Below are 56,168 nucleotides of genomic sequence, written 5' to 3'. Positions count from 1 at the left end.
CGGATATTCTGGGTGATGAAGACCACTTAGGCGATATGGACTTTAAAGTCGCCGGTACCCGTGCAGGCGTGACTGCGCTGCAAATGGACATTAAAATCGAAGGCATTACGCCGGAAATTATGCAAATCGCTTTAAATCAGGCGAAAGGCGCGAGAATGCACATTCTCGGCGTGATGGAACAAGCAATTGCCGCACCGCGCGCAGAAATTTCCGATTTTGCTCCGCGTATTCACACGATGAAGATCGATCCGAAGAAAATCAAAGATGTGATCGGTAAAGGTGGTGCGGTTATCCGTGCGTTAACCGAAGAAACCGGTACGTCAATCGATATTGATGACGACGGTACGGTGAAAATTGCGGCGGTAGATAATAACGCGGTGAAAGATGTGATGGCGCGTATTGAAGACATTACCGCAGAAGTGGAAGCCGGTCAGACTTACAAAGGTAAGGTGACCCGTTTGGCTGATTTCGGCGCGTTCGTTGCGATTGTGGGCAACAAAGAAGGTCTGGTGCATATTTCTCAAATCGCAGAAGAACGCGTAGAGAAAGTGAGCGATTATCTTGCCGTCGGTCAGGAGGTCACGGTAAAAGTGGTTGAAATTGACCGTCAGGGACGTATTCGTCTGACCATGAAAGACGTTGCGCCGAAACAGGATGCGGTATCTGAACAGGACGACGCCGCAGTCAGTGAACAGGCGTAACTAAGTTTATGCTTCATTATGCCGGGAAAAACCGCTTGCCCGGTATATGATGTATGATTTTATCCCCGCACTGTGTTGCGGGGAGTAACAAGCAATACCCGTGCTTTAAGGCTTATCTGATGACACAACTTCCTCGGTTGTTAAGATTCGTGTGGTATATACCGAATTTATGCGTTGTTTTATTACTTGCCGGCTGTGTAAGTTCAAATCAAACTTTTGTCTCGAAGAATAAGATCGTTTTAGCCGAACAGAATCCGAACATCCATTTCGAACAGGAAGTGATGATTGTTCGGATCAGTCAGGTATTGCTGGTCGGGCGCATGAGCAATGAAGAGCGTGCCGCACTGCACTTTGAACGGGGTGTGTTATATGACAGCCTCGGACTTTGGGCGCTGGCGCGTTATGATTTTACTCAAGCGTTGGCGCTACAGCCGAAAATGGCGGCGGTATATAATTATCTGGGACTTTATTTGCTACTGGACGAGGATTACGACAGTGCGTTGGAAGCCTTCAACGCGGTGCTGGAGCTTGATCCCGGCTATGAATATACGTATTTAAACCGCGGGCTGGATTTTTACTATGTCGGTCGTTATAACCTTGCACAGCAGGATTTTCTGAAATTCTATCAAGCGGATAAAACCGATCCGTATCGTGTGCTGTGGTTATATCTTAACGAACTGAAATTTAAACCGGACGATGCCCTGCATAATCTGACAACCCGTGCAGCCAGCTTGTCGGAACAATACTGGGGAACTTATATCGTTCAATATTATTTAGGTAAACTGTCGGTTGAGGATTTACAGCAAAAAGCGCGGCATTTCGCCGATCCGGCTTCGTCGCAATATGCAGAGATCCTGACCGAAACCTATTTCTATCTGGCAAAACAAAAACTCAATCAAGGCCAAACGGAAGAAGCGGAAACGCTGTTTAAACTGGCCGTAGCGAATCAGGTGTATAACTTTGTTGAGTATCGTTTTGCAGTGCTTGAGCTGGCGAAATTAAAACGCACTCAGGCGCAATAAAAGCGGGAGCGGCAGCTTACCCGCAATAGTGCATGTTGTGAAACGTATTACTGATCAACAATGTGATAAACAGAGCAGCTGATTGAGTGGATGGTTTTCGCTTCTTTATTCGAATCCGTTATTCTCCCGGCGACACCTATGCTTTGTCGAACCGAAAACCGTTGTGCTTTCTTTTATTTGAGAATTTTTTAATGACTGAAACTAATTTAACTTTTAACGATTTAGGCTTGCCTGAATTTATTCTTAACGCCGTTGCCGATTTGGGCTTTACAGCACCTTCTCCGATTCAGCAGGCTTGTATTCCGCATTTATTGGCGGGGCGCGATGTGCTGGGTATGGCACAAACCGGCAGTGGTAAAACTGCCGCCTTTTCTTTACCGCTGCTGGCGCATATTGACAGCGAGAAAAAACATCCGCAAATGCTGGTAATGGCGCCGACCCGCGAGCTGGCGATTCAAGTGGCGGATGCCTGCGAACATTTTGTAAAACATGCCAAGGGGGTACGAATTGTCACCCTTTACGGCGGACAGCGTTACGATATTCAGTTGCGTGCGTTGAAACAGGGGGCACAGGTTGTGGTTGGGACGCCGGGGCGTATTCTTGATCATATTCGCCGCGGCACATTGGATTTATCGGAATTACAATCCATCGTGTTAGATGAAGCTGATGAAATGCTGCGTATGGGCTTTATCGACGATGTGGAAACCGTTATGGCGGAGTTGCCGGAACAACACCAGACCGCATTGTTTTCCGCTACCATGCCGGAACCGATTCGCCGGATCACCAAACGTTTCATGCACGAACCGCAAGAAGTGCGGATTCAATCTACCCAAAATACGGCGCCGGATATTACCCAGAGTTGCTGGTATGTACACGGTTTTCGCAAGAACGAAGCGCTGCTGCGTTTTCTGGAAGTGGAAGATTTTGACGCCGCGATTATCTTTACCCGTACCAAAACCGGTACGCTGGATATTACCGAATTATTGGAAAGACACGGTTTTCGTGCCGCCGCGCTAAACGGCGATATGACGCAGCAATTGCGTGAGCAAACGCTGGATCGTCTGCGTAACGGCAGTCTGGATATTCTGGTTGCTACCGATGTCGCAGCACGCGGGCTGGATGTTGAACGTATCAGTTTGGTCGTTAATTATGATATTCCGCTGGATGCGGAAAGTTATGTACACCGTATCGGTCGTACCGGCCGTGCGGGGCGTGCTGGTCGTGCATTGTTATTTGTTGATCCGCGCGAGAACCGTTTGCTGAAAAATATTGAACGGTTAACTAAAAAAGCCATTGATGAAGTGGAAGTACCGGATCACAGCGCATTACAAGCCTGCCGACGTAAAAAATTCGTGGCGCAGATTACCAAGCAGCTTGAGCATCATGATTTGTCGCAATATCGCAGTTTGCTGGAAGATTTGTTTACCGCCGATCAGGATCAGGAAGATATTGCCGCAGCCATGTTAATGTTGTTGCAAGGCAAACAGAAACTGATTTTGCCGCCGGATCCGATGATTGAAAAACGTTCCCGCCGTGAGCGCGCAGAACGTACCGAGCGTCGCGATCGCCGGGAAAATTCACGTTCTGCCGAGCGCAGAGGTTACGGTAATCCGCAGCCAATGGATTTATATCGTATCGAAGTGGGACGCGGCGACGGCGTGGAAGTGCGACATATTGTGGGCGCAATTGCCAACGAAGGGGATATTAACAGCCGTTATATCGGTCATATCAAATTGTATGATGAATATTCGACAGTAGAGCTGCCGCAAGGCATGCCGAAAGAAATGCTGCAAATGTTCGATAAAACTCGAGTAATGAATAAGCAGATGCGTATGTCTTTTTTGGGCGCGGTAAAAGGCGGTGAAAGCGCCGAATTCGGCGAGCGTCAGCGTAACAAACGCAACGGTAAAAACGGCGGACAGGGGGCAGCACGTGGTTTTACGCGCGATGGTGGTTTCGGTCGTGATGAACGCAGATTTAAAGAAAAAAGTCACCGCACTTTTAATGAGCGTCCACGCCGAGAACGCTACGATCGTAATCGATAAACGTGGTACGCAGACGAATTGTCTGCCGGCTAATCATCAAGGGGCGAATGCCCCTTTTTTAGTTTTCGATCTTCTCTTTATAATGCCGGCGACACACGGATACATAATGATTATTGCCGCCAATCTGAATCTGCTCGCCGTCTTTCACCACCTCGCCCTGATCATTTAGGCGCAGGACAAAGTTGGCTTTGCGTCCGCAGTAACAAATGGTTTTCAGTTCTTCCAGCTGATCTGCCCATGCCAACAGATGCCTACTGCCTTCAAACAGTTCCGCCTGAAAATCGGTGCGCAGACCGTAGCAAAGCACGGGAATATTCAGCTTATCCACCACATCGCTGAGTTGATATACTTGCTGTTTGGTCAGAAACTGCGCTTCGTCAACCAAAATGCAATGCAGTTTTTCCTTGCCTAAATGCAGCGCAATTTCGGCAAATAGATCGGTTTCTTTGCCGAACAGTTTGGCATCCTGACTGATCCCAATACGCGAGGTGACTTTACCCACACCGAAACGATCGTCGATGGCGGCGGTATAAACCAGCGTGTTCATATTGCGTTCGCGGTAATTGTAAGCAGATTGTAGCAGGGTGGTGGATTTCCCCGCATTCATGGTCGAATAATAAAAATAAAGTTTTGCCATAATGATCGTGTCGGTGATTGAAGTGCGGTTATTTTAACGCCCATTTCCAGACATAATAGCACAGCGCACCGGTCAACGGCGGCAATGCTGCCAGTATCAAAATGCCGACGGTAGTGCTTTGTCCGACCAGCCGACCGGCGACGGTTAGGTAATCGATTAGAGTCTGACTGGGTAAGGTAAAGATTGCGATGCCGATCATCAGCAGCATTAACATACAGCCGATGCCAGCGGCACGCATGGCGCGAAATTGAATCGAGTCCATTTGATTTATCCTTCTATTTGATTGCTTTCAGTTCAGTCATTGCCCAGCGCGGTTTTACCTCAATATCCAACGGTGAAGATTCGCCTTGTTTTAGGCGCAGGAAACCGGTGTAGGCGATCATTGCACCGTTGTCGGTACAAAATTGCGGTTGCGGATAAAACACCTCACCGCCGAGCTGTTGCATAAGGGCGGCAAGCGCCTGACGTAATGGCCGATTAGCACTTACGCCGCCGGCGATGACTAGCCGTTTTAAGCCGCTTTGTTGCAGCGCGCGGCGACATTTTATCGCCAGCGTCTCCACCACAGCCTGTTGGAACGCATGCGCAATGTCCGCTTTAGTTTGTTCGCTCAGCACGCCTTCTGCTTGATGCGCCTGATTAATTGTATTTGCCGCAAAGGTTTTTAAACCGGAAAAACTGAAATCCAGCCCCGGTCGGTCGGTCATCGGACGCGGAAAACTGAACCGTGCAGGTGTGCCTTTCTCCGCCAGACGGGACAGCGCCGCGCCGCCCGGATAGTCCAAACCAAGCAGTTTTGCGGTTTTATCAAAGGCTTCGCCGGCAGCGTCATCAATGCTTTCGCCGAGCAGCTGATATTGTCCCACCCCGTCAACCCGTATCAGTTGAGTATGTCCGCCGGACACCAGCAACGCGATAAATGGAAAGTGCGGTGCATTTTCTTCCAACATTGGGGCGAGCAGATGTCCTTCCAGATGATGAACGCCGACTGCCGGTACTCCCCACGCGTAAGCCAGTGCGCGCGCGATTGTCGAGCCCACTAGCAGCGCACCGACCAACCCGGGACCGCAGGTATAGGCGATACCGTCAATGTCGGCGGCGGTCAATTCGGCTTCACGCAATGCCGCCTGAATCAATGGTGCGGTTTTGCGGATATGATCACGCGAGGCAAGTTCAGGAACGACACCGCCGTAATCGGCATGCAGCGCAATCTGAGTGTATAATTGATTGGCGATTAAACCGCGCGTCTCATCATAAATGGCGACGCCGGTTTCATCGCAGGACGTTTCAATGCCTAAAACTCGCATCTCTTCTCTCTTTGTTGATTATAGAACGGCTGATGATTTTACCCCGTTTACGTCGTTTTCTCCAGTTTGACCGGGGATTTTGCCACAAAAGATCATTCTTTCCTTTACTTTTGGCATGGATTTAGATTAAAATTGCGACCCTTATTAGTTTGAATAAGCCGTTTATCAAAATCGAAACGGTCACTAAATTTTGCAAAATATTAATCCATATTGAGGTGATGGCTTATGCCTGTAATTAAAGTACGTGAAAACGAATCCTTTGACGTTGCATTACGTCGTTTCAAACGCTCTTGTGAAAAAGCTGGTATTTTGGCGGAAGTTCGCAGCCGTGAATTCTACGAAAAACCGACTACCATTCGCAAACGTGAAAACGCGACTCGTGCAAAACGTCACGCAAAACGCGTAGCTCGTGAAAACGCACGTAACACACGTTTATACTAATTAGCTATTTTTATAAAAACTCGAGTTAAGCGGACCGTGAAACCTTTTTGGAATCACGGTTTTGTTTTCTTATCATCTTTCATCTATTCTCAATTAACGGATAAACGCAAAGCATAGAGGTAAACTCGATGGCAGGTTTGATTCCACGTTCATTTATTGATGATCTTTTGGCAAGAACCGATATTGTCGAGCTGATCAATTCGAGAGTAAAACTGAAAAAAGCCGGGCGGGATTATCAGGCCTGCTGTCCTTTTCATCATGAGAAAACGCCGTCTTTTACGGTCAGTCAGAAAAAGCAGTTTTATCATTGTTTCGGTTGCCATGCGCACGGCAATGCCATTTCTTTTTTAATGGAGTACGATAAACTGGAGTTTACCGAGGCGGTGGAAGAGTTGGCGGCGATGCACGGGCTTGAAATTCCGCGCGAAAAATCACCGCACTTTGACGGCAAAACGCAGACCTCTTATCAAACCAAACGCAATCTGTATGAATTGATGGGGGAAATCGCGCGTTTTTATCAACAGCAATTGCCGCTGAATATTCCGGCGCAGAGTTATTTACAACAGCGCGGATTGTCGGCGGAGGTTATCGCGCGTTTCGGCATTGGTTTTTCGCCCAATCAGTTCGGCGGTTTGCTGCAACAGTTCGGACGTACTCAGGAAGAGCGCCGGAAGCTGTTTGAGCTCGGTATGTTGTCGCGCAATGACGGGCGTGAACCCTATGATCGTTTTCGCAATCGGATTATGTTTCCGATCCGCGATCGGCGCGGGCGTACTATTGCGTTCGGCGGGCGCGTGATCAGCGATGAAAAACCGAAGTATTTGAATTCGCCGGAAAGCGTAACCTACCATAAAGGTAATGAATTATACGGCTTGTTTGAGGCGCTGGAAGTCGATGACAACCCGTCGATGTTGCTGGTGGTGGAAGGCTATATGGATGTGGTTGCGCTGGCGCAGTTCGGCGTGAATTATGCGGTAGCCTCACTGGGCACGGCAACCACGCCGGAGCAAATTCAGCTGGCTTTTCGTGCCACTGAGCAAATAGTCTGCTGTTACGATGCCGACCGAGCAGGGCGCGATGCCGCATGGCGAGCGCTGGAAAATGCCCTGCCTTATTTGGAAGACGGGCGGCAGCTGAAATTTATTTTTCTGCCCGATGGCGAAGATCCAGACACATTTATTCGGCAATACGGCAAAGACGGTTTTGAAGATTACATAAGAAAAGCCCAGTCTTTAAGCGATTTTCTGTTTTCCACCCTCAGCGCGCAGGTGGATTTTTCTTCCAAAGAAGGGAAAAGCAAGCTTGCTGCATTGGCGGCACCGCTGATTAAACGCATTCCGGGTGAGATGCTGTGCTTGTCATTACGCAATCTGCTGGCGCAGAAACTGGGGATTTTTGATCAATCGCAATTGGCGCGTTTGATCCCGGCACAGCCGGACATCAGCGGAAAAGCCGGACACAGCGCGCCGACGGTTAAACGCACGCCGATGCGCATATTGATTGCCTTATTGTTGCAAAATCCGGAGCTTATTCGATTGGTGCCGAATTTAAGCGCGTTGAAAATATTGGATGAACCGGGTTTCGATTTATTCGAAAAATTGACCGCACTTTGCCGTGAACGGATCGGAATGACGACCGGGCAGATTCTGGAACATTGGCGCGATACGGAATACAGCCGCCCCCTTGAAATTCTGGCCGCTTGGAACCACTTAATTGACGAGGAAAAAATTGAAGATACCTTTCGCGAAACCCTGAAATATTTCTATCTTCAGCTGGTGGAGAAGAATATTGAGATTCTTATTGCCAAGGAGCGCGCCGGCGGACTGAATGCCGATGAGAAGCTGGAGCTGGCGCAATTATTAATAAAAAAGCAACAAAATAAATAGTTAATCACATATAAGAATGATAAAATCAGCCGTATTTTATCTTCCATAATGACGAATCGAGGCGGATATATAATATGGAGCAAAATCCACAATCTCAGTTGAAATTGTTAATTGCGCAAGGCAAAGAACAAGGTTATTTGACCTATGCGGAAGTTAACGATCATCTTCCTGAAGAGCTTGTTGATGCGGATCAGATCGAAGATATTATTCAGATGATTAATGATATGGGCATTCAGGTGCTGGAAACCGCGCCGGACGCCGATGATCTGTTACTGAATGAAAATATCACCGATGAAGACGCCGTTGAAGAAGCGACGCAGGTGTTATCAAGCGTAGAAGCCGAATTAGGACGGACGACCGATCCTGTGCGTATGTATATGCGTGAGATGGGCAGCGTGGAACTGCTGACACGTGAGGGCGAAATTGATATCGCCAAACGTATCGAGGAAGGCATTAACGAAGTGCAGAGCGCGGTTGCCGCATATCCAGAATCCATTACCTATTTACTGGATCAGTATGCGTTGGTTGAAGAAGGCGGTATGCGACTGGCTGATTTGATCACCGGTTTTGTTGATCCGAATGCGGTTGAAGGTGCGGAAGTCGATGAACTTGATGAATCTCTGTCCGACGATGAGGACGAGGATAGCGATATTTCCGATGAGGAACTCGACGACGACGAAGAAGACGATGAAGAAAATGAAGAGGATTCTTCAAGCGATGACAGTGATTCGGATAATTCGATTGATCCTGAAGTCGCACGCGAGAAATTTGCCGAACTCAAACAGCAATATCAGAAAACCTTAGATACCATCAATAAGTACGGTCGTGCGCGGAAAGCCACGAAGGATCAGATTCAGATTCTGGCCGATGTATTCACCCAATTCCGCTTGGTACCTAAACAATTTGATACGCTGGTTATTTCCATGCGTAGCATGATGAAACGCGTACGCCAGCAGGAACGCAGTATTCAGAAAATGGTGGTGGATCATGCGAAAGTGCCGAAAAGCATGTTCCAGAAAGATTTTATCGGACATGAAACCACTGATGCGTGGTTGGAAAAAGCCTTAGCGGCAGGAAAATCTTGGTCGGAAAAATTGGCGCAATATGAAGCACCGATCCGTCAAGCGATTGAAGAATTGATTCGGATTGAACAGGATACCGGCTTAACCGTAGCGCAAATTCGTGAAATCTGCGAACGGGTTGCACAAGGCGAATTGAAAGCCCGCCGTGCGAAAAAAGAAATGGTAGAGGCAAACCTGCGTCTGGTGATTTCCATTGCGAAAAAATATACTAACCGTGGCTTGCAGTTCTTGGATTTAATTCAGGAAGGTAACATCGGACTGATGAAAGCGGTAGATAAATTCGAATATCGCCGCGGTTATAAGTTTTCTACCTATGCGACATGGTGGATTCGTCAAGCGATTACCCGTTCTATCGCCGATCAGGCAAGAACTATCCGTATTCCGGTGCACATGATCGAAACAATCAATAAGCTGAATCGGATTTCTCGTCAGATGTTGCAGGAAATGGGGCGTGAGGCTTCACCGGAAGAACTGGCAGAACGTATGGGTATGCCGGAAGATAAAATCCGCAAAGTGCTGAAAATTGCCAAAGAGCCGATTTCTATGGAAACGCCGATCGGTGATGACGACGATTCCCATTTAGGTGATTTCATTGAAGATAGCACGTTAGAGTTACCATTGGATTCCGCTACGGCGCAGAGTCTGAAAGCGGCGACCCACGAAGTGCTGGAGGGATTGACACCGCGCGAAGCAAAAGTGCTGCGTATGCGCTTTGGTATTGACATGAACACCGATCACACGCTGGAAGAAGTCGGTAAACAGTTTGACGTTACCCGCGAGCGTATTCGTCAGATTGAAGCGAAAGCGCTACGCAAGCTGCGTCATCCAAGTCGTTCGGAAACCCTAAGAAGTTTTCTTGACGAATAATTAACACCCAAAAGCCCGAGCCAATCGGGCTTTTTTTCTGATTAAATTTCATGCGGACAATTACCTAATCCTAGACTTTAACCTGGTATTTACATATAATTCCCACACTCTTCCCGCCCCCATAGCTCAGTCGGTCAGAGCAGTCGACTCATAATCGATTGGTCACAGGTTCAAGTCCTGTTGGGGGCACCAGAAAACTTATCACCTCCTCTTTACTGCCATTATGTTCCCGATTAAGTAAAATTAACATAATGAAAACATGCGGTTATTTACATATTCTAATTTGATACGGTTCGGATAATCATGTAGAATCCGCCCTATAAATTACATAAATTAAATGAAAAATGACGCGCTTTCGACCAAAATTTCTTAGCATACCTCTTATTGCTATCTCAATTACTGTTTCTGCTAATCAACTTCCAAGGTTATCGGAGTTAAATCGACTTGATGCAATGGAGCAGCAACGCCAACAGCAATACCGGCAAGCTCAGCAGAAACAACTTCAACATCAAGCTGATGTGAGATTAGATACTTCTTATCAACCCTTATCACTTTCCAAACACGAATCTCCCTGTTATCCCATTCATCAAATTTCACTTATCGACTACGGTTCACATTCTTCCAAAAGCCAATTTCAATGGGCCTTTGATAAAGCCGTTCGTGACTTAAAATTAACCTTGCCGCATTGTTTCGGTGGTAACGGTTTAGGTATTTTAATGAAACAAGTGCAAAACAATATTATTGAGAAAGGTTATATCACGACGCGGGTTGTAATTGAAGAGCAAGATTTACGTGGTGGCAAACTGAATTTAACCGTGATTTTAGGCAAAATTCGCAACACCATTGTTGTCGATAGCGGTGTCGTGCCTCGCTTTACTAAACTGCATGCGCTGACCGGTTTTACTTTTGCAAAAGGTGATCTTTTAAATGTGCGTGATATTGAACATTCTCTTGAAAATTTAAAACGTGTGCCAACGGCAGAAGCCAATATTGAGATTTTACCGAGTGAGGCGGATTCGGCTTCGGTGGGGGAAAGCGATATAAAAATCAGCTATGCACAAGGCATTCCTTTTCGTTTAAATTTAGGCTTAGATGATGCCGGCTCAACTTCAACCGGAAAATATCAGGTTAGCGGCACATTCTCTTTCGATAATATGCTTTCGGCAAACGATCTTTTTTACGCGTCTTTCACTCATAGCCTAAAAACACACAATGATGATAAAGGCAAGCGAGCCAGCAAAAACTTAACTTTCTATTACTCTATTCCTTTTGGGTATTGGACTTTATCTGCTTTCCAAACTTATAACCGTTATCATCAAGAAGTCTTTGGAAATCTTGATAACAACTACCGTTATGCCGGTAAAAGTAATACCACTAAGGCGACACTGTCTTATTTACTTTATCGGGATGATAAGCGTAAAACTTTTATATCCGGTAGTTTTTGGTCTCGTCAATCGCAAAACTATGTAGATGGTAGGGAAGTGGATATTCAAAAACGTCGCATGGCAGGTTGGGAGGCAGGCTTTTCACATAAAGAATATATTGGTAATGCGACACTTGAATTATCAGCGAGCTATAAACGAGGTACCGGAGCAAGAGGCGCATTATCAGCGCCAGAAGAACGTTGGAATGAAGGTACCTCACGCCCGCAAATTATTACCGCCACGATGGATTTTAGCCAATCTTTTATGTTGGGCAAGCAGCCGTGGCAATTTAATTCTACTTGGAGCGGTCAATGGAATAAAACCCCGCTCATTCCTCAAGATAGATTTAGTATAGGCGGACGTTATACGGTACGTGGATTTGATGGGGAATTAACACTTTTAGGCGAGCGCGGTTGGTTATGGCGTAATGAATTGGCTTGGAATGTGAATAACTTAGGGCATCAGTTCTATGTCGCGTTGGATGGTGGCAGAGTAATGGGGTTGTCTACCCGATATCAGCTTGGGCATCATTTAATGGGGTCGGCATTAGGTTTACGTGGTAATGTAAAAAATATGTCTTACGATGTCTTTGTCGGTAAGCCTATTCGTAAACCGGAAGGTTTTAAGACTTCTAATGCCGTAGCCGGCTTTAATTTAAGTTACCGTTTCTAATACGGGGCAAGATTTTTCCGTTAATCAATAAAACGAGATTAGTATATGAATAAACAAAGTTTCCGTGTTATTTTCAGTAAAGCTTTACAACGTTTAGTGGTTGTTTCTGAGTTGGTCAAAGCAGAGGGTAAATCAACCGAAAAATCACCGTTTACCTTTCCGCAACTTGTTGCTCGAATTCGACCGCTTATGTTTAGCCTATTTTGTGTGTTAGGTTTTATTACATTTTCTGATGCTGCCCTTGCTGAAACGTTGATTATTCAAGCAGATAGATCTGCTCCGAAGAATCAACAACCTATTGTATTACAAACGGCAAAAGGCGTGCCTCAGGTTAATATTCAAACCCCGAATGATAACGGGCTTTCTCACAATAAATATACTAAATTCGATGTTGATACCAAAGGCGCTATCTTAAACAACAGTCGTACTAACGTGCTTACTCAACAAGCCGGTTTGGTTGCTGGCAACCCTTATCTTGTGCGGGGTGAGGCTAAAGTGATTTTAAATGAAATCAATTCTTCTGACCCATCGGTATTAAAAGGATATGTTGAGGTCGCAGGTAAAAAAGCGGATGTGATTATTGCCAACCCATCGGGTATTCATTGCGAAGGTTGTGGTGTGATAAATTCGGATAGAGCGACTCTGACTACGGGTAAGCCTCAAATTAAACATGGCAATCTTGACAGTTTTGTTGTAGAAAAAGGCAGGGTGAGTGTTTCAGGCAAAGGCTTAGACAATAGCCATGTTGATTATACAGACATTATTGCCCGAGAGACGAAAATTAACGCAGGTATTTGGTCGACAAGAGAAACTAAGGTAGTGACGGGCAAAAATACGGTTAAGCGATCAGATAACCCGAAAGACTTGCAAATTATTCACACCACTCAACCGCTTGCAACCGAAAACCGACCACAATTTGCGGTAGATGTGGGCGAGTTGGGCGGAATGTATTCGGGCAAAATTCATCTAATCGGTACGGAACAGGGCGTGGGGGTACGTAATGCCGGGCATTTGGGGGCAGATGCGGACACTTTGCAAATCGACAGTCAAGGACGTATCGTCAATACCGGCACATTAAATGCGCATAACGCGGTTCAACTCACAGGTACCAAAGGCATTGAAAACCGCGGTAAAATCGAAAACCGTCAGAGGGATATCAGCCTTAAAACAGCGTCAGACATTCAACAAGACGGCGTGATCGTTGCGCGGGCAGGGAGTATTTATAACACCGCAAATCAAGCCATTGTTCAGAAAGGTGAAACTCTTGCTAAGGGGAATATTAGCTATCAAGCGCCAGAAGTCACGGCATTAGCGAATTCGCTTATCGCCGCGGGCGTGAATGTTCAAGATACTAAGCAAGGCGAAGTACGTTTACTGGAAAATATGTCTGCACAAGGTAAAAGTGTGACAGTTAAGTCAACAGGTAACACGACTTTACAAGGTAAAAATATCGCATCAGGTAAAGTTAAAGTAAGCGCAGCCGAGGCAAATTTAGACGAGAGCCATACATCTTCCCATTCAATTAATATCACGGCTTTGCAAGGAAGAATCCAAGCACATAACGCAACTGTGATTGCAAATAAGGATTTAACCTTAACGACACCCACCTTACTTGAAACTCAAAATAGCTACTTCAAAGCAGAAAAATTAACAACCCAACAGCGTTCTCTTAATACTCAACATGCCACTTGGGAGCAAACAGGCACAGGTGAATTAAAGCTAGATGTGGCGGATAAGTTAACAAATAACGGCGGTACTTTTAAAACCCAAGGGGATTTAACCGTTAATGCGCAAGGCATGGATAACCGACAAGGACGGTTGATTACCCACGGAAAACTTACTGTCAATGCGAACAAAGGAAAAGTTGATTCAACAAATGGCACCTTTATTGCAGCTCAAACGCTTGCGATAAATTCCGGTGAGCTTATCAATGATGGCGGTTTGATTCAGTCTGACCAAAATGTGATGATTAATACCCAAAAGCAATCTTTATCCAATAAACACACATTAACTGATAGCCAAGATAACGGAATTGTGGCACTGGGTATGCTTGATATTCAGTCAGCAAATTTATTTAATCAGCAAGGTCGTATTGTAAGCGTAGGTAAGCAAAACTTAAAAGTTGCTGATATTAATAACCAACAAGGTGTGATTTATGCTCGGCACGATTTAACCTTAAACGCTAAAAATCTATCTAATGATCAAGGTAAAATCAATTCGGTTAACCAAGCCGACATTACGCTTGCGGGTAATTTAAATCAGCAGAACGGTATAATTGACGCAAAAAAATTAAATTTAGCGGTCAATACACTGGACTCAACAGCGCAAAGTTTAATTGTTGCGGATAATTTGAATATCACGACTTCAGGTAAATTAACCAATCAAGATAGCCGTATTATTGCCAAGTTTGATGGCAATATTGCGACGGACAATACACTACATAATGAAAATAGCGCGCTTGGCAGTCAACAAGGTAGTTTAACGCTTAATACACATCATCACAGTTTAGTGAATAAAAAAGGAAATATTGTCGCCGCACAACATATCGCACTGGCAAGCGGAACAATCGATAATCGACAAGGATTATTTTCTGCAAAGCATATTACTCTCAACAGTAATGGGCAAACCATTAACAACCAAGATACTTTCTCTGACACTCGACATACCGGAATTATTGCCCAAAATACATTAATACTTACCACCGGCGTATTAAATAACGTCAAGGGCAATATTTTCTCGCATAATCGCAACACGATAAATGCCTCTTCGCTGACTAATCATAATGGGGAAATTCGTGCGCTATCACAACTTGATTTAAATCTAACCGCACTTTTACAGAATGCGGGACTTGTTACGGCGAATGCGGTTAATTTAGTCTCTCAACGTATTCAATCAAATCAAAAGAGCGAAATCAGCGGTTCTTTCGTCAACATCACGGCTCAAACGCTGGATAATCAAGAAAGTAAATTGCTTGCACGTCAACGCGCTAATATTGATGTTCGACACGGTATTCAAAATCAAAACGGTACCTTGGCAAGCCTGAACAAAAGCCTTTTGATTAATGCGCATCAATCAGCATTGAATAATACGGGCGGCATTATCGCTGCACAAAACGGCACTCTGCAATTAGCGGCGAATACGCTGGATAATCAACAGGGCATGATTCGTGCACATATTGCCAATATTACGGCGCGCCAACATATAGATAACAGTAATACCCTGATGAATAAAACGCAGGGCATTATTGTTACCGATCTGAACTTAAATACGCATCACATTAACAATCAAAAAGGTCGTATTACCGCATTTAATCGGGCGACGCTCAACGCCGCAGATATTCAAAACCGCGCAGGGGAAATCTTGACTGTAAAAGACGGGACTTTGCGTTCGGATAAAATTAATAACCAAGCGGGAATAATTGCTTCTACCACGGGCGGTTTAAGCATTGCCACACAAACTGTTCTAAATAACCAACAAGGCAATATCAGTGCGCTAAATAAACTTACACTGAATGCAAAAGGGTTGGATAATCAACAAGGTAATATCACCGCATCCAATCGGTTAATTATTAATACGGCACAACAAACACTGAATAACCAAGGCGGCACAATTTTTGCTAATCATCAGACAGAAATTGAATCTGGAGAAATACATAATCAGCAAGGACTTATTCGTGCAGATAGCGAACTTTCTATTGACGCTGGAAAAAATATAATTGATAACCGCCATACTCAAGGTAAAGCGCAAGGTATTGTGGGGCTGGGGAATGCGGTTTTACGAGGTGTGCAGGCTTTGCTCAACCAGCAAGGTAAACTCTATGCTGAAAATTCGCTAAATATTGGTGTTCAAACTAACACTAATAACCGCCAAGGGATGATACAATCCGGCGGAACGCTTACCCTTTCTAGCCAAAAACTCGATAATCAAGCTGGCAGCATTAGCGCTAAAAATGCAGGCAGTGTGACCGCGCATAGTATTAACAACCGCGCCATCTCTGAAAAAGGGTCGCTTATTTTCGCAGAATCTCTGACTTTAAACGCTCAGCAAGTTGATAACCAAGGTACAAAAGCGAAAGGCGCAAATCCAACACAAGGCGTTCAAGGCAATCACATTACCATTCAAACCGCTGCTCTGAATAATCGGCAAGGTGGCATTTATAGTACGAATAATATCTCGATTATCGCGAGTCGTCGCTTAGATAACCATCAAGGCGAGCTATTAGCCGTCAATACGCTGAATGTATTGCACAATGGCGGTTTAATGATAAATAACGAGGAAGGATTGGTTCAAGCGAATAAAACGATTAATTTAAATGCAAAAGGATTCGAATCTGAGGGCGATATTAAAACAAAGGGTGATTTAAACATTACCTTAAAAGATAGCGTTGTGTTAAATCATCTGTTTGAAGCGAGCAATCTTACGTTGAAAACAGAGGGAGATTTTACTAACAACGTTGAACAAAGCGTTGTAAAGCCGCGCGAGATAAATGCCACAAAAAAGCGAGATAAATGCCAACCCCGCTTTTTTCATATATTGAAATAGTGTTACATATTATTTAATGTAGATTAAATGAATTTCTGTGTTGTGCTATTTAAGTTTTTTTGCAACAGGTTGTATTTCACCATCTTTTGTTAGAGGTTCAAATTCCAAACTTCGCTCCCGTACATTGACAATAAGCCGAAGACTGGGGAAAGCATGCTTGTAACAAAATTCAAGTAAGCCGGCCATTAAATTATGCATGTCTGGTTCACACCCCAGCTTAATTCCTTTATTCATTTCATCTCGTAGATATGCGGTTACTGAGTCATGCATTAACTCGTCTAACATTTCTTTGCCTAGAAACATACACAATCCTTTTGCTTGCTATTATGTTAGTATAATGTCTGTGCTACGACGGCTGCAACTGCTAATGCAACTAAACTTTTCTTCATTTTAAACCTGCCACAATATCTAATTTATTTTCAATAATTTGGTGTTATTTGTCTTTGTGGAACGAACCATCAGCATTGTGCCAATGCGCCGCGGGCAGCTCATCACCATTGTGTTCAATGACTAATAATTTGCCAAATGGACTTTGATAAACCACTTCAGCAGCGTTTCCATTGCGCAATCTTACAGCACCTTTTGCTGCTTCATAGCGGCGTTGTTTTAACAGGTAGCCTTCCAGCTCCCATAATTTTTCGAAAGCGTTTTTATAAGCTATGTCTTCGCCAATTTTTTCATTAAAATTTTTGTCCGAAATGCAAGCGCTCGTACCTACAACCTGGAAGCCATTGCATAGTGTAATTGTACAGATTGTTAACATGCCTTGATGAATATAATCTGTTTTCATCACTAGGCGATTTAAATATTCTGTTGTTAATTTGTCTATTTGTAATAAACCCATTTTAAATTCCTTATTTAAAAATCGTTGCTAATTGATTTGGGCTAAACCGCCATCCGTTTTCATTGCCGAAAACGGCGTTAAAACACCACTCTGAACAGAAGTATTTACTGCGTTTCTCTTTAATTCCAAGCACCACACCTAACGCTCCCCACCAGTCATAAGCCTGACCTTTAGTTTGGTTGAAATAGGCTTTAATTTGGCCTTCTGCTACGTTTGGCAATAGTACTAAATCCCATTTGCCATCACGGACGTTGATTTGCTTACAACGCACGCCACCGTCTTGTACTGATGATGAATAACAGTCATAAACCACATCGTGTTCGTAATGTCCACCGCTTGTAAATTCTCGGCGTTCAATCACCAATTCACAGTGGCTATAGTCGCCTTTGGTAAAGCAACGCGTCACAGCGTCCGCAAAGGCTTTCCACGGCTCTTTGTGCCAAGAACGTTTGTGTTTGTAAAATGCGAGATAAATTTTATTATCCATTCTGATACGCCTCCGCTAAGTTGTTCATTTGTTGAATGATGTCATCATGGATCTCTTTCATTTCTTCCAAACTCAACCCATCACGCTTTAACTCATACTTGCGCATACGTTGATTGGCAAGCTCAACCTGTAATTTTTCTAAGCCGGCTGCTTGCTGAAGAATAATATCGGTTGCGGTTTTATTATCGAGATTGGCTTTTTGCGCAAAATCCGTAATGTAACGACTGACTTCACCTTGATAATTTTCCGCTTGAAAGGCTAATGCTGCGTCTTTTCGTTCTCGATATTCGCTTTCAAATCGCGTCCAAATGCTGTAAATGCTGGCAGCTTTGTCATCAATGCTAGTGATGTATTGCTGGTGCTTTTGGAATTTAAGCTCGGCTTGTTTTGCGTCTGTAATAATCCATTCCGTTCCTGTCCATTCATGATCTACACTTGGTCTAATTGTTGTGGCTTTCAACTGACCTTCTGCTATGTAAAGCACTGCTCCTTGATTACGTTTTTCAATAAATTCAACATACTCAGAGTCACTCACGGAAAGGGCATGAGATGGAATGTCGTGAATACCTTTTACAATAAAGGCATCATTTTCAATATCATAAAAATACATGTTTTATCCTTGAGTATTTTTTTATTTAATAACCAATGGCGAAAATAGTGAAAAGTCCAACTGACTCACTTTTTAATGTTTCAATAGTAAAATTATTTTTTGTACTATTTGTCACATAAATAATACCACCGCCATTTCCTGCCGCACTTCGATCTGTAGCAAAGACTTGAAGACAATTGTTAGGAAATGTGATTGGGAACGCACTTGTCACTGCATCCGTTGTTGGCTGTGAATAACTACCCCATTGAAGAATGAGACCATTAGGAAATTTTGTCCAACCATTACCATTAAATGACTGCCCAAAAAGTCTCTTGATAGAGTTCTCGGTGACTAGTTTTTGCCAAGGTTTCCATGTATCGCTGCGACCACCCCAACTTGTACGAAACCACACTTCACCGTCATTATCTGGATAATAGAATTGCGCGCCGAAAGATAGACCTGTTAATGTCACTACAAGCCCCCAGTCATACGCTCCTATTGGTGAGTTTGGTAATGACTTCATCGCGTTGACGTAATGAATAGAGTTTTTACCGTGGAGAGCATTTAGGTCACCATTATATATCCCTACAACATTAATCCCGTCTGTAATACCATAACCCTCCAAGGTTGTTGCTTTATTCGCTCTTTTAGCAATTTCAGCCAACAACGTGGCTTTAAGATTACCGTCAGAGCCTAATGCCGTCGCAATCTCAGCCAACGTATCTAATGTGGCTGGCGCTGAACCAACAAGAGCTGCAATCGCGGCTTTTACAAATGCAGTAGTAGCAACCTGGTTATTATTGACTGTCTGTGGAGCTGTTGGGGCGGTTGGAGTGCCAGTAAATGCAGGACTTGTATTTGGAGCGCGTTTTTCAACTTCTTCTTTCAACCACTCCGTCCGTTTTCCCAACTGAATTGCCTGACGGTTATCAATGCCGTCTGGTCCACCTATAATAAGGTCTGAGGTTTCAAGCTGATAGATTCCTTCAGTCCATTCTGGAGTTAAGATTAAATTTGCCATTTATGCTGTTCCTCGAGCAAATTGCCCATTTCTTTTGAATTTACCATTACGTCTTAATGCAACAGATTGATAATCAAGACTTTCTAAAACACATCGAGCAGGTGCAAATACTTGTAGTGTTTTTCGTAATAAACTCGCTTGGTCATTAGTAATCGGCAGACTTAAGATAATGTGATAATGAGCCCATTTCTCAGGCTGACCATGATAAAATTTTCCGTCTCGACGAATTTCCCCATCACGTTTATAACCTGATAAGCTTTCAATAATTTCCACTTCGCCAAATCCAAGCTGGCGGATAATTTCACGTATCGCCCACGGTGTGCCTTTATAGCGGTGTAGTTCCACCGCACTCTTAATGAGTTTGCGTTTGGCATCTTCGCTTTCTGCTAATAACCAGCCGTCGTAGCCTGTGACACTCCATTTTTCTGCCAATAGTGGCAAAAACTCGGCTGGCACTAAATCGACAAAACTCGTCATAATTTGCGCTTTATCAAGCGAATTTAACCGCTTGCCAAGGTCGGCAAGTGCGGTGAATTTTTTATCTGTTTCGATAATTGCAGGGTATTGCAACTTAGCCATCTTGCCGTTCCCCATTGATATTTATGGTGATGCTTTCACATTCCGCCCATTGTTGTTTAGTGAGTTTGGTAAGCTGTGGACTGGTCAATGTGACGTTATAGACCCCAGCTACTTTTAACGCTGATTGAATATCTAACGGCACAATATCTGCCCCCAATGTTTGTTTGCGAAATGAAATAAAGGCACGCAAGGCGGTTTCGGCTGCCGCTTTCACTTCATTTTCTGCGACGGTTTCGAGCAAGTCTAAATTAGCGACCACCGAATACCCCACACGCTCAGGCGAACTGACAATCACGGTGTCGCACAACGGACGACGTTTTTCGCCGCTAATATAGTTTTTCACTTTGTTGAGCAAAATTGACGACGGCAAACCTTGTTTGGTTAGCACTGTCACTTGCACCGTGCCGCCCGCAGGCGTGGCAATATTCACATCAGCGATATATTGCGATACGCTGCGAGTATGATATTCATAAGCCGCCACCGAACCACAGGTAGTAAAAGCTTCAGGCGCAAGCAAAATGCGTTTGCGATAATCGTCATCGCTTTCGATATCAATACCGTTGTCTGACACATCAATGTTGCTGACATTCACCTTCGCGTCGAACGTACTTTTCAGCGTTTTTACTTGCCCTAATTGCCAACCGTTGCCCACCGTGCCTGTGGTTTGGCAAACGCCAACCACGTCCACATAAGATTCCGTTGAACCAATGCGAACCTCCGTATCGGTAGCAAACACCACGTTATCGGTCGCTGCAACCAGTGTACCTTTGGGAATAACCACCGCTTCGTGTTCACCATCCACCGAAAAACGCAAAGTCACCTCCGCAGGTTGGTCTGATAAGCGATAACAGCCCATCGGTTCGCCGCATAAATCCAATGCAAGCCCTGTGGCAAACTGCGGAAAGGTTTGTAAAAAAGCGTGGTTAATGCCTTGGCGAACCAGCTGTTCACGATAAGCGTAGGATTGAATAATTGAGCGTTCAATATGAGCAGGTTGTAGCGTTTTGCCTGTGCGTTTTTCGTAGTCCGCAATGGTTTCTGCCAGCACGGTCTTCACGTCATCATTGATAATTTTGATTGCTTCTGTCATTACTAAACCTTACGCTTGCACTTGTGTTCGATAAATTTCACGGTAAACGTCATCCGTTAAAGACCACAACACCGTAAAGGTAAAATGTGGTGCTTGTCCTTCTACTAACACTTCATCAATTTCAATGCGTGTTTCCCATTTTTGCAGCGCTTGCGTGATTTCACGCGCGACATTTGGCACAGCCACATCTTCTGGGTAGTCGATGTAGCGAAAATGGTCAGAGCCAAATTCAGGGCGGAGAATATCCGTGCCTTTCTGCGTAGAAAGGATGTTCGCAATGCAAAGATGAATATCATCAATGCCTGAAGCGACAGAAACACCGTCAGCTTCAGGGGCTAATTGCCAGTGAGTAGATTGGATTTGTGTATTCATAGCCCCCATTATCGGGGGCGGAAGGAATTTTGGATTTTAAACCAAGTTAAAGAATTATTTATTCGGCTGTGGACTGCTACCGTGCGTATGCGTGCCTAACTCAACAGTGCCTTGTATCACTTTCGGTGCAGATACTTCTTCGCCTGAAGTGATTTTGCCTGTTGCATGCAATTTTCCATTTACAACTGTATCCGCGTTAATTGTAGCGCCAGCATCAGCGGTAACGGTAACATGTCCTTTCGTATTCACAACCACATCGCCTGTTTTGCGATTGTGCGAAATTTCAGTGCCGTTTTTAAATTTATGACACCATATTTCCGCATTAGCAACGGGCGTGGGGTCTTGGTCGTTATAAATTGCCCCCAGCACGCAGCCGCCTTCACCACGGGCATCCAGTAAAAGTGCCACCAATTCACCCTTATCCGGCAAGCAATAAAACTGATTACCGCCGGCGTTGGGAGTAAGAAAAGACAGCCACGCGGTTTCCAAATCCTCAAGCGCGGGGATTTTACACCGCACTTTGTGCTTGGCGGCGTCCACTTCAGTCACAATACCTTCTTGATAAGTGGCACCGAAATTATGCGTTTGCATTGGTTTTCTCCATTCCTAATGTGATTAGATCATCAGCGATAAATTCCAACATTCGCACTTCAATCTCGGTGGTGTAGCCTGAATTTCGTCCGAAACTGTGGCGAGAAGATTTAATCAGATACTTACCACTAAATACGCCTAAATTTTTGAGCAAAATTGTCGCTCCTGCTACCAGTTCGGGATTGCCGATTAACGTAATATTACCTGCGGTTTGGTCGTCGTTTTGTTCTGCCAAAGCCGCTTCGCCACGTGCGTCGATTTGTTCTTGGGTTTCTCCACGGGTCACCACTTTCAGCGTGTCCTCACTTAACGCTTTCGCCTGTTTGAGATTAGGACGAAGTGCGGTCGCTTTTTTGCTTTTTTTTACTAATTTCTTACCATTGGCATCAAAACCGCTGATTTCCACCGCTTTCGCCGTGTCTTTAATGCGATCTCGCAAGCTCAACGTAATAGTATCTCGTTCTTCCAACACCAATACAGGCTCGCTCTTCCCCAGTTCGCTTTTGTCGGTAAAAACCAGCTGACTATCCACTATTTTAAAACTGTGATGATATTCACGCGCTAAACGTGCTAAAAACTCCACATTACTTTCTTGATATTGCGTGATGCGTTTAATCGGAATGGCTTTGATTTTGCCGACGACTTTCAGCTTCAAACTATCTGCCACTTTTGCCACCACTTGGGCAAGTGTAGTGTTCTCGTAGGCTTTTGGTTTCAGTGTGCGGTTAGCTTTGCTTATGCCTGTGCTTAGTGCTTTTAAATTAATGGTGGACGGTTTATAGCGGTATTCCACTTCGTCAATTTCAAACTCACCAATATCAACCAACAACGAATCTTTATAACCAATCGCCGCTCTTAATTTATCGCCTTGGATCGGAAACCATTGGCGCACCCACTTGCCGCTGATATCTTCAAATTCCACCGTTAACTCATCGCTTTGTCCTTCCAAATGGTCGGTGTAAGTAAACTGTACTAAGTGCGGTTCAATATCTGCTGTGATGTTGGTTTTCTCATAAAACAATGAAAAGTCAGGCTTTGGTACGTTACTCATTTGTTCCCCTTAGCCAAGGCGGCATATTTTCATTGCTGGTTGGTTTCACATTTAACACAGGGATATAAATGGTCACGCCCGTCGGCAACACTTCGCAAAAGCTGATATGTGGATTAGCATCAATAATCCGTCCATATTCCAAGGCGTTGCCGTAATACTGATAGCTTAAGTTATCCCAACGTTCGCCCTGTTTGACGATATGCTTAAGCAAGGTCTGTGTCGTCATTGTCTTTCTCCGTATCAGGTTCATCATCGGCACGCAGCACGATCCAAGCGGTCATTTCTGCTACAGGTTTTGCAAGATTGTCGAAACTGTCATTGACCGCCGATAACGCATTATCCGCAGGTGTGAACCAATTCGACCAATCATTGCCCGACGCATTGGTGAAACTGTCTTTCATTATTTGCAAGTCGGTATAAATATCATCAATTTTATGACTAAATTTGACCGCACTTGGTAATAAATCCGATAACCCACTTAGCGTATTACTCAATCCCGTGATTTCGCCAAAACTGCCTAACGCTCCATCCAAATTCCGCAAAGCAAGGGGCAAATAACCGAGGGCCGTTGCCGGGTCATTAGCGAATTGTCTTATTACCGTCATAGTGTCTTGCACTTCATTGACCAAACGCTTGCCTTGGTTGTAAAGTTCTACACCACGACTGACAGCTTGTTTTACAGTAGATAATGTGCTGACAACCCCACTGGGTAAAATGCTGCCGAGTAACGAACCACTGCCAAAATTCAACGCATCACCTAATAAACCGTCGTCCATATCGCCGACAAATTCTTTTAAGCTGATGTTCATCTCACGACAAAGGGCATTACCATATTTATCGGTAAACAGAGTGGTGGAAGAAAGCTGAATAATCACATAATCGCCTTTATATTTGCCACGTCCCCAAATCAACGCCAAGGCTTGTTGTTCCGCTTTGGCAGTAAGTAATGCCTGATAGCGACTTTCTACGCCACCGATTTTGTGGTGCAGACGAATAGCAAAGCTCAATTCATTAAGTTTTTCGCCCATTGCTTGCAACCGTGGTTTGCCTTTCAGCACAGCATGTTCGGCAAATTCAGCGGCAAAGGTTTCACTAAATTCTGTTAAATCAATGGCTTCCAGGGCGATATTGCCCAACATAAAATACATTAGTAGGCTCTCCGTTGACGTTGGTCTAACACGCGATTTAACAATCGCTCGAAATCATGGGCAGTCATTTGCAAAGCTTGCGTAATTTGCTCTGTCACTCCTTGCGGAGCATTACCGTTTATATTAATGGTTGGGTTAAAGTTTACGACAATGCCGCCTGCATCTCGGTTTACTGCACGTTGTGAAACGGCATTTCTGTTCAGCGGTTCATAATCACTGAAAATCAACGAATCTCGACCGCCTGCACTTGGGTTAAAATCAGGTGTTTTCAAGCTCGATTGGTTTAATCCGAGCAAGTTGCCGACAACATTTGCCCCAAATTTCACATCGTCCCAAAGCGAACCCCAAAAGCCTTTTTCTTTGCTTAAAATAGGTTCCGCTATAGTTTTCACTGGTGTAAAAAATGGCTCAGATTTGACTGTACTTTGCATTTTATCCAGCGTTTGCATTCGTTGGATATATTGCAAGCGTGCGTTTTTCATCGTTATAGGCGTTGGCATTTCAGAAGTCTGAACATTTGGTGCCAAATCCTGTTCGGATTTGAGCGCACTTTGCATCGGTGCCGGTTTCGAAGCTTGCTTAACCGATTTTTTGGTTACTGGCGTTTTTACTGATTGCACAACCGGTTTTATGGGGACAGCAATAGCATTTTTTGCCATATTCACTGCAAAATCTGCCATATCTTGCGCTGGGTTTTTAACTCCCATTGGTTGTATGACCGGTACCGAAATGCTTTTCGGTGCAGCATTTTTCATTTTGTCGCTCATTGTTGATACGACATTGGCAGCGTGAACGGCATTTTTTGCCATATTCACTGCAAAATCTGCCATATCTTGTGCTGGTTTTTTAACTCCCATTGGTTGTATGACCGGTGCCGGAATGCTTTTCGGTGCGGCATTTTTCATTTTGTCGCTCATTGCCAATACGGCGTCAGCCGCCAATACCGCATTTTTTGCTACACCAATTGCCAAACCTTGTGCGATATTATCGCCATATTCCATAAAAACGCGGCTCGGAGAATGGATTTTCATTTCCCCGGTAAACCAGCCTTTAATGGATTGCCCCAAGCCAATAACCCAATCTTTCGCACCGTTCCAGGCGCTTCGAATACCATTGACCAGCCCGTCAATGATATTTTTACCGAAACCGCTGAAGCTATTTGGCAAATCCACACCGAACCAACTCATCACAGGTTGGAAAATTTGATAGAATAATCCCAATGGCGACCAGTTCAGAATGGTGGCGGTGATGTTACCGATACCGGAGGAGAAGAATCCTTTGATATTGCTCCACGCCGCCGAGAAATATCCGGTAACGGTTTGCCATAAACTGCCGAATTTGGCGCTTAACCAGTCCCAGTTATTCCAAATCAGGTAGGCACCCAGGGCAATACCGGTAATCACCAAACCGATAGGATTCGTCAGCAGGGCACGCCCCATCATAAACATGGCTTTGCCGAATGTGAGCGCCATATCCAGCACTTTGACGCCCAAGGTAGCAAACAACAAACCGCCTAATTTCAGCCACTTGAACACCGTCCCCAATACGCCGACGAACATGCCTATCGGTTTAGACAGACCAATCCAAGCCATGCCTGAAACGCCGATAACCGCACTTAATGCGGAAAATCCCGTCACCACTCCGGCAATAGCACCGCCGACATAAATAAAGGTATCGACCAGACCTTCATGTTCTTTGGCAAAATCCGTCACTTGGTGCATGAGTTTCGCCAAACCGCCGGAAACCGTGTTAATAATCGGTAAAAATCTTGCGCCGACAACTTTAAAGAATTCATCCGTGCTTTGACTTAATAATTTCAGTCCGTTTTCCGTGGTAGCGGAACGGGCGGCGAACTCTTTCTCCATGGAACCGAGATATTTTAAATTGCCGTTGGCGTCGGTTTCCTGCAAAGTTCTCAGGCTTTTATCCAGCACATTCACATTGCCGGCCAATACGGCGACATCATCGGCATATTCACGCCCGAACAGATCAACCAACACACCCATGGCTTTGTCTTTCGGCAGCTTTTCCAATCGTTTCAGAAAATCCACTAATGCCGCTTGTCCGTCTTTGGCAATATTCCGTTTCAGCTGTTTGGCGGAAATACCCACTTGATTTAAGGCGCCCTGGAAGGCTTTGCCGCCTTTCTCCGCCGTCATTAATTTGGTCAGCATGCCGTTAATGGCGGTGCCGGCGACTTCCGGCGCTTTGCCTAAACTGATAAAAGAATTTGTCAGTGCCGCCGCCGCATTTTCGCTTAACCCGAACTGTTTTGCCGTCCCGCCGACGCGGCTCATGGCATTGACAATATCCGCCGCTCTTGCCGGCGAGTTATTGGACAGCTCATTAATAGCGTCGCCTAAATTGCCCAACTTGGTAATCGGAATGCCGTAGACATTGGCGATTTTTGCCATGGCGTCACCGGATGCATCGGCGGACATATCAAACGCCACTGACATTTTGGCAATGGTGGTGGTAAAGCTTTTCAAATCTTCTTCCGCCACACCCAACTGACCGCCGGAGGCGGTAATCGCAGCAAGTTCTTCCGCCGCCATCGGGATGGTGCGGGTCATATCCAGAATATCGTTGGACAGATTTTTAAAACCTTCCGGCGTTTTAAAGTCCACAACTTTTTTCACATTCGCCATGGCGGATTCGAATTTCATCGCAGGTTCCGCCAAACCCAGCACTGCATTGCCGGTGGCTTTAATGCCGGTCAAGGCACCGGTTACGCCAAGTGCGGTCATTTTTCCGAGCGTTTTTAACTTGGCGGAGGTCGCAACAGACTGATCCCGCAATGTGGCAATCGTGCTTTTTACCCGGTTGAGTCCGGCAATCGCACTGCCGACACTGGCGCCAATCATTAAAGCGATTGATAAATTGGATGACATGCTTTATAGTTCCTTTAGATTTCTACGGAGGCAAAGCGATATGCTTAAATTTATTGATACCCTGTTTCTGGTATTTGCCTGGTTACTGATGACGGTGGCGGGATTGGCTATGCTTTCGGTCGGCTTGTACTATTACCCGCTAATGACCGCCGTGTTATTCGGCTTGCTGTTGCTTGCTCCAGTGCTGATTGCAGCGGATAAATACCTGGCTAACATCAACATGCCGGCAAGTGCGCCAAAATGGTTGCAAGCCCGTCATGGCGCGCTGACCAATATTCAGCAAACCTTATGGCGAACAGCCGAAACCGAATTGAAAAAAGCTCACCATTAACAAACAAAGCCGCTAAACAGCGGCTTTCGTATAATTGGCATCAATCTGCCGTTTGGCTTGTTTAAGCCACCGTTCGATTTCATTCAGCGTCATTTCTTCCAATTCCGAATGGGAAAACCCAAACCAAAAAGCAAGATCCGCCAAGGCGTTATCCAGGTCGTCTAGGCTGACTTTCCCTGCACCATCTCCGTAAAGGCTTTTTGCAACTTGCCGTAGTCCGCAATATCCAATTCGTCAATATCTTCCGGCACCAAACCGACCAACTGGGCAAACATAAAGATTTCCTGTTCCGCTTCGGTTTTCTTTTCGCTCATGCGGCGCATATCTTTGGCTTTTGCGCGGCGCATTTTCAGTTCCGTTACGGTATTGCCTTCGCCGTCTTTAATCGGGTAATCCAACTGGATGGTGCGGAAAACCAATAAATCATCTAATTTCTGGGACATAAAAAAACTCCATTGTGGGTTATTGTTTAACTTCACAATGGAGTTTACGCCGACTGCCGGCGGAGAGATTTTAAAGAGATTTAAAGGTTTACTGCCCGATATTCGTGCGGTATTTACTTAATACATCTTCGCCGTTGACACGGAAAATATTGGCAAATACATCAATAAACAGGATTTCTTTGCCGGCAACGGTCTGCTTAATGGAATGCACCGTAAAGGTGTCGTCGAATTTGGCGTTTTCTTTGTTTTCCATATCCGTGCCGCCTATTTTCACCGAGGACACATTCATGATAGTGACCATCGGCTCTTCCGCCGCCAACCCTTGGGCATTAAATACTTGCAGGTTTGAACGACATTGCAGTTGGAAGTTTTTGAACGGGTTGTATAGCTTCGCACGCACTTCCGGGTAATAACTGTCCCAGTTTACGCCGCCTTCAATCGCTTGGGCGCCGGAAGGCAGTTTAATGGTACCGAAAAGGCCCAGCCCCTTATGGTCAACCATTTCAAATTCAATGTCGGGGATTTTGATTTGCTGCGCCTTGCCGATTTGTGAATTACCGTCGATGTACACATTGGCATTCACAATTTGATTAATCGCAATACTCATAGTTTATCTATCCTTATCGTTGTGATACCAGGTTCGCCAAATAAGTACGGGTCATCACGGATTTATTGCTAATCCGCTCGCCCGGAATTTTCGGCGTGTAATCGTAAATTAACGGAATCTGCCCCTGACTGAAGGCATCCACCAAATCATAGTCATAATCCAAGCCCACCGAATAACCGACCAGCGATTTTTGGCTACGCATGAAAGTATCAATAGTTTCAATAAAACTATCAATTAAGGCGTCATCAATCGGCTTATCAATGAACTGTAATTCCGTCTGACGAATAGATTCGTCGATAATATCACCGGTACGGGACGCCACTTCAAAACAGCTGATATGCGTTTCGGTCGGATAGTTTGATGAGCGGTTACCCCACAAGCGGAAACCCGTGCCGAAGCTGTTGAAAATCGTGGTAATCCCCACCGCATTTAAGCGATTGGTTTCCGATTGAATATCGTCTACACGTGCAGTCAACGGAATTTCCATACCGATAACGCCGCTGAGTTCGTGATTCGAGGTTGAAAACCAATAACCTTCATCCACGTCCACTTTCATACGCAAACCGGCCGCATGCGTAGCAAGGCTTTCCAGGTTATTGCTTGAACCCAGTGCATAAGGGAAGAAATGGCGTACGTTCTCGTTCGACGCTGATGCGTTAATAGTTCCCATTGGTCCACGACCTTGAATCGCTTTGGATAGGCTCGTGCCTTTCGGCAACTGAACGTACGCTTTGGCATGCATTTGGTCTGCCAGTGTTGCCAGAGCAGCCGCACAGCTGGCAGTTTTGTCGTATTCCGGGCAAATCAGAATTTTGGCGTCCGCACCGTACAGGTTAAAACCGTCACGTAAAAGTTCAAAGCCCTGGCGTTTACCGGTTAAACTGTCCACGCCGCCTTTGATGTCATCTTCAGTGACCTTTTCAGGGTCGGCATACACATAGCTTGCAGTTAAGCCTTGTTCGCCCGCCGCCACGGTTAAAGTGATTTCGCCCGCTTCGAGATTGACGCTGTAAGTTTCGCCTTCGGTTAATAGCGAACCGCCTAATTTGACATTAGTGACGCTAATTAAGCCTTTCTTCGCGGTCTTCGCCACAAGGGTGTTGCTGTCCTGAGTTAACACTTCGTCCGTCACTGTCGTACGGTGTTTCGCCGGGTCTAACACATTGACCACATACACCTGACCGCTGGCGTAGCGCGCCAAAATGTCGAAGGCATCAGGCAAAGTAAAGCCCTGGTCTAAAATGGTACCGAACTGCGAAAAGTCTTTTTTGGTTAAACAGACGGTCAATTCGTTCACTGCCCCCATGGCTGCAGTGCCGACGATACCGATAATCGCACCGTCTACGGTGCTGACTGCTACGGAACCGCCGTTTACACGTTTGGTTTCCGAGCCGTGGTGAAAAGCCATAATCTTCTCCTATGGTTTCTTAGGTTTCAAATCCGGTCGCACAGGTTGATCTGCGCGGCGTAAATGTGCGGTGACAAATTTCGGCAAATCCTGCGCCTGGATCTGTTGCACCTGTTGTGTTTCCGTTTGCAATATCAGTTGATATTGCCAGATACCGGTTTCTTCGTCGGTGCCGTTAAAAAATTCGTCCACCAACCAGCACTCGGTGCAATTTACGGGGCGGAACCCCACCATCAACAAGCGCAACTTATCCAGCAAATTCAACGCACCTTCATCATCATGCAAATCACGGGTCAGTACCGTCAGGGCGACTTGTACATGCCGGGTTTGCAGCACCGCTTCCGTGGTACGCGGTTTTTCGAATTTGCTTGCCAGGTAACTAATCAGCACCGCCCCGTTAATATGCGATAAAGAATACATCCCGGGGTTGTTGGGAAAGAGTTCCACATCCCATTCCGGCAAATTTTCTTTCAAATATTGTGCAATATCGTTCAGAATTGGTTGGGTGTCTGACATCGTTAATATTCGTCGGTATTTATGCGCTGAGTTGCCCGCACTTCGTATTCGCTGTTATCCGGCAGTAAATCGTCCGATTTTTCTACCGCACTTTCCGCAATACCTAAATGCAATTTGCCGTTAGCAATTTGTTCCAGTTCCTTCACCGCCTGGGTGTAGGTTTCTTTCACGGTTTCCGGCATTTTGGTTTCCGGGCGGCGCGCATACAGCCAATAGCGAGCAAGGGTTAATGCGTGTTGACTGATAAGCGTCGGCACCTGCGTAAGCGGCAGGGTGTAACGGGAACGTAACGCCGCATCAATCCGTTCCTCCGCCACTTTAATCGCAGTTTCCAGCACGGTTAAATTCGGCTCCATCGCCGCCGGCTCGTCATTGCTTAACTGCACCAGCGTTTTACGGGCAAATGCCGTGGTGAGCTCATCAATCGTTACGTACATTATTCAACCTTAGATTCGTCGCCTTTACCGGCGTCTTTTTGTTGCGTTTTTTTCGCGCCACCGGTTTGCTTATTGCTGTCTTCCGCCGGTTTTACGATGTCCAAATAAATACCCAGGTTTTCCGCCTGCGCTTCGTCCAATTCGATAGTAGCGCCGATGTCATAACGTTTGCCGTTATGCAATAACGGGCTGCCTTTTACGGTTGCAGTCACTTTTGCCATGATTGTTTCCTTATGTGTAATGTTGTTTCTGTTTAAGCTGTCTCAGCTCATATCATTCTGAAATGCACCGCTGGCGGCGCATTTGCCTAAAGTGCGGGCAAAATTTCGGAAGTTTTACACCGCGGATTTAATTAAGTAACCGGCGTCCGCCATTAACAAATATTCTTTGTTGATGTCGGTGGCGCGCGCGTTGTACACTTTGCCGCCCACTTCGTCGTATTTGTCCACCACAAAGGCACCCTGACGACGGAAGGTATAACCGAAGGACGGTTTATACATTTTGTGTTTGCCGTCCGCCGCTTTTTGCGGTACGTACGCCATCACGATGTCGCTTTCCCATACCGGTTGCGTATCCTGGTCTAATTGGGTGGTGTAACTTGCACGACCGATAGCGATTTGCAAATCATCCTGACCTTCACCTTTGATTAATTCGGCGAATAATGACGGTGAAAGGGATTTCAAACCGCGTTCTTTTAAGATTTCCAGCACTTCTTTGTGGTTGCGAATCGCCTTCCAGACATTTGAGGAAATCACAATACGGTTCACGCTTTTGCCGCTTGCCATGCGCACGGCTTCGAATGCGTCATCGAAGACTTTAAATAATTGCGAATCTGCGTGACTGAACTGGCTGGTGCCGGATAACACGATTTTGTTTTTCGCACCGTATGCGGCTTCGTTGGTGACTAAGGCTTTGATACGCAATTCGCGATTCAGCGCCATTTTTTCCATCACTAAATCGATGGCGAATTGTTCATATTCGAAGTCCGCTTCTTTACCTTCGCGGTAGTCAATCGGATAGGCTAAATCTTTTTCGCCTAATGCGATGTCTTCCGTGGTGACTTTCGCCGGCGTGATTTTATTGCTTGCCGCATGCAATTCGCGTTCGTCGTTTTCGGTTACGAACGCTTCTTTACCGAATTTAGGCAAGCGTGCGCCTTCTTTCGGTACATCGGCGATTGGCAATAATAATTCGCCCACGAATTCGTTATTGCGATAACCCAACGCATATTGGGTTAAGACGGGATCTGTTAGGCGAGTCGCTACTTTTTGTCCTGCCATTTTTATTTCCTTTGGTTGAGATTGATGGAGTTAACGTGTCAATTACTTCACGGCGCCTAAGGCGGTGACGTAATCCACATTATGTTCTTTCATGTACGCACGAATACGGCGGTCGAGTTCAATGCGGGTAGGGTCGTCCGTTTCCGCATATTCCACTTCGTCCGGCGGCGTGTCTTTCGTTTTGTCCGAGGTCGCCACTTCACCGAATTCAATGATTTTCGGCGATTGCGCAAGTGCGGTCTTAAATTGGCTTAATACGTCCTGTTCTTCGCCCTCCCCGAATTCCGGGTCTTTACCCGCTTTCAGGTCGGCAAGATTGTCGAGTGCGCGCACTAATGCGTCTTTCACGACCGGGGCAAGTTTGCCCTGTTTAACCAAGCCTTCGGCGAATTCCGCATTACCGGCTTTTTCCGCCGCCAACGCCGCTTCCGCCTGAGCGGCTTCCGCTTTCGCTTTTTCTGCTTTCAGTTTTTCGTTCTCCGCCTTTAAGGCTTCGATTTCTTCAGGTGTCATTCCAGTTTCTCCTTCGGGTTTCTGGGGTTCGTTAAAAATCGGTTCAGGTGTGACTTGTTCGGACTGCACCTGTTTCTGAATCTGGTCGCGCATCGCGTCTTCTTTCAACCATTCCACTTCAAAGTGGGGTAGGGCTTTGTCGGCGTCTTCAATGCCGAACTTGCCGATAATCCATTCGCGCAAACGGCTGAACAGGCTGGCTTGTCCCCAGTCGCTGAATTCCAGGAAGTCGTCATCTTCGGCAAACTCCACCTGTTTCAAGCCCTTAACGGCCGGGGGCATTGCCCCCAGAAATCCCACGTGGCGCAGTGACAGTACGCCTTTGTGCGGATTATTCGGGCTGTCCGGCAGATAAAATGCCGCAGAAACTTTTTTGAATTTGCCGCTTTTCACCATTTCGGCAAATTCGGCGTCCACTTCGTCCACATCAGCTTTCAGTACATCGCCGTCAAGGCTTAAGCCTTTCACCCAGCCCCATGCCGGGTTGTTTAATTTGGGATGACCGATCACCAAGGGCGCTTCATGGAATTCGGGGTTGTAAAATTTGACGGTGTCTTGCAGATCTTCGACGGTAATATCCACTTCGGTGCCATGGGCGTCCAAGCGTTTACCTGCTTTGAAAATTTCGATTTGGGTCATATTGCCTCCGTTACGGGGCAATCATAGAAAATTAACGGGGATTGCGCTTTTAATCACGTTTAAAGAATGAAAAAGAAGTGTGCAAACAGAAAATCAGGCGTGAATGATGTTTTAGGTCGTTTATGCGTATTTATAAACGCCTATAAACGGATTGGAGCAATAATTTATCGAATTTAAAATAAAAACGCACAGCGACGTTTTTAGGGCTTATTTTTGATTTTAGCGGGTTATTTGATTTTCCCCAGCGTTTTTTGCAGGTGTGCGGCCGCTTTTTTAAGCAGAGAATATTCGTTCTCTTTGTTCACGCCCAGCCACGGACGTGCCGGGATAGTAACCTGACGCTCCTTTCCGGCTTTACCGCCGAATTGGTGTAACGCCGCATAGACTTCCGGCGAACCGAATTCCACGCTATCATCCAGGATATTATAGGCGGTTTTGTTCGCCAAATTACCGTCTTGACGCAAAATCTTCAGCGATTTACCGCGCTTACGTTTCCGCGCCAGAGTTTTGGCGGCAAGAGGCGTCCAGGGTTTTCCGTTCGGGTCTTTCTCCGCTTTAAAGCGTTCGTCATGGATTTTCTTTAATTCCTCACCAAGCAAGGCATACAAGCGGCGCGGCTCTTTGAGCTGAGCGGCAATGGATTGCAGTTTTTTAACGGCTTGGGTGTCGTCTAAGGTGATTTTTATCATAGCGTTTGCCTTTTCTCAAAAGAGTGATATATTTGAATACACGGCGGGGGTTTCCTACTGGAAAGGTTGTGCTGTTAAAGGCTCATTATCCTGTTCGAATCAGGCAAACCGCCGTGTATTACAACTTACCCCACAACACTTCGTATTTGTGCATTCCCGTTGAATCCGTAAATAAACCACCGGTTGAAACCATATTCAATTTAAATGTTTGTTTCTTGCCCGTCAGCTGATCTTTCAGTTTTGCGTTATAGTCCATCTTAATTGCGACCTTACCATTCTCCGTATCGTACACGAATAGAAGGGTGTCCAACGCCTTATCGGGGTTTTCAAAACTTTCTTTTGCCTGCAACAATATGGCACTTGGGTTTCGCAATTTTTCCGGCAGATTCTCCCAAAACACCAACGGTAAGGCGATATTGGCATTCTGCTTAATCTCACGTAATCCGTGCAACACGTCTTTATCACGTACGGCAATCACCGCCGTTTGCGGGGCTTTATCAAGTGCGGTCAGTTTTTCAATAATTTCCGGCGCCAGCACGCCCACATATTTCAGCTGTCCACGCGCCACCTTCTCAGCGGCGACCGTATCCACCATATCTTTCATCGCCGCATTTAACATCGTCACTGCCAGCGGGCGTTCCAGAATATTTTCCACCAACAGGCTGGCAAATTTCGGTGCGGCGGTGATGAGCTTTTGCATTAACACCGCATCGATGGATGCGTTGCGCCGCTGTTTAACACGGTCGAAGTTCCACGGGGTGAATCCGACGTCGGTGCCTTTTGCCACGGTGACGGTGCGCGGATTGCCGGAACGAATACCGACGGTTTTCTGTTCGAATTCGATTTCCGGTGCCGTGCCTACTTTCTTGCCGTAACGACGTAAATCCGCCTCATCGTGCGCCACGACGGTGCAGTGACAGCCGTAGGCTTTAATCGGGTAATGATAACGCCACCACGGGTCGTCATAGCGCAGCACCAAACCATCCCATGCCATGTGTTGTTCGCGCGGATGAGCGTTGTCATTGTGCTGATATTCCCAATAGGGCATATCTTCCGCCATGTCTAAATGTTGTTGCAACCGTCCGCGGTTGTAGGCGCCGTACACGTTGGTGTCGTAAATAATACGGGTGCGCCAGTTGCGACCGCCGTTATATTCCCACCCCGTATTGGCAATGATTTCGTTAAAGCGCCGGCGAAAGCCTTCTAAGGTTTCTCCCTTCAGCACGGCGGCTTCCACCGCTTCACGCAAGGCGGTCAGCACTTCGTTGCGATTGGCGCCGGCGACCATAAAAAAATAATCGTGTTCTTCGCCAAGCACATCCAAATAGCTGTTGGTTTTCAGGTTAAGTTTCTTTTCGAAATACTTCGCCTGCTCCTCGAAGGTGAATTTACTCATCGCCTTTTACCTTGCGTTCATCATTAACGGATTGGCGCCCGGCTAATTCCGATACGGTGGACGCTATTGCCAGCAATTTTCCGTATTCCGCAAAACTTAATTCCGGAATCAGGCTGTCCAGTTGATTGCGGAAGTCTTCCAGGCTGTCCGCCTGAGCTAGACGGTCTTTCACCGTTTGCAACCAATCGCCCACCTGGCTTTCGCCTTCGATTTCCAGTTGTTCGATAATTCCGTCGGCAATAGGGTGTAAGCCTTGCTGATTATGTTCGGCAAACTCGGAAACCTGCGGATTTTTGACCGCACTTTGCGCCTGCTGAATTTCAATGTCACCGTCTTCAAAACCGTATTCCCGCTGAAAATATGTTTTAGAAAACCGCACGCCCATGTTGTGCAATTTTGTGTCGCGTTCCACTTGGGTAGTATTGATTTCAGCCTGTTCAAAAAATTCAAATTGAGGCAACTGTTCTACGTTGAAATTGTATTTCACAATCCATTGCAACAGGGTATTAAAGGTTTCTTCAATCATTGCGCGGTCATCGGCACAAATATCCTCCGCCACCTCAAGCCCGGCTTGTGCGCTGGCGCGATTGCTTTCCTGTTCGGTGGTTTGATTCTGTCCGAGTAAAGCAATATTGATTTCAGCCTTGCAGAAGTTCAGGAATTTTTCAAAGGCATCGGTGCTGCCGGTTTTGCCTGCCGCCTCTTTAATTTCAATCGAACTGTCGTCCGGAATCACTGCAATTGCTGAGCCGATCATTGCCTCAAGGCTATCGGCTAAGCGGTCTTTATCGGTGATTTGTGCTGAACGGGGGTGCTTGCCAATCAGCCACGGCGAGCCGTATTTTTCAGTAAATTCCAGCCAAAATTTCAGCCCGCCTTTCTTAAAGGTCGCCGCCCAAAAGCAAAGCGAGAGATCGCCCAAGCCATAAGGGTTATCTTCGGTCGCTTCTTGGGTAGTGAGTAAGAATTTATCTTCCGGCAAGAGTTCGCCGTTTACCCAGTTTTCTTTGGTGCGGAAACGGAGTTGATTGTCTTCATCGAACACGAACCATTCCGGCTTTTTGCCGATGATTTCTAACGGCACAAACAAGCCGTCCCGTTCCCCCCACATCACTTCGCTGACCTGGTAACCGTATAAGGCGGCATTCAACATTTCGGTGATAATGTTATTCATCTTCAAACGGCTGAAAATCCGCTCAAGCTGAGCGTCCACTTTTGCGTTGTTAGTCGTGGTAATCCGCCATTCCAGCTTTTTCACCGCCGCTTTACGACGACGCACGCCGGAACGTACTTGTCCGTCGGAAAGTAATTCACGATAAACGGCAATGTCTTTTCCCATTTTTTTGAGTATAGGATCGGGATTTGGCAAATAATAGCCAAACGCCCAGAAATCAATACTTCTCGCCCGAGTGGCGATTTCAGTTACAAGGTTTTTATTTTTCATAATCCACCAGACAAGCTAAAACAACGAATACCCACCAAAAGGGCTTGTCGTAAAATAGTAAAAATGTACCTGAGAGCACAAGCGTTATAAATGCAATCATGGCTAATATCCTTCACTAATAGTTTGGCTACGCCGTGCGCGACGGGTGACCGCGACAACCGGCAATCGTACATCTTGTCGGGTGGCAAAGTGCAAGAGTAATAAGGCGATAGCCGTATCTCCGTGGCGCTTGTTTTTGCCGCCGTCCACGCTTTTTGCCCGTTTATCCGGGATGCGCGGCACACCGCGCACGATTTCGAAGGCGCGCAAGTCTGCCAATACATCGGCATTTTTCGGTAATTTGGTCAATGTGCCGTCTTCTAACGCTGCTTTAAACGGTGCGGTATTTTCCTTGTACCATTTCTCACTCAGCTGAATGATATGGATCAGACTGTCGCCAAAGGCGTCGCGGGCTTTTTCGGCTAATGAGCCGCCGTTTCCACCGCCATCAAATGCGGCGCCGCTGAACAATGGTAAGGCTTTCAAAATGTAAAGCACAATCTGTTCCTGTTGGGCATACGGCATATTACCCAGCTCGACAATAAACTGAATTTCATTGGTTAAATTCGGTTGTTGTGCGGCAATTACGAGCGAGGTTAAGTCGCCTTTGCGGGCAAAGTCTTCACCGACAAAGTGCGGTCGGGTTTTATCTAAATCATCTAACAGCGGTTGAATTTCTTCTTGGAGCCATTGCGCAATTTCTTTGGCGCGCACCGGTTCGTCAATGAGTTCAAAATCACGCGCCATTTCTTTGCGCACAAGCGGCGTATGCGAATGCATTTGGCTTTCGATAAGCGCACGGGATAACCATTTACCGCCGGAGTTTTTCGGAATGCAATCCAATTCTTCTGCGGCATCTTCGCCGTATGACGCTCTAATTTCCGCTTCCCATTGCTGTTCGCCTTCTTTCGAATAAGCCCGATTGGTACGTAGACAAATACGTTCATACAAGCCGTCTTTCATGGCATCTTCGAAGGTAATCGTGTGTAAGCTGTACGGTTTTTTGCCTTCTCGAATCTCTTGAATCAGTTCATTGAATGGATTATCCACACCATCGTGGGTGCTGATGATATGCACCCGACCGCCCCACATTAACAGCGCCATTGCGGCTTTGAGTAATTCGCTTAAGCAAGGGTGGAATGCGGCTTCATCAATAATGACTAAACCTTGTTTACCACGTAAGTTTGACGGGCTGCTGGATAGTGCGGTAATACGCCAATCGCTGGCAAAGCGAATGGTGAAGGCTAAAATGCTTTCTTTTTCATCGCCTTCTTTGAAAACTTCTTCCGTTTCTTCGATTTCACCGGCGGCAAGCCCGTAGAATTTCGCCCAGTTGGCACAATCCCGAATAAATTCGAGCGCCATATCTTTGTTATAGCCTACATACCACACATCCATACCGCTGTTACTCGCAGCAAGTAAGGCGCAATCGGCGGCTTCCCCCCAGGTTAAACCGATACGACGAGATTTTTCTACCACCTTGACGGGGTTAGTATCTTCACACCATCGTTTTTGATAGCCAAGCAACACCATTGGCGTGCGAGACAGCGCCTGCATAATAGGGTTGAGATCAAGTTCTACGGTTTGTTGTTTGCTCATTTGGTTGCAATACCTAAAATCTTACGGCGAATTTCATCGGCGACTTCATCACTTAAGCCGCCTTTCTTCACGACTCTTTCGACTTCCTTCGCCGCAGCTTCCGCCCGTTGTTTGACTTCCGCCTGATAGGCTTTCAGCTTGGTGCTGGCTTGGATAAGCGACGCGACATTTTTACCGGCAAAACTGAGCGCCTGGAATTTTTCCATCGGCGACATTTTTTCATCTTCTTTAGCATCTTCAATATCCACCAAGGCTTCGAAAAGTGACGATTGCAATAAGCCCATTAAGGCTTCACTGCGTTTGTCTTCTTTATCTTCCGCCCCTTCGGCGATAATGCGTGCCGCTTCGGTGCTGTCTTTGATTGCCTTGAAACGACGTTCAATCTTCTGTCCATAGCGATGTATCGCCGATTTGCTGATTTGATAGCCCTTTTCCTTCAGCAGTTCTTCAAGCTCCACATAGCCGGAAAAACCGTTTTCGGTTAAAGCGCGCTCAAGCCAGCGGCGGACATCTTCGGGCAGTTTTTCAATACTGGATCTTGGAGCCATTGCTTACTCCCAATACTTTTCAGGGCGAGCGATGCCTACTTGGCAATCAATGGTGTATTCCACAATGTCCACGCCTAAGCGGTTGATGTCGGCATACCAAGCGCCGGAAGGTTGTTTATTGAGTTCAATCAATTTACGGTCGGCGAGATATTCCAGCTGCTGACGGATTTCAAGCGGGGTGACATTAGGATAAATGCTTGCCATGACTTCACGCAGGAACTGTTCATGGGTGGTATAGGGACGGGCTTTATGCAAAGCGTTGAGCAAATTCCAACGCATACCTTCACGGCGGATTTTTTCCATCATTATTTTGCACTCTCAATTTTGTATAAATCACTTAAGGTTTTGTGAACGGCATCCATTTTGGCTTCCAGTACCGTTTGTCCGCGGATATAGTCGTCGCGCAGGACGTAAACCAACGGCATAGAGCTATTCATTTTGTTTACCATACGTTCCAGGTCCTCCACTTTTTCGTTGACCCGTTGTTGGTTGGCGTGGCGTTCTTCCATCGCATTCTGGAATTGCGCCACCAGCATTTTGGCAAACCCGAAACAACAACCGAGAAACGACAATAGCAATCCGACCAAATGCCAGAATTCAACGGTAATCGTCATGGGTTTCTCCGTCTTTTACGCATCACAGGATTTTCCACGCCTAATTTAAGCGCCTGGGTGATATAACTTCGGCGTTCCGCAATCACAGGGTTTTGTTGAGCAAAACGCCAGCCTTGCCAGCGTTTGCGGAGTTTTCTTAAGAATTTCATTTACGTTTTCCTAATTCATTTAGCCATTTAAAAAAGCGTTTAAGCAGTTTTACGAGATTCAGAAACGCCAGTAATTTGTCCATTGATAGCCCCCTTAATTTTTGCTTGATAGCTGGTGACCACGCCTTTTGCCGTAGTGGCGCCGAATAAATAAATCAGCACATTGTTCAGCAGGCTTTCCGCGTAGGGTTGACCTGTGACGACGGCATACACGGTTAAGCCGAATACACACAAAGCACCGATAAACTGCACGGTGCTGGTCGTGGATAATTTGCCGTCGGTGGATAACAATTCTTTCAGCATAATAATTCCTTGAATTTTGATGATCGGTTGAAACTACACTTCGTTATCGACCGCCGCATAAGCCAAGTTGCCGGCAATACGGTTCATCCAGCCTTTGCCGTAGCGCGGGAAGTTTTTCAACTTGGTATAAAAGCGGATGCGTTCGGCGTTAAAGCGTAAAAGCAAATCGGAAATCGGCATTTTTTCGACCGCACTTAATGTAACTTTGCCCACAATGCCGTCATCCGCCACATTTACCGCACGTTGCAACATACGGCTGGCGGTGCCGGTGCCGTGGTTAACCGCGGCATCAAAGAATTGAAACGCCACCGCTTCGGGTAATTTTTCGCAGTGGTAGCGTTGCCAGAAGGCTTTTTCATAGATTTTGAAGGCTTGTTCACGGGTCATGACTTTCATTTCTCCGTTGTAGCCGTTTTCGCGTGCGGTGTATTTGGTAATGCCCCAGTTAGTTTCACCACCGGGGTCGTGTGGGTCATTGACATAGCCGCCTTCGTGACCGATTAAACGGTCAAAAACTTGGCGAAAAGACAGGTTTTCAGACATAAAAAAACTCCAGTTACTTAGGTTTAATCAGTAACTGGAGTGTATAAAAGTGCAGTCTAATTTCATTTTAAACCGCTTTAAGGAAATTAATGCTGGCGATATTGACTCGCTGGCACTTCAAAACGGAACATACCACCATTTTTACGGTAGATACGTTTACCATTTCGAGTGATATAGGGAGTGTAAACCACTACCATATCAGTCTCTTGGGTTGTTTCAAAGGTCATAATACTATCCTTTTATTAAATTGCCATCACTTATTTATAGACAATGCCACACAATTTAATTTAGAATAGAACACCGTTTTCGAAGGTGTTCTTCTTTTATGTGCATTGTGTACAGCGGATGGAGAACTATACATAGTAATAAATATTGGCGTATTTATTACTCTCTAAAACCCAGTCCTTGTGATTGGGTTTTCACATTTCAGGACTTTCAAAATTCAGTGAAAGCTGCTTGGTCTGATATCCCATTGATTCTAAAATAACTTCTGCAAAAGTATCTGCTTGCCATTCAGGATTTTCATTGATTGTCGGTGGCTCATTTGATTTATGCAGGTATGTTTGGTGCATTAGAAACATATGTCCTAATTCATGTAGAATAATCCCAAGAGCATCTCGATCTCCTTGACACGCAAGCTGATATGTCTTTTCTGTTGTTCGAATTGTTAATTCATTAGGACTATAATGTGCTTGAGTTAATCCTTTCGTTAATTCGTTCCATTCTTGCTCAGAAAAAATTTCGATATTTACAATTTCGTTAAGCGTTTCTAAAATCCATTCAAACTTTGAACGTTGCTTATGCCATTCGGTAAATTTCAAGTATTTTGCAATAGGCAATGCAACTTGTACAATTTCTTCTCTAGTCATAGGCTTTACTCGGTAACCGTGCATCTCATATAACAGACTTTGCAAACTCATCCATTATTCTCCTTTATCTGAATGGATTTCTTTTAATAATTCAGCAAATTTTCTAAGTTGCTCAGCTGTCATTGCTGATTTAGCAAAACCTGCGACCATCATTTGTTGTTGTAATGGCAAACCTTCTACCGGAATTGCATCATTTGAAATATGAGCAAGTTCTTGTAAATCTTCGGTTTGTACATTTTTGCGTTTAAAAAAGTCTACAATTTTTTCCACCCATTCTGTTGGGATTTTTTTGCGACCTGTTTCCATACCGCTTAAAAAAGCAGGGCTTGTGCCGATTTCGGCAGCCATGCTGAGTAATGTTTCATTGGCATCAATCCGAGCTTTGCGGACTGCTTTGCCGAATTCTGTAAGTGCCATAGTGAGTTCTCCTGTTTGTTAGTTACACGTTCATCATAATTAAATTAAGAACAAAAAACAATGATTTTTTAAATTTATTTAACCTTTTTGGTAAATTAAGACCAAAAAGAAAAGCTCAAACCATTCGGTAAGAGCTTATCACGAAAAAGATTTCACCATTTTAAACTACATAAACGTTTTTCTTTTGTGTTTTTTGCTACGCTTGGCATACATCATCAGGCTACTTTACTATCCGCAAGCGCCTTCGCCTCTGCCAACGCGCTAGCGGTTTTTTCAATAGCTTCTTTGCCTTGTTCGTTACTTTCTCGGTAGTCTTCAAGGAGGGTTTGTTCTTTTTGAGTGAGAGTGCTTTCAGGTGTGCCGCCAATAAACATCTCGCCTTGTCCTGTTAAAAGCCAGTTTATGTTTATACCCAACTGTGCAAATTTTAAAAAAGCTTCCGCATTAGGTTCTCTTTCTCCACGCATATAGTTCTGCACTGAGCGGTAATTTATACCCGAACGTTCAGAAAACTTTGTAATACTATCGCCAAAATGTTCAATAATTAAGCAAACACGATTATTTATACTCATTTGTTCCAAATTTTTCTTGATTTTCTATACTCGAATGTTCATAATTTTACCACATCAACAACAAACGAACCATAAAACAACAGAAATAGGAGGCGTTTATGCTTAGTCGGTTATTGATTTACTTTTTAAAAAAACCTGCTGTGCAGGAAACCTTGGTGGATATCGTTATGGGTTACCGTAGAACTCGTCCCACCACTGAATTTGCTTCGCCATCCGATGTACCACCTGACCATAAGTCATCGGCTTGGTTAGATGAAATGCGTCGAGATGCGTCGGCTCATTTAGATACATCCGGGCTTGTTTGTAGAGGTAGTCCTTCATACCCGCCCGTACGTCGTCGTTCTCGATGTAATCGATAAGACAGCAAAGCAGGTATTCATAGAGATTGTTTTCCACTTGGAGCGTTTCGACTTTGGCTTCTAGCATTGCCAAACGAGCTTCAAATGATTGATTAGCGGCATTCATTATTTTGTCCTTATTTATGTAATATTTGCCACATTTTACCACAGCAAAACAAGGAGAATAAATGACAAACAACGAATTTTCCCCCTTGCCGTATCCACAAACTACGGAGAGCGTAAGAGCCTATTTTATCCGTCACGGAATTAACCGCAGCGAATGGGCAAGACACTTCAGCATAGACCAACAGGCGATTTCCGATTTACTGCGCGGGCGATTGAAAGGCACCTGGGGAGAAGCTCATAAAACCGCGGTGCTGTTGGGATTAAAACCTGACCCGAACACCGAAAATCAGTCCGTTGCCGCTTAAGTGCAACATTGCTCTTTAACAATTTGGTAGATCCTAAAGCGACATTTTTTGCAGAAAAATGCGGTTTTTAACCGCTTGAACAAGTTTATAGGAGAACAAAATGAAACGAATTTTAGAACGACTTGCGATGTGGTTTTTACGTCGCAACGGCTACATCGTACGTAGCAAAGCGGAATGCAATTTAGTGCCTGATTTTGTATTGCGAATGCAGGAAAAACAGGTGAAACCTATCCAACCGGTGGATTGGGCGGAGGAAGCGGAATGAAAGAGAAATTAAACACGACACAACGGGCATTGCGGATTTTAAAAGCCTTAAAAGGCAGAAGTTTGACAGGACTAACCAATAAGGAACTGTGTGAAGCGATTGGCGAAACGCCGGTAAATGTTACCCGAGCGATTGCCTTTTTAGAGGCGGAGGGCTTTGTGCAACGGCTGGACACCGGCGCCTATGGCTTGAGCTATCAGATTTTGCAGATTGCGGTAAGCCACGAAACGGAGATGCAGAAAGCGTCGGAACGGTTGGCACAGGTGCGTTCCCGAGTGCAAGCGGGTGCATTTTAGGCAAATTTTACAATAGGAGAACGGAACAATGACTGAATTAACCTTAAGCCAAGAACAGAATGCAGTGGCGTTAGCGGCTAAGGCGATGACGCAGGATTTGGCAGAAGCTCACGAAGCAATGGGAATGTTAAAGGCATTTAGCTTTGTGGAAAAACTGCTAACGGTTAGCAGTTTGAAAGTGCTAAACGAAATCAAGAACTCTAAGAAATACAAGGGGTTGAGCTATATTGACCAAGACGGAAAAGTGATAACGGTTAGCAGTTGGGAAAATTACTGCACCGCTTGTGGTTTTAGCCGACAGAAGATTGACCTTGATTTGCAAAATCTAGCAGTACTCGGCGAAGATTTCCTCGAAACCTCCCAACGCCTAGGCTTGGGTTACCGTGAAATGCGTAAACTCCGTCAGTTGCCTGAAGAAGCCCGCGCGGAGATTGTGGAAGCGGATTATTCGGAAGCCACCGATAAGGAAGATTTGATTGAGAAAATCGAAGATTTAGCGGCAAAACATGCTAAGGAAAAAGAAGCTTTAACTAAACAGCTGGAAAGTCTAAAAGGCAACTACGATGCGCAAGCGAAAGTGCTGAAAAACAGAAATGACCGATTGGACAAACTGGATAAGGAATTAGCGAAGAAAACCCAGCTTATCGAAATCCAAACGCCCGAGCAGCGTGGCGGTGCACTACGCGAAGAAGCGGCCGCGATTAGTTATAAGGCCGAAGCGATTTTAAGGGGGCAAGTATTCCAAGCCTTTGAAGCTTTGCAAGCTCACCAAGAAGAACACGGCATTGACCATCGCCAGTTTATGAGTGGTGTGCTTGCGGAGTATCAGTTGATTTTAAGTGAGCTGAAAGAACACTTTCAAATTAATGATCAACCGTCGGATGATGATTTGCCTGAGTGGGCGAGAGACGATTATACAGGCGAAGATGCTGAAACCGGTCAAAGTTTATCTTCTATTCTGGATGACGTAATTAACCCTGAAATTGTGGAGTAAGGATGATGCAATGGATATTTTACCGAATGTGCTATCCCTTTGGGCAAAGCGCATAGACGCGGCAAAGTTTGGCGAAAAAGAAAAAGTGATTAAAGAAGGTTGCGCCACTTGCGGATTAAGTCGGAATACTTTTTTAAATAAGCTTAAACCTTATCGTCAAGCCAGTTATCGTAAAGCGCGGTCGGATAAGGGGAAAAATCAGTTAAATATGGATGAACTGAAGATGATTAGTTCGGCATGGCTTCATACTCGGCGAAAAAACGGCAAAACCATGATGACCCTTGAGCGTATTCTTACGGTATTAAGAGCCAACGGAATAGTGAAGGCGGAATTTGTGGATAAGAAAACCGGCGAAATTCGTCTTTATTCGGCAAGTAGTATCGAGCGTGCATTACGCAATGCGAATATGCACCCTGACCAGTTGCTTCGCCCTGCCCCAGTGGTGCAAATGCAAAGCCGTCACCCGAATCATGTTTGGCAAATTGACCCGTCATTGTGTGTACTTTATTACCTTAAAGAAACGGGTAAAGGTAACGGCTTATGCATTATGGAAGAAGGCGAGTTTTATAAAAACAAGCCGTCTAATGTGGCAAAAATCGAACCTCAACGGGTATGGCGATATGTCATTACTGACCATGCCAGCGGTGTGATTTATGTGGAGTATGTTTACGGCGGCGAAACGGCGGAAAACATTTCTGAGACGTTTATCAACGCCATTCAACCGAAAGCAGATCCTAAAATCGAACCGTTTTATGGTGTGCCGAAAATCCTAATGTTTGACCGTGGTTCGGCGAATACCTCTAAGATGTTTACCCATTTATTACACCAACTTGATGTAAAGGTAGAAATTCCGAGAACAAAAAATGCTCGGGCTAAGGGACAGGTAGAAAAAGGCAATGACATTGTGGAACGCCAGTTCGAGAGCGGTTTGCGCTTTATGAATGTGAGCGGTTTGACGGAGCTGAATGAACTGGCTCATCGTTGGATGCGGCATTTCAATGCAAAAGTCAAACATAGCCGTCATAAATTAAGCCGTTATCAGGCATGGAATCGGATTTTGAATAAGGATTTGATTCAGCCGCCAAGCCGTGAAATTTGCAAGGAGTTGATGCTGACATCTCTGGCTGAGCGTGTAGTGTCGGACAAATTAGAAATCAGTTTCGGCAATTATCGTTATGACGTGCGAAATGTACCGATTGCAAGAGTTGGAGAAAAAGTGACAGTGGGAAAAAATCCATATCGCCCGAATTGTGTACAGGTGCAATGCTTTACTCAATCTTTTGATGAGAATGGCAAGGAAGTGTTGAAACCTTACTGGGTGGTACTTGAACCAATCGAAGTCAATGAATACGGTTTCCGTGTGGATGCGGCGATGATTGGTGAAGAATATAAATCTCACAAGAAAACAGCTTTTGAAACCCATAAAGAAGAGCTTGAACAATTAGCTTACGGTGTGACCAATGAAGACGATTTAAGACGTGCGAAAAAAGCCAATAAGCCGTTATTTAACGGTGAAATTGATCCTTATAAGCATATTGATGAGGCGAGCTTGAACTGGTTTATACCGAAGAAAGGTCAGGAACACGAACTGACCACCAACGCAAGACGGGTTGAACAAAAACCTGTCGGTTTAGTGGAATGCGCCAAACAGCTTAAAACCCACTTTCCGCAATGGAACGGCAAGCATTATAAGCAGCTGGCAACACATTTCGCGGACGGTGTGCCGGCGGAGTTGCTGGAAACCTGGTTACAAGATGAAAAATTGCCTGAAATTTTGAACCCTGAAACCAAAATCCTGAAGCTTAACGCGGCATAAATTTTGATGAACGGAGACGCTATGTTGAAGTTAAAACAGGCGCTGATTGACAAGGGTGTAAGCCTGCGGCAATTGGCGCAGAAGATAAACTTTTCGCCTGCAACGGTGGCACAGTTGGTTAATCATAATCAACGTGTGAAACAGTGGGCGAAATTTGAGCGATGTTTAAGTGATGGTTTACAAAGTTTCGGCATTACGGAACCGCTTGTAGACTTGCTTAAAGAGGAAGCGACAGGCGAAAGTTTGGCGACCGAGCCTGCCGCTTCAGCCCCTAAATCCAAACAAGAAATTAAGGACGAGATTATGTTACTCGCAAAACAGGCTTTATTTCCAGCCACAAAGAAACATTTTTCGCTGTTTCGGGATCCGTTTGCGGAAGATATTCGCAGTGCGGACGATGTATTCAGTTCGGCAGACGTGCGCTATGTACGCGAAGCGTTATTTCAAACCGCAAAACACGGCGGCTTTATGGCGGTGGTGGGTGAAAGCGGCGCGGGCAAATCCACCCTGCGACGTGATTTGATTGACCGTATCAACCAAGAAAACGCGCCGATTACGGTGATTGAGCCGTATATCATCGCCATGGAAGACAATGACGTGAAAGGCAAAACGCTGAAAGCCGCCCATATTGCAGAAGCGATTATTAATACGCTGGCGCCGCTGGAAAGCGTGAAACGTAGCCCAGAAGCGCGCTTTCGCCAGTTGCACAAGGTGTTAAAAGAAAGTGTGAAATCCGGTTATTCCAACGTGCTGATTATTGAAGAAGCGCACAGTTTACCGATTCCTACCCTAAAACATTTAAAACGCTTTTTTGAGTTGGAGGACGGCTTCAAAAAGTTGCTTTCCATTGTGTTAATTGGTCAACCTGAGCTGAAAGTGAAACTTTCCGAGCGCAATACGGAAGTGCGTGAAGTGGTGCAACGTTGCGAAGTGGTTGAGCTGGCGCCGTTAGACAGCGAATTGGAAAACTATGTGGCGTTTAAACTGGCGAAAGTGGGCAAAAAAGTGGATGACATTTTCGACGAAGACGCCTTTGCCGCCGTGCGGCAACGTTTGGTTGCGGTGAATCGTAATAAAACGTCTACCAGCATGCTTTATCCGCTTGCGGTGGGCAATTTGCTGACAGCAGCGATGAATTTGGCAGAAAGTTTAGGTGTGCCGAAAGTATCCGGCGAAGTGGTGATGGGAGTATAAAAATGGCAAAAAAAGCAGTACGTATTAAGGCAGAAACTCACGAAATTAATCTGCAAACGCAAGATGATGTGGCGTTAGCCATTAAGGAAATCGGCGACTTGGAGCGTGAGCAGGTGCGTCTTTCCACCTTGCAAGCGGATGAAAAAGCGGCGATTGATGAAAAATATACGGAAAAATTGACCGCACTTAAAGAGCAGGTCAAGCCGTTACAAAAGGCGGTGCAGGCTTATTGCGAAAGCCGTCGCGATGCGCTGACAAACGGCGGAAAACAGAAAACGGCTTACTTTACCACCGGCGAAGTGCAATGGCGGGCAAAACCGCCGGCGGTTATCGCAAGAGGTATCGACGTTATTTTGGAAAGCTTGCGTAATTCGGGGTTGTTTCGTTTTATTCGGACCAAAGAAGAGCTGAATAAAGAAGCGATGCTTGCCGAACCTGATATAGCGCGTTCGATTGACGGCGTGACGATTCGCGAAGGTGTGGAAGAATTTGTGATTAAACCGAACGATGAAGAGGTGCGAACATGAACGAGCGCGAACAGATTAAACAGGCATGGAAGCAGGAATACAATGAGGCGGCAGAAGCCGCCGCAAAAACGGAACGTTCCGGTAACTATTACCAAGCCGCCGAATTGTGGAAAAAAGCGAAAGAAAAGGCCTTAAATTTATCGCAAAAAGAATGGTGCAAACGGCGCTATCAATACTGCATAAGTTGGGCAAGCAGACGGGAGAAATAATATGTTTGATGTCCTTGAACAACTTAAACTGCAAATTCATCAAGCAATTGTGCAGTTAGAACAGGCGGAAAAAGCCTTACATAAACAAGAGATGACGCAGGCGTCTATTTATGTTGAAAATGCAAAAGGGATTCTGATGAAACTCGGAGGAAGAATTAAATGACTATCCATAGTGCTAAATTGCAATTAGTGGTAACCGCTGATAAGGATGATCTAAATATCAAAACCGGTATTGATTGTTATGGTTTACCCCATCAACTGAAGGAAATAATGTCGGATTTGCTGGTGAAATTTCCGGTATTGATTCGTTCGACTTGGTTTTATATTACCGATAATTATGCTGATGCTGAAAACGGTTTTGATGTCACGCTGACCTTCCATTTTGAAAAGGAACAAGGGGATGATTGGTCTACCTCGGCGAAATCAACACACCCCGGCACGGTTGAAGATTTATTGTTAGGCATGGCGAAGATGATTTTTCAGGAAGATCCCATTATTGACGAGCTTATCGAAATGGAACTGGAAGAATTAGATTTGCCCGAATATGTGCAGCATTTCGACCCAACCTGTTAAAAATAAAGCCACCTTCGGGTGGTTTTTTCATATATGGAGTATGAAAAATGAAAGACAAACTATTGAAGAAGATTAAAAAGTTGATGGCATTAAGCCAATCATCTAATCCGCATGAAGCGGCAAAAGCTTTAGAGCTTGCGCAAAAATTGATGGTCGAAAATGATCTTAATCAAAGCGATGTGCTCTTCTCAGAGTATAACGGTAAACAGGAATTTGCTATTAACACGCCACGTTATGTGCATATGCTGGCTAATGTAATTGAAAAATCCTTTGGCGTAGAAGGCTATTTTTCTAATGAGGATCCGGAACATGGTGTAGGTAGAAGCAAGTTTCATATTGTCTTTTTTGGAAAAGACGAAGCGCCGGCAATCGCTTCTTATTGTTTTGATGTTTTATATCGACAATTGCAAAAATCCCGCAAAGAATTTAATGCCACACAAAGTAAACGTTTAAAGCGTAGCACTGCGATTGCTCGGGCTGACAACTTTTGCGAAGGATGGGTTTCCGGAGTAAATGAAATTGTTAAAAATTTTGTTTCAACACCGAAAGAAAAAGCAGAAATGCAAGAGCAACGAAAAATATTCAATGAGACGCGCAAACTTACAGAAGGAAAGGTACGTGAAAGCGGAAAAACTCATGAATTCAGTGATATGTCTAGACAGCAAGGCTATGAGCTGGGCAAAAAGGCTAAATTAAATCATGGTTTAAACGGAAAAGAAACGATGAAACTGGGGTGTAAAAATGAAAGTTAAATGTAGCGCTTGTGGTGCGGTCTATTCGTTGGATGCGCTAATTGCCAATCAATCCGCCAGCCAGGCATTAAATGCGGCATTAATGGTCAGCGGGGAGCTTGGTGAAGTGTTGATTCGCTATTTGGGTCTGTTTCGCCCGGCAAAAACCTCATTAACCTTTGACCGGGTAGCAACCTTATTGAATGAGCTTACACCGATGATTCAAGCCGGGAAAATCACCCGTGACGGGCGTGAATTTCCGGCACCGACAGAAGCTTGGATTTATGCGATCAATCAAATGCTGGCAAGTCGACAGATGCTGAAATTGCCAATGAAATCTCACGGTTATTTATTAGAGATTATTGCCGGTTACAAGTCGGCAAGCACAGGATTGGGCGTGGTTGTGATTGATGAATATAGTAAAGCACAACCACCAACATCAAGCAAAATGAATGCGGTAAAAGGGGCGCTGGAATGGGGAACGAATGGATAAAACCGATTTTGGGCAAAGGCTTTGCGTTGTTGCTCACGTTACGGCTGAAAAACGCCCCGACGGAAGATATGGTAAAGCCAACGCTGGAAACGTGGTTCCAGGTGCTGACTTATAAGAAAAGTTGGGAGCAGGAACTCGACCAAGTGCGGTTTGAACGGGCATTTATGTGGATTTCACAGAATTGCGACTGGTTCCCCACGCCTAAGGTGTTTTTAGATGCGATGCCACGGCGTGAAGCGAAAGAGCTTCCGCCACCCCCACCGAAAACAGCGGAAGAACAGGCAAAACTGGACGAGATTGCGGTGCAAAATATTCAGAAATTGAAACGATTATTAAGGGGATGTTATGCGAAATAAACTATTGCAGTTAGTGCATATTGGGAAAACACAATTGGGAATGGATGATGAAACTTATCGAAGCCTACTTTCTCAACAATTTTACCAAAATTCTGCAAGAAATATAAGCTATTCAGATTTGCTTAAATTAGTAAAATTGTTGCAGGATAAAGGGGCTAAAATTCAGTTACCAAAAAGTAAATCCACATTATCACCACTGCAACGCAAAGTATGGGCTGTGTGGAAATCAACGGCGGATAATCCTACAAGTCAAGCATTAAATGCTTATGTTGCAAGGATAGGTGTTGATGAACCTTGGAATATGATGAATAACTCGCAGGCTTCTTTTGTATTGGAAACATTAAAAAAATGGCAAAAACGAAAGGGTAATTAAATGACTATCGCTAAATTCGACAATGAAGACTTTCGCAATAAAGCGCCTGATTTATTGGCGGATTTAGCGAAACACTCCGTTAACATCATTAAACAACACGCAGACATCGAAGACGATCTCGCTGAAAATATCGGTATGTTGATTGCTATGAAAATAGGTGAATCCTGGGGCGGCTTAAATATTTATATGCCAAAGGCTCAAACCTTGTTCTTCTGTGAACGCGAGAAGCAAATCTATAATGATTTCACCGGCAATAACCATGCTTATTTAGCACGTAAATATAAGCTGTCTCTTCAGTGTATTTACCAAATTGTCAAACGCGTTCAAAAGGATGAAATTAATAAGCGGCAGTATCAGATGTTTAGAGAGGATTAAAGATGAAAACATCTATTATTTTTAATTTACCAGCTGATGTAATCAATGAATTGCATAAACGATTAAGAGAATCAAACTACTCAGGATTTATTGAGCTTGAAAACTGGCTAAAGAATTTGGGGTTTAATGTATCAAAATCAGGTATTCATCGTTATGCTCAAAAACTAAAATCGCTAGATGGTTTTATTGGTAGAAGTGGTTCTTTTGATTTAGCTGTACAATTAAATAACTCTATTGATGATAATACCCCACTAAATTTGTTATACCAAGAACTTGGTAAACTTGAGTATCAAAAGCAACAAATTCTACAAAAAATTTCAGCTATGGAAGCTGAAAATCAAATCTAAAAAATAACTCAGCTTAGACTACTTAAGCTGAGTTATTTCTTTTCACTATTTGAAACGTTATTACATTTTAAAGAATGTTTCTTCCCATATAGACCACAGTGTTCCCATATTTACCTCAAATTTTATGTATTAGTTATCTTAGTTAGATTCAGCGTTGCCAATAAAATGACGATTTCGGCAAATGATATTGCAAACACCGTTAATGCGACGCTCTTTGCAAATGAAACCCTGTTAAATTCAAATAACTTAATCAACCGAGGTTTAATTGACGGCGGTAAAACCTTAATTAAGAGTACTAAGGTAAGCAATATCGGGACGGGGCGCATTTATGGTGATCAGTTAGCGTTTAGTGCGAATACGGTTGAAAATTTATCAGAATTGGTTGATGGCGACCTCAAAGCTGGCACAATCGCCGCGAGAAATCGACTTGATTTCGGGGTAGATAAGCTGGTTAATCGTGATCATGCGCTCGTGTTAAGCTTGGATAAATTGTTTATCGGTGGGCGTTTAGATGCGAATCATCAAGCAACGGGGAAAGCGACCCTGGTTGATAACGGTAGTGCGACGATAGAAGGATTAGGTGACGGTCATATTACGACTTCAACGTTACTCAACCATGATATGTATCTTCAACTGGGCATTCACTCGACAACTGAGGATGTGGAAGAAATCGCGTTAGAATCTAAACCGACCGAGCGTTATAGAGTCGGCGTAGATGGCTACTACGGTTGGTCAGGCAGAACGGCATGGTTTACATTTTATGATAAAAATAAACCGACCATTTCAGAAAAACAATTCTATGTCTGGCGATATCAACGAACAAGCCATACGCCTTATATTAAACAGCAAGATAAAGCGCATTTAAATATCGGCGGCGATTTATATCTTAACGGCGACAATTTACATAATAAATACAGCCAACTGTCTGTTGGCGGTAAGTTATTCCTTGGTGATCACTCTTTTTCTCGTAATGAGGCGAGTCAATCTTTAAGTGCGGCTGGTATTACGCTGAAAAATGAAGATATTGAAAAAGTGATTAATATTGATGAAAAAGGCGAAGCATTATTTCTGAAACATTATAAAAAACATGGGCATAATGGGCATGAACATGCAAAAATCTCAGATTATGTTAAGCCGACTTATAGCGTAACTTCATCTTTTAAAGCGGTATCTAACATTATTGGCGTCCCGCTTGCATCCTCTGGCGCGATGGACAATAAACCCAAGGTTAAGGATATTCAGTTAAATACCATTTCAATCAATACACCTCATGCAGCGCCGTTGGGTAATGTGAGTGCTCCTCAAGCGCAATTGAATGCCGATAAGCAATACTCGGAAATTACGCTTACGCCAGCAATCAACGGTGATGAAATAGTGAATACCGGTCAAGTCATGACCAAACTACATACCGCAGCGAATACCGCCGAGCCGCTTGATTTAGCCGATATGCGCATGCCGATAGTAAAAACGCATCTTGCCGATGTACGTTTACCTGAAGCCAGTCTGTATAAAATCAACCCGGAGGCGCCGAACGGTTATCTGGTCGAAACCGATCCTCAATTTATCGACAATAAACAGTGGCTCAGCAGTGATTACCTGTTTAACGCATTACGTTACGACCACAATAACATGCACAAACGCCTGGGTGACGGTTTCTACGAACAGCGTTTAATCAATGAACAAATCAATCAACTCACCGGGCGTCGTTATATTGAGGGTTACCATAACGATTTAGCGCAATACAAAGCCTTAATGAACAGCGGGGTAAAATATGCTCGACAATTTAATCTTGCTATGGGGATAGGTTTAACCGCAAAACAAATGTCGGAATTAACGACAGATATGGTGTGGTTCGTCAACAAAGAAATCACTTTAAAAAACGGCAAAAAAGTGACCGCACTTGTGCCGCAAGTATACTTGGTGGCGAGAGATACAGATGTTACATCCCATGGTGCGGTGATTTCTGCGAACCAAATTATTGCTGATGTGGGCGAGTTAAATAACAGCGGCGTGATAGCAGGGCGAGATTTAACCCGCCTTAAGGGCGAGCAACTAGAAAATCGCGGTGCGATATTCGGTGAGCATGTCGATTTGTCGGCAACTCAAAACCTCATTAACCTTGGCGGGCGCATTGAAGCGGTGAAATCCTTGTCGCTTTCCGCCGGCAAAAATCTAGCGATTGCAAGTACAGTGTCTTCCGCGCAAGATGCTGACGGCAATTTTGCGCGTACCGTATTAGATCAAATCAGCATGGTAAAAGTGACGGGCGAGGGCGGGCGATTAGCGTTACACAGCGATGGCAACCTGAGCGTGAAAGCGGCACAACTTGAAAGCCAGGGTTCGTTGCGTGCGACGGCAGGCGATGCGTTGCAAATCACCACGTTACAGAGCCAAAACCGAGAACATTACAATGGCGATGCGGATAACTACTACCGTTTAGACCAACAGGCGGAAGGGGGAAGTGCGCTGGTGGGTAAAACGGGCGTGACACTGCTTGCGCAGCATGACATCACCCTTCGTCAAGCTGGCATAAGCAGTGAAAAAGGGCAAGTATTGGTGGGCTCAAATGCCGGCGATATCACGATTGAAGCCGGTCGTGCGGAAGAGCGGTTAGCCACCTCGATAAAATCGACCTCAAAAGGCTTATTGAGCAAAACCACCACGGTATCCCGTCGTGAATATCATACAACCAATGCGGTGGCGAGTAATGTGGATGGACAAGCCGTGACGCTGTTTTCCCGACAAGGCAACCTGACCGCAAAAGGCGCGCATGTGGTGGCGGAAGAGGATTTAGCCCTTGCCGCCAAAGGGAACATCTCAATTGTTTCAGACGTGAATACCCATTACCAAGCCGATGAAGAGATTCGCCGCAAATCAGGTCTCATGGGCAGTGGCGGTATTGGCTTTACCATGGGGTCGAAAAAAGAGCATCTTGAACAAGACCGCACGCAAGAAAGTGCCGCAAGCAGCCAAGTGGGCAGTTTAACTGGCAATACCGTTATTCAGGCAGGCAATCACTATCAGCAAACGGGAAGTACGGTAACATCGGTAAATGGCGATGTTAATATTTTAGCGCAGTCAGCGAATATCACGGCAGCCCGTTCGGATTATGCAAGTAACTACAAATACACGACGGAACAAAAAGGACTGACGATAGCGCTGACCGGTGCGGTTGTGTCTGCCATTCAAGCGGTGGATTCTACGGCAAAATCGGTAAAAACGGTGGAGGATAGTAAAAATCACCGAATTAATGCAATGGCAGCGGCGAATGCTGGTTTTGCCGCGTTGCGAGCGGCGGAACAATTGCGAGGGGTTGCGCAAGCGGTTTCTAATGGTTCGGCAACAGGCGGCGCGGTGGGCGTCAGTATTACCTATGGACAACAAAAGTCCGTCGAAACCCAACATAGCAAAGGGAACGTTGCAGAGAAAAGTCAAGTTAATGCGGGTGATAAGGTGACGATTACCGCACAGGGTCAGGGCGAACGTTCTCACATCACCATTGCCGGTTCAGATGTCTCAGGGCAAGCTGGCACGCACTTAAAAGCGGAGGGTGATGTGAATCTTTTCGCTGTTGATGAAACTCACCTTGAACGCAGCCAAAACAAATCCAATGGCTTTAATGTGGGGGTAGCGATTCAGTTTGGTAACGGCATTGCGGCGGGGATTACCGCCGGAGGCAATGTAGCCAAAGGTTATGGCAATGGCGAAAGCCAAGCGTGGGTCGCAAGCCAGCTGGGCAGTGAACACAGCCAAACCACGATAGAAAGCGGGCATGACAGCAATATCAAAGGGTCGCAAGTGACAGGTAAACGGATTGAGGTTTTGGCAGAAAATCTGAATATCGAAAGCCTGCAAGACACTGCAAAATATAAAGGCAAACAAGAAAGCGCCGCGGGACAAGTCACCGTGGGTTACGGCGTATCAGCCGGCGGCAGCTATAGCAAATCGAAAGTCAATTCAGACTATGCCAGCGTAAAAACACAAGCCGGGATTTTTGCGGGCGATGCGGGATATGACATAACTGTCCAAAAACACACCGCACTTACCGGCGGCTTGGTCACCTCAACGGCTAAAGCGGAAGCGGAAAATAAAAACCGTTTTAGCACCGGTACGTTGAGTGCGACGGATATTGAAAACCACGCTGATTATAACGGCAAGGGTGTTGGTGTAAGCGGTTCAGTGGCAATGAACGTTGATACCCCGTT

Annotated in this window: 66 protein-coding genes and 1 tRNA gene (1 of these 67 running past the window's edge); 27 read left to right on the top strand and 40 right to left on the bottom strand. The window is 45.2% G+C overall.

Annotation, left to right across the window (positions count from 1 at the left end):
- The 3 genes from pnp to BN3349_RS11085 all read left to right on the top strand — a co-directional run.
- Positions 1-701 carry the final stretch of a polyribonucleotide nucleotidyltransferase gene (gene pnp / locus BN3349_RS11095; protein ID WP_040977445.1) on the top strand. It extends 1,432 nt beyond the left edge of the window, so 701 of the gene's 2,133 nt are visible here — the last part of the coding sequence; the start codon falls outside the window, past its left edge; it ends in the stop codon at positions 699-701.
- 119 nt (positions 702-820) lie between these two features.
- Positions 821-1,723: a lipoprotein NlpI gene (nlpI, locus tag BN3349_RS11090; RefSeq protein WP_040977444.1), complete on the top strand. Its 903-nt coding sequence runs from the start codon at positions 821-823 to the stop codon at positions 1,721-1,723.
- Between the two features lie 191 nt (positions 1,724-1,914).
- On the top strand, positions 1,915-3,768 hold the full coding sequence (locus tag BN3349_RS11085; RefSeq protein ID WP_040977455.1) for a DEAD/DEAH box helicase: 1,854 nt from the start codon (positions 1,915-1,917) through the stop codon (positions 3,766-3,768).
- 58 nt (positions 3,769-3,826) lie between these two features.
- Here the strand turns inward: BN3349_RS11085 and BN3349_RS11080 are convergent, their stop codons facing one another.
- The 3 genes from BN3349_RS11080 to tsaD are packed head-to-tail and all read right to left on the bottom strand — an operon-like array spanning position 3,827 to position 5,712.
- A complete protein-coding gene (locus tag BN3349_RS11080) occupies positions 3,827-4,405 on the bottom strand; it encodes a thymidine kinase (RefSeq protein WP_040977443.1) in 579 nt (192 codons plus the stop codon).
- A 28-nt stretch (positions 4,406-4,433) separates the two neighbouring features.
- Positions 4,434-4,667, bottom strand: a complete 234-nt coding sequence (locus tag BN3349_RS11075) for a hypothetical protein (protein ID WP_040977442.1) — start codon at positions 4,665-4,667, stop codon at positions 4,434-4,436.
- A 13-nt stretch (positions 4,668-4,680) separates the two neighbouring features.
- A complete protein-coding gene (tsaD, locus tag BN3349_RS11070) occupies positions 4,681-5,712 on the bottom strand; it encodes a tRNA (adenosine(37)-N6)-threonylcarbamoyltransferase complex transferase subunit TsaD (protein ID WP_040977441.1) in 1,032 nt (343 codons plus the stop codon).
- Positions 5,713-5,937: 225 nt separating this feature from the next.
- On the opposite strand from tsaD, the gene rpsU reads away from it, so the two are divergent.
- From rpsU to BN3349_RS11040, 6 genes are all read left to right on the top strand, one after another.
- Positions 5,938-6,153, top strand: coding sequence for a 30S ribosomal protein S21 (rpsU, locus tag BN3349_RS11065; protein ID WP_005717672.1), 216 nt, complete (start codon positions 5,938-5,940; stop codon positions 6,151-6,153).
- 128 nt (positions 6,154-6,281) lie between these two features.
- Positions 6,282-8,039 (top strand): DNA primase, encoded by a 1,758-nt coding sequence (gene dnaG, locus BN3349_RS11060; protein ID WP_040977440.1) that lies wholly within the window; start codon positions 6,282-6,284, stop codon positions 8,037-8,039.
- A gap of 74 nt (positions 8,040-8,113) precedes the next feature.
- The gene (gene rpoD, locus BN3349_RS11055) at positions 8,114-9,988 is read left to right on the top strand and encodes an RNA polymerase sigma factor RpoD (protein ID WP_040977439.1); all 1,875 of its coding nucleotides are present in this window, start codon (positions 8,114-8,116) and stop codon (positions 9,986-9,988) included.
- Positions 9,989-10,103: 115 nt separating this feature from the next.
- Positions 10,104-10,180: transfer RNA gene (locus tag BN3349_RS11050), tRNA-Ile, on the top strand.
- 152 nt (positions 10,181-10,332) lie between these two features.
- On the top strand, positions 10,333-12,084 hold the full coding sequence (locus tag BN3349_RS11045; protein WP_040977438.1) for a ShlB/FhaC/HecB family hemolysin secretion/activation protein: 1,752 nt from the start codon (positions 10,333-10,335) through the stop codon (positions 12,082-12,084).
- Between the two features lie 45 nt (positions 12,085-12,129).
- On the top strand, positions 12,130-16,626 hold the full coding sequence (locus tag BN3349_RS11040) for a two-partner secretion domain-containing protein (protein WP_052461939.1): 4,497 nt from the start codon (positions 12,130-12,132) through the stop codon (positions 16,624-16,626).
- Positions 16,627-16,671: 45 nt separating this feature from the next.
- Here BN3349_RS11040 and BN3349_RS11035 read toward each other — a convergent pair whose 3' ends face one another.
- The 13 genes from BN3349_RS11035 to BN3349_RS10975 all read right to left on the bottom strand — a co-directional run bounded on the left by BN3349_RS11035 (position 16,672) and on the right by BN3349_RS10975 (position 27,289).
- Entirely contained in the window at positions 16,672-16,929 is a 258-nt protein-coding gene (locus BN3349_RS11035) for a hypothetical protein (protein WP_040977437.1), read from the bottom strand.
- Between the two features lie 130 nt (positions 16,930-17,059).
- A complete protein-coding gene (locus BN3349_RS12270; RefSeq protein WP_245853828.1) occupies positions 17,060-17,470 on the bottom strand; it encodes a Gp49 family protein in 411 nt (136 codons plus the stop codon).
- A 10-nt stretch (positions 17,471-17,480) separates the two neighbouring features.
- Positions 17,481-17,957, bottom strand: a complete 477-nt coding sequence (locus BN3349_RS11025) for a hypothetical protein (protein WP_040977436.1) — start codon at positions 17,955-17,957, stop codon at positions 17,481-17,483.
- Positions 17,950-18,567, bottom strand: a complete 618-nt coding sequence (locus BN3349_RS11020; protein WP_040977435.1) for a hypothetical protein — start codon at positions 18,565-18,567, stop codon at positions 17,950-17,952. Before BN3349_RS11020 ends, BN3349_RS11025 begins: the two co-directional genes overlap by 8 nt.
- A 25-nt stretch (positions 18,568-18,592) precedes the next feature.
- Positions 18,593-19,567: a pyocin knob domain-containing protein gene (locus tag BN3349_RS12165; protein ID WP_052461938.1), complete on the bottom strand. Its 975-nt coding sequence runs from the start codon at positions 19,565-19,567 to the stop codon at positions 18,593-18,595.
- Positions 19,568-20,146, bottom strand: coding sequence for a phage tail protein I (locus BN3349_RS11010; protein ID WP_040977434.1), 579 nt, complete (start codon positions 20,144-20,146; stop codon positions 19,568-19,570).
- The gene (locus BN3349_RS11005; RefSeq protein ID WP_040977433.1) at positions 20,139-21,236 is read right to left on the bottom strand and encodes a baseplate assembly protein; all 1,098 of its coding nucleotides are present in this window, start codon (positions 21,234-21,236) and stop codon (positions 20,139-20,141) included. Before BN3349_RS11005 ends, BN3349_RS11010 begins: the two co-directional genes overlap by 8 nt.
- Before the next feature lie 9 nt (positions 21,237-21,245).
- Complete coding sequence (locus BN3349_RS11000; RefSeq protein WP_040977432.1) at positions 21,246-21,608, bottom strand: GPW/gp25 family protein; 363 nt, start codon at positions 21,606-21,608, stop codon at positions 21,246-21,248.
- A 54-nt stretch (positions 21,609-21,662) separates the two neighbouring features.
- Positions 21,663-22,199: a phage baseplate assembly protein V gene (locus BN3349_RS10995; RefSeq protein ID WP_040977431.1), complete on the bottom strand. Its 537-nt coding sequence runs from the start codon at positions 22,197-22,199 to the stop codon at positions 21,663-21,665.
- Positions 22,186-23,250, bottom strand: coding sequence for a phage late control D family protein (locus BN3349_RS10990; RefSeq protein WP_040977430.1), 1,065 nt, complete (start codon positions 23,248-23,250; stop codon positions 22,186-22,188). The genes BN3349_RS10995 and BN3349_RS10990 overlap by 14 nt, the downstream gene beginning before the upstream one ends.
- A complete protein-coding gene (locus tag BN3349_RS10985) occupies positions 23,243-23,476 on the bottom strand; it encodes a tail protein X (protein ID WP_040977429.1) in 234 nt (77 codons plus the stop codon). The genes BN3349_RS10990 and BN3349_RS10985 overlap by 8 nt, the downstream gene beginning before the upstream one ends.
- Entirely contained in the window at positions 23,454-24,398 is a 945-nt protein-coding gene (locus tag BN3349_RS10980; protein WP_040977428.1) for a phage tail protein, read from the bottom strand. Before BN3349_RS10980 ends, BN3349_RS10985 begins: the two co-directional genes overlap by 23 nt.
- Complete coding sequence (locus tag BN3349_RS10975; protein ID WP_040977427.1) at positions 24,398-27,289, bottom strand: phage tail tape measure protein; 2,892 nt, start codon at positions 27,287-27,289, stop codon at positions 24,398-24,400. Before BN3349_RS10975 ends, BN3349_RS10980 begins: the two co-directional genes overlap by 1 nt.
- 40 nt (positions 27,290-27,329) lie before the next feature.
- Here BN3349_RS10975 and BN3349_RS10970 point away from each other — a divergent pair, with 40 nt between their 5' ends.
- Positions 27,330-27,620 (top strand): hypothetical protein, encoded by a 291-nt coding sequence (locus BN3349_RS10970; protein ID WP_040977426.1) that lies wholly within the window; start codon positions 27,330-27,332, stop codon positions 27,618-27,620.
- Between the two features lie 12 nt (positions 27,621-27,632).
- Here BN3349_RS10970 and BN3349_RS10965 read toward each other — a convergent pair whose 3' ends face one another.
- From BN3349_RS10965 to BN3349_RS10860, 24 genes are all read right to left on the bottom strand, one after another.
- The gene (locus tag BN3349_RS10965; RefSeq protein WP_011199273.1) at positions 27,633-27,764 is read right to left on the bottom strand and encodes a GpE family phage tail protein; all 132 of its coding nucleotides are present in this window, start codon (positions 27,762-27,764) and stop codon (positions 27,633-27,635) included.
- Between the two features lie 17 nt (positions 27,765-27,781).
- On the bottom strand, positions 27,782-28,063 hold the full coding sequence (locus tag BN3349_RS10960; protein ID WP_040977425.1) for a phage tail assembly protein: 282 nt from the start codon (positions 28,061-28,063) through the stop codon (positions 27,782-27,784).
- An 88-nt stretch (positions 28,064-28,151) separates the two neighbouring features.
- Complete coding sequence (locus BN3349_RS10955; RefSeq protein WP_040977424.1) at positions 28,152-28,670, bottom strand: phage major tail tube protein; 519 nt, start codon at positions 28,668-28,670, stop codon at positions 28,152-28,154.
- Between the two features lie 13 nt (positions 28,671-28,683).
- Entirely contained in the window at positions 28,684-30,078 is a 1,395-nt protein-coding gene (locus tag BN3349_RS10950) for a phage tail sheath family protein (protein ID WP_040977423.1), read from the bottom strand.
- Between the two features lie 9 nt (positions 30,079-30,087).
- Positions 30,088-30,594, bottom strand: coding sequence for a Gp37 family protein (locus BN3349_RS10945; RefSeq protein ID WP_040977422.1), 507 nt, complete (start codon positions 30,592-30,594; stop codon positions 30,088-30,090).
- A 2-nt stretch (positions 30,595-30,596) separates the two neighbouring features.
- Positions 30,597-31,031 (bottom strand): gp436 family protein, encoded by a 435-nt coding sequence (locus BN3349_RS10940; protein ID WP_040977421.1) that lies wholly within the window; start codon positions 31,029-31,031, stop codon positions 30,597-30,599.
- Positions 31,031-31,252: a DUF7210 family protein gene (locus tag BN3349_RS10935; protein WP_040977420.1), complete on the bottom strand. Its 222-nt coding sequence runs from the start codon at positions 31,250-31,252 to the stop codon at positions 31,031-31,033. The genes BN3349_RS10940 and BN3349_RS10935 overlap by 1 nt, the downstream gene beginning before the upstream one ends.
- Positions 31,253-31,366: 114 nt before the next feature.
- The gene (locus BN3349_RS10930) at positions 31,367-32,311 is read right to left on the bottom strand and encodes a major capsid protein (RefSeq protein WP_040977419.1); all 945 of its coding nucleotides are present in this window, start codon (positions 32,309-32,311) and stop codon (positions 31,367-31,369) included.
- A 42-nt stretch (positions 32,312-32,353) separates the two neighbouring features.
- Positions 32,354-33,463, bottom strand: coding sequence for a hypothetical protein (locus tag BN3349_RS10925; protein ID WP_040977418.1), 1,110 nt, complete (start codon positions 33,461-33,463; stop codon positions 32,354-32,356).
- 227 nt (positions 33,464-33,690) lie between these two features.
- Positions 33,691-34,152: a phage virion morphogenesis protein gene (locus BN3349_RS10920; protein ID WP_040977417.1), complete on the bottom strand. Its 462-nt coding sequence runs from the start codon at positions 34,150-34,152 to the stop codon at positions 33,691-33,693.
- 118 nt (positions 34,153-34,270) lie between these two features.
- Positions 34,271-35,548, bottom strand: coding sequence for a phage head morphogenesis protein (locus BN3349_RS10915; RefSeq protein ID WP_040977416.1), 1,278 nt, complete (start codon positions 35,546-35,548; stop codon positions 34,271-34,273).
- The gene (locus BN3349_RS10910; protein ID WP_082024913.1) at positions 35,541-36,995 is read right to left on the bottom strand and encodes a DUF935 domain-containing protein; all 1,455 of its coding nucleotides are present in this window, start codon (positions 36,993-36,995) and stop codon (positions 35,541-35,543) included. The genes BN3349_RS10915 and BN3349_RS10910 overlap by 8 nt, the downstream gene beginning before the upstream one ends.
- Before the next feature lie 99 nt (positions 36,996-37,094).
- Positions 37,095-38,630: a terminase large subunit domain-containing protein gene (locus BN3349_RS10905; protein WP_048736767.1), complete on the bottom strand. Its 1,536-nt coding sequence runs from the start codon at positions 38,628-38,630 to the stop codon at positions 37,095-37,097.
- Complete coding sequence (locus tag BN3349_RS10900; RefSeq protein ID WP_011199287.1) at positions 38,627-39,178, bottom strand: DUF3486 family protein; 552 nt, start codon at positions 39,176-39,178, stop codon at positions 38,627-38,629. The genes BN3349_RS10905 and BN3349_RS10900 overlap by 4 nt, the downstream gene beginning before the upstream one ends.
- Before the next feature lie 3 nt (positions 39,179-39,181).
- The gene (locus BN3349_RS10895; protein ID WP_040977414.1) at positions 39,182-39,484 is read right to left on the bottom strand and encodes a hypothetical protein; all 303 of its coding nucleotides are present in this window, start codon (positions 39,482-39,484) and stop codon (positions 39,182-39,184) included.
- The gene (locus tag BN3349_RS10890) at positions 39,484-39,792 is read right to left on the bottom strand and encodes a hypothetical protein (RefSeq protein WP_040977413.1); all 309 of its coding nucleotides are present in this window, start codon (positions 39,790-39,792) and stop codon (positions 39,484-39,486) included. Before BN3349_RS10890 ends, BN3349_RS10895 begins: the two co-directional genes overlap by 1 nt.
- Entirely contained in the window at positions 39,789-39,941 is a 153-nt protein-coding gene (locus BN3349_RS12105; protein WP_180334854.1) for a hypothetical protein, read from the bottom strand. The genes BN3349_RS10890 and BN3349_RS12105 overlap by 4 nt, the downstream gene beginning before the upstream one ends.
- A gap of 39 nt (positions 39,942-39,980) precedes the next feature.
- The gene (locus BN3349_RS10885; RefSeq protein WP_040977412.1) at positions 39,981-40,244 is read right to left on the bottom strand and encodes a DUF2644 domain-containing protein; all 264 of its coding nucleotides are present in this window, start codon (positions 40,242-40,244) and stop codon (positions 39,981-39,983) included.
- 33 nt (positions 40,245-40,277) lie between these two features.
- Positions 40,278-40,787, bottom strand: a complete 510-nt coding sequence (locus BN3349_RS10880) for a glycoside hydrolase family 108 protein (RefSeq protein ID WP_040977411.1) — start codon at positions 40,785-40,787, stop codon at positions 40,278-40,280.
- An 86-nt stretch (positions 40,788-40,873) separates the two neighbouring features.
- Positions 40,874-41,014, bottom strand: a complete 141-nt coding sequence (locus BN3349_RS12100) for a hypothetical protein (RefSeq protein ID WP_180334853.1) — start codon at positions 41,012-41,014, stop codon at positions 40,874-40,876.
- A 192-nt stretch (positions 41,015-41,206) separates the two neighbouring features.
- Entirely contained in the window at positions 41,207-41,707 is a 501-nt protein-coding gene (locus BN3349_RS10875) for a hypothetical protein (protein ID WP_052461937.1), read from the bottom strand.
- Between the two features lie 3 nt (positions 41,708-41,710).
- Positions 41,711-42,073 (bottom strand): helix-turn-helix domain-containing protein, encoded by a 363-nt coding sequence (locus BN3349_RS10870; RefSeq protein ID WP_040977410.1) that lies wholly within the window; start codon positions 42,071-42,073, stop codon positions 41,711-41,713.
- Between the two features lie 215 nt (positions 42,074-42,288).
- On the bottom strand, positions 42,289-42,645 hold the full coding sequence (locus tag BN3349_RS10865) for a helix-turn-helix domain-containing protein (RefSeq protein ID WP_040977409.1): 357 nt from the start codon (positions 42,643-42,645) through the stop codon (positions 42,289-42,291).
- Positions 42,646-42,810: 165 nt separating this feature from the next.
- Positions 42,811-43,110 (bottom strand): hypothetical protein, encoded by a 300-nt coding sequence (locus BN3349_RS10860; RefSeq protein ID WP_040977408.1) that lies wholly within the window; start codon positions 43,108-43,110, stop codon positions 42,811-42,813.
- Between the two features lie 61 nt (positions 43,111-43,171).
- On the opposite strand from BN3349_RS10860, the gene BN3349_RS10855 reads away from it, so the two are divergent.
- The 17 genes from BN3349_RS10855 to BN3349_RS10785 form a co-directional block, all read left to right on the top strand.
- Complete coding sequence (locus BN3349_RS10855) at positions 43,172-43,414, top strand: DNA-binding protein (protein WP_040977407.1); 243 nt, start codon at positions 43,172-43,174, stop codon at positions 43,412-43,414.
- A gap of 100 nt (positions 43,415-43,514) precedes the next feature.
- Positions 43,515-43,679: a hypothetical protein gene (locus BN3349_RS12095; RefSeq protein WP_180334852.1), complete on the top strand. Its 165-nt coding sequence runs from the start codon at positions 43,515-43,517 to the stop codon at positions 43,677-43,679.
- Entirely contained in the window at positions 43,676-43,975 is a 300-nt protein-coding gene (locus BN3349_RS10850) for a helix-turn-helix domain-containing protein (RefSeq protein ID WP_040977406.1), read from the top strand. The genes BN3349_RS12095 and BN3349_RS10850 overlap by 4 nt, the downstream gene beginning before the upstream one ends.
- A gap of 28 nt (positions 43,976-44,003) precedes the next feature.
- Positions 44,004-44,969, top strand: coding sequence for a hypothetical protein (locus tag BN3349_RS10845; RefSeq protein ID WP_040977405.1), 966 nt, complete (start codon positions 44,004-44,006; stop codon positions 44,967-44,969).
- A gap of 10 nt (positions 44,970-44,979) precedes the next feature.
- The gene (locus BN3349_RS10840; protein ID WP_040977404.1) at positions 44,980-46,785 is read left to right on the top strand and encodes a TnsB C-terminal domain-containing protein; all 1,806 of its coding nucleotides are present in this window, start codon (positions 44,980-44,982) and stop codon (positions 46,783-46,785) included.
- A 21-nt stretch (positions 46,786-46,806) separates the two neighbouring features.
- The gene (locus tag BN3349_RS10835) at positions 46,807-47,979 is read left to right on the top strand and encodes an AAA family ATPase (RefSeq protein WP_040977403.1); all 1,173 of its coding nucleotides are present in this window, start codon (positions 46,807-46,809) and stop codon (positions 47,977-47,979) included.
- Between the two features lie 2 nt (positions 47,980-47,981).
- Entirely contained in the window at positions 47,982-48,506 is a 525-nt protein-coding gene (locus BN3349_RS10830; protein ID WP_040977402.1) for a host-nuclease inhibitor Gam family protein, read from the top strand.
- A complete protein-coding gene (locus BN3349_RS10825; protein WP_040977401.1) occupies positions 48,503-48,715 on the top strand; it encodes an ANR family transcriptional regulator in 213 nt (70 codons plus the stop codon). Before BN3349_RS10830 ends, BN3349_RS10825 begins: the two co-directional genes overlap by 4 nt.
- Position 48,716: 1 nt before the next feature.
- A complete protein-coding gene (locus BN3349_RS12090; RefSeq protein ID WP_180334851.1) occupies positions 48,717-48,878 on the top strand; it encodes a hypothetical protein in 162 nt (53 codons plus the stop codon).
- Positions 48,875-49,288, top strand: a complete 414-nt coding sequence (locus BN3349_RS10820) for a hypothetical protein (protein ID WP_040977400.1) — start codon at positions 48,875-48,877, stop codon at positions 49,286-49,288. The genes BN3349_RS12090 and BN3349_RS10820 overlap by 4 nt, the downstream gene beginning before the upstream one ends.
- A gap of 47 nt (positions 49,289-49,335) precedes the next feature.
- Positions 49,336-50,040 carry a DUF2786 domain-containing protein gene (locus BN3349_RS10815; RefSeq protein WP_040977399.1) on the top strand — a complete coding sequence of 235 codons (705 nt, stop codon included), beginning with the start codon at positions 49,336-49,338 and terminating at the stop codon, positions 50,038-50,040.
- Positions 50,030-50,512: an HI_1489 N-terminal domain-containing protein gene (locus BN3349_RS10810; protein WP_040977398.1), complete on the top strand. Its 483-nt coding sequence runs from the start codon at positions 50,030-50,032 to the stop codon at positions 50,510-50,512. The genes BN3349_RS10815 and BN3349_RS10810 overlap by 11 nt, the downstream gene beginning before the upstream one ends.
- Positions 50,494-50,868 carry a hypothetical protein gene (locus BN3349_RS10805; RefSeq protein WP_040977397.1) on the top strand — a complete coding sequence of 125 codons (375 nt, stop codon included), beginning with the start codon at positions 50,494-50,496 and terminating at the stop codon, positions 50,866-50,868. Before BN3349_RS10810 ends, BN3349_RS10805 begins: the two co-directional genes overlap by 19 nt.
- On the top strand, positions 50,858-51,241 hold the full coding sequence (locus BN3349_RS10800) for a regulatory protein GemA (protein ID WP_040977396.1): 384 nt from the start codon (positions 50,858-50,860) through the stop codon (positions 51,239-51,241). Before BN3349_RS10805 ends, BN3349_RS10800 begins: the two co-directional genes overlap by 11 nt.
- Complete coding sequence (locus BN3349_RS10795; protein ID WP_011199311.1) at positions 51,242-51,616, top strand: Mor transcription activator family protein; 375 nt, start codon at positions 51,242-51,244, stop codon at positions 51,614-51,616.
- A 2-nt stretch (positions 51,617-51,618) separates the two neighbouring features.
- The gene (locus tag BN3349_RS10790; protein WP_011199312.1) at positions 51,619-51,963 is read left to right on the top strand and encodes a phage protein Gp27 family protein; all 345 of its coding nucleotides are present in this window, start codon (positions 51,619-51,621) and stop codon (positions 51,961-51,963) included.
- 165 nt (positions 51,964-52,128) lie between these two features.
- Positions 52,129-56,168: hemagglutinin repeat-containing protein (locus tag BN3349_RS10785; protein WP_180334850.1), on the top strand; the 4,040-nt coding region annotated here is incomplete at its 3' end.

It is taken from the genome of Necropsobacter massiliensis, assembly GCF_000827595.2.
In the GTDB taxonomy this organism is placed as follows: Bacteria; Pseudomonadota; Gammaproteobacteria; order Enterobacterales; family Pasteurellaceae; genus Necropsobacter; species Necropsobacter massiliensis.
This window is presented reverse-complemented; position numbering and strand designations above follow the sequence as displayed.

Excerpts from the sequence above, each read along its gene's own strand:
- rpoD (WP_040977439.1), top strand. The coding sequence starts at position 8,114 with ATGGAGCAAAATCCACAATCTCAGTTGAAATTGTTAATTGCGCAAGGC.
- BN3349_RS10840 (WP_040977404.1), top strand. The coding sequence starts at position 44,980 with ATGGATATTTTACCGAATGTGCTATCCCTTTGGGCAAAGCGCATAGAC.
- BN3349_RS11035 (WP_040977437.1), bottom strand. The coding sequence starts at position 16,929 with ATGTTTCTAGGCAAAGAAATGTTAGACGAGTTAATGCATGACTCAGTA.
- BN3349_RS10860 (WP_040977408.1), bottom strand. The coding sequence starts at position 43,110 with ATGAATGCCGCTAATCAATCATTTGAAGCTCGTTTGGCAATGCTAGAA.
- BN3349_RS12095 (WP_180334852.1), top strand. The coding sequence starts at position 43,515 with ATGAAACGAATTTTAGAACGACTTGCGATGTGGTTTTTACGTCGCAAC.
- BN3349_RS10880 (WP_040977411.1), bottom strand. The coding sequence starts at position 40,787 with ATGTCTGAAAACCTGTCTTTTCGCCAAGTTTTTGACCGTTTAATCGGT.
- BN3349_RS10885 (WP_040977412.1), bottom strand. The coding sequence starts at position 40,244 with ATGCTGAAAGAATTGTTATCCACCGACGGCAAATTATCCACGACCAGC.
- BN3349_RS11080 (WP_040977443.1), bottom strand. The coding sequence starts at position 4,405 with ATGGCAAAACTTTATTTTTATTATTCGACCATGAATGCGGGGAAATCC.
- BN3349_RS10915 (WP_040977416.1), bottom strand. The coding sequence starts at position 35,548 with ATGAGTAAATTCACCTTCGAGGAGCAGGCGAAGTATTTCGAAAAGAAA.
- BN3349_RS10975 (WP_040977427.1), bottom strand. The coding sequence starts at position 27,289 with ATGTCATCCAATTTATCAATCGCTTTAATGATTGGCGCCAGTGTCGGC.
- BN3349_RS10820 (WP_040977400.1), top strand. The coding sequence starts at position 48,875 with ATGACTATCCATAGTGCTAAATTGCAATTAGTGGTAACCGCTGATAAG.
- BN3349_RS10890 (WP_040977413.1), bottom strand. The coding sequence starts at position 39,792 with ATGACGATTACCGTTGAATTCTGGCATTTGGTCGGATTGCTATTGTCG.
- BN3349_RS11020 (WP_040977435.1), bottom strand. The coding sequence starts at position 18,567 with ATGTATTTTTATGATATTGAAAATGATGCCTTTATTGTAAAAGGTATT.
- BN3349_RS10875 (WP_052461937.1), bottom strand. The coding sequence starts at position 41,707 with ATGAGTTTGCAAAGTCTGTTATATGAGATGCACGGTTACCGAGTAAAG.
- BN3349_RS10835 (WP_040977403.1), top strand. The coding sequence starts at position 46,807 with ATGTTGAAGTTAAAACAGGCGCTGATTGACAAGGGTGTAAGCCTGCGG.
- BN3349_RS10870 (WP_040977410.1), bottom strand. The coding sequence starts at position 42,073 with ATGGCACTTACAGAATTCGGCAAAGCAGTCCGCAAAGCTCGGATTGAT.
- BN3349_RS10845 (WP_040977405.1), top strand. The coding sequence starts at position 44,004 with ATGACTGAATTAACCTTAAGCCAAGAACAGAATGCAGTGGCGTTAGCG.
- BN3349_RS11045 (WP_040977438.1), top strand. The coding sequence starts at position 10,333 with ATGACGCGCTTTCGACCAAAATTTCTTAGCATACCTCTTATTGCTATC.
- BN3349_RS12090 (WP_180334851.1), top strand. The coding sequence starts at position 48,717 with ATGTTTGATGTCCTTGAACAACTTAAACTGCAAATTCATCAAGCAATT.
- BN3349_RS10805 (WP_040977397.1), top strand. The coding sequence starts at position 50,494 with ATGGGGAACGAATGGATAAAACCGATTTTGGGCAAAGGCTTTGCGTTG.
- BN3349_RS10980 (WP_040977428.1), bottom strand. The coding sequence starts at position 24,398 with ATGTATTTTATGTTGGGCAATATCGCCCTGGAAGCCATTGATTTAACA.
- BN3349_RS10940 (WP_040977421.1), bottom strand. The coding sequence starts at position 31,031 with ATGTACGTAACGATTGATGAGCTCACCACGGCATTTGCCCGTAAAACG.
- BN3349_RS10830 (WP_040977402.1), top strand. The coding sequence starts at position 47,982 with ATGGCAAAAAAAGCAGTACGTATTAAGGCAGAAACTCACGAAATTAAT.
- tsaD (WP_040977441.1), bottom strand. The coding sequence starts at position 5,712 with ATGCGAGTTTTAGGCATTGAAACGTCCTGCGATGAAACCGGCGTCGCC.
- BN3349_RS10865 (WP_040977409.1), bottom strand. The coding sequence starts at position 42,645 with ATGAGTATAAATAATCGTGTTTGCTTAATTATTGAACATTTTGGCGAT.
- BN3349_RS12165 (WP_052461938.1), bottom strand. The coding sequence starts at position 19,567 with ATGGCAAATTTAATCTTAACTCCAGAATGGACTGAAGGAATCTATCAG.
- BN3349_RS10935 (WP_040977420.1), bottom strand. The coding sequence starts at position 31,252 with ATGGCAAAAGTGACTGCAACCGTAAAAGGCAGCCCGTTATTGCATAAC.
- BN3349_RS10790 (WP_011199312.1), top strand. The coding sequence starts at position 51,619 with ATGAAAACATCTATTATTTTTAATTTACCAGCTGATGTAATCAATGAA.
- BN3349_RS10795 (WP_011199311.1), top strand. The coding sequence starts at position 51,242 with ATGACTATCGCTAAATTCGACAATGAAGACTTTCGCAATAAAGCGCCT.
- dnaG (WP_040977440.1), top strand. The coding sequence starts at position 6,282 with ATGGCAGGTTTGATTCCACGTTCATTTATTGATGATCTTTTGGCAAGA.
- BN3349_RS10955 (WP_040977424.1), bottom strand. The coding sequence starts at position 28,670 with ATGAGTATTGCGATTAATCAAATTGTGAATGCCAATGTGTACATCGAC.
- BN3349_RS10800 (WP_040977396.1), top strand. The coding sequence starts at position 50,858 with ATGCGAAATAAACTATTGCAGTTAGTGCATATTGGGAAAACACAATTG.
- BN3349_RS10810 (WP_040977398.1), top strand. The coding sequence starts at position 50,030 with ATGAAAGTTAAATGTAGCGCTTGTGGTGCGGTCTATTCGTTGGATGCG.
- BN3349_RS11000 (WP_040977432.1), bottom strand. The coding sequence starts at position 21,608 with ATGAATACACAAATCCAATCTACTCACTGGCAATTAGCCCCTGAAGCT.
- BN3349_RS11040 (WP_052461939.1), top strand. The coding sequence starts at position 12,130 with ATGAATAAACAAAGTTTCCGTGTTATTTTCAGTAAAGCTTTACAACGT.
- BN3349_RS10925 (WP_040977418.1), bottom strand. The coding sequence starts at position 33,463 with ATGACCCAAATCGAAATTTTCAAAGCAGGTAAACGCTTGGACGCCCAT.
- BN3349_RS10900 (WP_011199287.1), bottom strand. The coding sequence starts at position 39,178 with ATGGCTCCAAGATCCAGTATTGAAAAACTGCCCGAAGATGTCCGCCGC.
- BN3349_RS10850 (WP_040977406.1), top strand. The coding sequence starts at position 43,676 with ATGAAAGAGAAATTAAACACGACACAACGGGCATTGCGGATTTTAAAA.
- BN3349_RS10995 (WP_040977431.1), bottom strand. The coding sequence starts at position 22,199 with ATGCAAACGCATAATTTCGGTGCCACTTATCAAGAAGGTATTGTGACT.
- nlpI (WP_040977444.1), top strand. The coding sequence starts at position 821 with ATGACACAACTTCCTCGGTTGTTAAGATTCGTGTGGTATATACCGAAT.
- BN3349_RS10945 (WP_040977422.1), bottom strand. The coding sequence starts at position 30,594 with ATGTCAGACACCCAACCAATTCTGAACGATATTGCACAATATTTGAAA.
- BN3349_RS10930 (WP_040977419.1), bottom strand. The coding sequence starts at position 32,311 with ATGGCAGGACAAAAAGTAGCGACTCGCCTAACAGATCCCGTCTTAACC.
- BN3349_RS11010 (WP_040977434.1), bottom strand. The coding sequence starts at position 20,146 with ATGGCTAAGTTGCAATACCCTGCAATTATCGAAACAGATAAAAAATTC.
- BN3349_RS10970 (WP_040977426.1), top strand. The coding sequence starts at position 27,330 with ATGCTTAAATTTATTGATACCCTGTTTCTGGTATTTGCCTGGTTACTG.
- BN3349_RS10960 (WP_040977425.1), bottom strand. The coding sequence starts at position 28,063 with ATGTCCCAGAAATTAGATGATTTATTGGTTTTCCGCACCATCCAGTTG.
- BN3349_RS10815 (WP_040977399.1), top strand. The coding sequence starts at position 49,336 with ATGAAAGACAAACTATTGAAGAAGATTAAAAAGTTGATGGCATTAAGC.
- BN3349_RS10985 (WP_040977429.1), bottom strand. The coding sequence starts at position 23,476 with ATGACGACACAGACCTTGCTTAAGCATATCGTCAAACAGGGCGAACGT.
- BN3349_RS12105 (WP_180334854.1), bottom strand. The coding sequence starts at position 39,941 with ATGAAATTCTTAAGAAAACTCCGCAAACGCTGGCAAGGCTGGCGTTTT.
- BN3349_RS11075 (WP_040977442.1), bottom strand. The coding sequence starts at position 4,667 with ATGGACTCGATTCAATTTCGCGCCATGCGTGCCGCTGGCATCGGCTGT.
- BN3349_RS10920 (WP_040977417.1), bottom strand. The coding sequence starts at position 34,152 with ATGATAAAAATCACCTTAGACGACACCCAAGCCGTTAAAAAACTGCAA.
- BN3349_RS10895 (WP_040977414.1), bottom strand. The coding sequence starts at position 39,484 with ATGATGGAAAAAATCCGCCGTGAAGGTATGCGTTGGAATTTGCTCAAC.
- rpsU (WP_005717672.1), top strand. The coding sequence starts at position 5,938 with ATGCCTGTAATTAAAGTACGTGAAAACGAATCCTTTGACGTTGCATTA.
- BN3349_RS10950 (WP_040977423.1), bottom strand. The coding sequence starts at position 30,078 with ATGGCTTTTCACCACGGCTCGGAAACCAAACGTGTAAACGGCGGTTCC.
- BN3349_RS10905 (WP_048736767.1), bottom strand. The coding sequence starts at position 38,630 with ATGAGCAAACAACAAACCGTAGAACTTGATCTCAACCCTATTATGCAG.
- BN3349_RS10855 (WP_040977407.1), top strand. The coding sequence starts at position 43,172 with ATGACAAACAACGAATTTTCCCCCTTGCCGTATCCACAAACTACGGAG.
- BN3349_RS11005 (WP_040977433.1), bottom strand. The coding sequence starts at position 21,236 with ATGACAGAAGCAATCAAAATTATCAATGATGACGTGAAGACCGTGCTG.
- BN3349_RS10825 (WP_040977401.1), top strand. The coding sequence starts at position 48,503 with ATGAACGAGCGCGAACAGATTAAACAGGCATGGAAGCAGGAATACAAT.
- BN3349_RS11025 (WP_040977436.1), bottom strand. The coding sequence starts at position 17,957 with ATGGATAATAAAATTTATCTCGCATTTTACAAACACAAACGTTCTTGG.
- BN3349_RS10990 (WP_040977430.1), bottom strand. The coding sequence starts at position 23,250 with ATGAGTAACGTACCAAAGCCTGACTTTTCATTGTTTTATGAGAAAACC.
- BN3349_RS12270 (WP_245853828.1), bottom strand. The coding sequence starts at position 17,470 with ATGGGTTTATTACAAATAGACAAATTAACAACAGAATATTTAAATCGC.
- BN3349_RS12100 (WP_180334853.1), bottom strand. The coding sequence starts at position 41,014 with ATGACCTTTGAAACAACCCAAGAGACTGATATGGTAGTGGTTTACACT.
- BN3349_RS11085 (WP_040977455.1), top strand. The coding sequence starts at position 1,915 with ATGACTGAAACTAATTTAACTTTTAACGATTTAGGCTTGCCTGAATTT.